The following is a 43,354-nucleotide window of genomic DNA, read 5'->3' as shown; positions in this document are numbered from 1 at the left end:
CACGCCCAGGAAACACCCCGCGAGGACCGCGGGGCGGCGGGGGAAAAATCCACGGCGCCGCATCGTCTGGCAGGACACACTGCGACAGGTCCGCGGCTGGCTGAGCCCCTGGGCGCGTCTGCAGCCGTACTGGCACCGCTGGTCCACCGCCCCACCCCCACCAGAACTGACAGCCCTGCTTGACCACGTGGGCCACTCCCACCCACTAGTCGCCCCAACCTGACCAACCAGCGACTAGGTCCACGCGTCGAGCGCGGCGTGTCCACGCTCGACCAGCGCGGGAACCACGACGCCCAGCCGCTCGAACCCGTCGCCGACGGTCAGCCCCTGCTGCAGGCGGAAGTGGATGCCCTCGAAGATCGTCGCGATCTTGTAGAAGGCGAAGCCCAGGTACCACGGAAGGTCGGACAGATCCCGGTCGGTCCTTCGGGCGTAGGAATCGACGATCACCTGGCTGTCCGGGAAGCCGGGCACGTCTCCCGGCACCGCCGCGACCGGGCTGTCCAGGCCGCGGATGCCGTCCCACCGGAGCACCGCGGAGGCGAGATCCGTGAGCGGGTCGCCCAGCGTCGCCATCTCCCAGTCGAGTACCGCGAGCACGCGCCCATCGGCCGGATCGACGGTGACGTTGTCCAGGCGGTAGTCCCCCCATGGACGATCGCCGCCGTCTGCGGGGTCGGCAACCGCCGCCCCAGGCGCGTCCCCAGCCGGACGAGCTCGGGCAGGTCGCGGCTGCGCGAGGCCGCGAACTGCGCGGCCCAGCGACGCAGCTGCCGCTCGAGATAGCCGTCCGGGCGGCCGAGGTCGGCGAGCCCCACCGCCACGAAATCCGTGCGGTGCAACCGCGTGAGGACGTCGACGAGGGCTTCCGCCAGGGCTGCCGGCACCCGGCCCGCGAGCGCCTCGAGCTGCCGCCGTTCCCGGAGCACGACACCGTCGCTGAAGTCCATGACGTAGAAGGGCGCTCCGATGATCTCAGCTCCGGCCCGCAGTCGCGGCCTCGGCACCGGGACGTCGGTGTGCTGCAGCGCGTCGAGCATGCGGTACTCGCGGTCCATGTCGTGGGCGGTGGCGAGCACGTGCCCCAGCGGGGGACGGCGCAGGATCCACCGGTCGCGGCCGCCCCTGATCAGGTACGTCAGGTTGGACCGTCCCCCCGAGAGCAGCTCGACGCGCAGCGGACCCCGAGGCGGGTCCGGCAGTAGGGTCGGGGCCCCAGGAGGGCGATCGTGGCACCAGCACGCGAGATGACACCTGAGGACCGGCTCGAACGAGAGGCGCTCGGCGGACGGCTCGGCGCGCCGCCAGCCTCACCCTGCGCGAGACCGCGCAGGCGCTCGGCGTCAGCATCGGCACCTGGAGCGCCGTCGAGAACGGTCACACGAGAATCGGCGACGACCGGCTCAGTGCGGCGGCCCGCCTCTTCGGCGCGGATCCGAAGCAGCTGCGCGCGCCGCACACCGTCGTCCCGACGCAGGCCCCGGCCCGAAGCTGGCGGGACTTCCCGCCACTGGAGCTCGCCCCGCCACTGGCCGGCGCGCTCGACGCCTTCGTCGAGCTCGGCTACCACGGCGCGAGCATCCGGGATATCGCCCAACGCGCCGGGCTCTCGGCCCCCGGGGTCTACCACCACTGGCCGACGAAGCAGCATCTCCTCGTCGCCCTGCTCGACCTGACCATGGACGACCTGCTGGAGCGCAGCCGCGCCGCCAGGGCCGAGGGCGACGGGCCGGTCGAGCGGCTCACCATGCTCGTCGAGTGCCTGAGCCTCTACCACACCCACCGTCGCCAGCTGGGCTTCATCGGCTCAAGCGAGATGCGCAGCCTCGCGGAGCCGGACCGCACCCGCATCGCCGCCGCCGCCGCCCGCCAGGACGTACAGCACATGGTCGACGACGAGGTGGTCGAGGGGTGTCGGCGCGGGCTGATGGCGACCCCGCTGCCCCGGGAGGCGGCGCGTGCCGTCGTCACCATGTGTACGGCGCTGCCGCAGTGGTGGTCGCCCGCCGGCCGCTACTCCCCCGAGCTGATCGCCAGTCAGTACGTCGACTTCGCCCTGGACGTCGTTCGCGCCATGCGTTGACATCACGCCAGACGACCTCCAGCGTTCAGGCCGATCTACCGAAGGCCGGACACCGCACTGCCACGCCATGCCGTGGCCGCGTCAGGCCGTGGCCGGGGTGTCCAGGTTGCGGCCGGTGTCGGGGTCGAACAGGTGCAGCTGGTGGACGTTCAGCCACAGCTCGGCCTTCTCGCCCTCCCGGATCCGGCTGGCCGCGTCGAGCCGGGCGACCACCTGTTCCGCCTTGCCGGACAGCTCGACCGTGCCCGCGTCGTGGGCCAGCTCCTCCAGGTCGGCGGTCCGGGCCTGCCCACCCGCCAGGGTGAAGTAGGCGAAGCTGTCCGAGCCGAGCCGCTCCAGCACGTCCACCGTGACCGTGAACCGCAGTCCCGGACGGTCCTTCGCCTGCTCCAGCGCCGCGTCCTCGAAGTGCTCGGGCCGCGCCCCGACGATCAGCGACCGGCGGTCGGCCGCCGCCCCGGTCCAGCCATCCAGCAGCCGCCGCTGGCGCTCGTCCGGGACGATCGCCCCGAGAGGGGTGCGCAGCTCGCCCTCCTCGACGGTCGCCGGCACGAAGTTCATCGCGGGTGAGCCGATGAAACCGGCCACGAACACCGTCGCCGGCCGGCTGTACAGCTCGGTCGGCGTGCCGACCTGCTGGATCCGCCCGGACCGCAGCACCGCCACCCGGTCGCCCAGCGTCATCGCCTCGGTCTGGTCGTGGGTGACGTACACCATGGTCGTGCCGAGCCGGTTCTGGATGCGGGACACCTCGGTGCGCATCTGCACCCGCAGCTTGGCGTCCAGGTTGGACAGCGGCTCGTCCATCAGGAACGCCTTCGGGGAGCGGACGATCGCGCGGCCCATCGCGACCCGCTGCCGCTGCCCACCGGAGAGCTGGGCCGGCCTGCGGTCCAGGTGCTCGGTGAGGTCGAGCACCCGGGCGGCCTCCTCGACCTTCTGGTCGATCTCCTCCTTCGGCCGTTTCGCCAGCGCCAGGGCGAAGCCCATGTTCTTCCGGACCGACATGTGCGGGTACAGGGCGTAGCTCTGGAACACCATGGCGATGTCGCGGTCCTTCGGCGCCAGGTCGTTGACCACCTTGCCGCCGATCCGCAGCTCGCCGGAGGAGATGTCCTCCAGGCCGGCGATCATGTTCAGGGTGGTCGACTTCCCGCACCCGGACGGGCCGACGAGGATGACGAACTCGCCGTCCGCGATGGAGAGGCTGGCGTCGTCCACCGCGAGCCGGCCGTCCGGGAACCGCTTGGTGACGTGGTCTAGAACGATGTCGGCCATGGGCGGGCCTATCCCTTCACCGCGCCGGAGGTCAGCCCGGCGACGATCCGACGTTGGAACAGCAGCACGAAAACGATGATCGGGATGGTGATGACGACGGCCGCCGCCGCGATCGACCCGATCGGCTGGGCGAACTGCGACGCGCCGGTGAAGAACGCGATGGCGGCCGGAACGGTCCGCGACTGCTCCGTCGACGTCAGCGAGATGGCGAACAGGAAGTCGTTCCAGCAGAAGATGAAGACCAGGATCGCGGTGGTCACCATACCCGGCGCGGCCAGCGGGGCGATGACCCGCAGGAACGCCTGCCGCGGGGTGGCTCCGTCGACCTGCGCGGCCTTCTCCAGGTCCCAGGGGATCTCCCGGAAGAACGCCGACAACGTGTAGATGGCCAGCGGCAGGGAGAACGTCAGGTACGGGATGATCAGCCCGAGCCAGGTGTCGAAGATGCCGATCTGGCGCCACAGGTTGAACAGTGGGCTGACCAGGGAGATCTGCGGGAACATGGCGATCAGCAGGGCCAGGCCGACGAGCAGCCGCTTGCCGGGGAATTCGAGCCGGGCTATCGCGTAGGCGGCCATCGAGCCGAGAACCACCGCGAGCGCGGTGGAGATGAGCGCGATCCCGAGGCTGTTCAGCAGTGCCCGGGTGAACAGGGACTCGCCGAAGATCTCCCGGTAGTTCTCGAAGGTCCACTCCTGCGGGATGAAGCTGCCGTCGGTGATGCTGGCCGGGGTCTTGAACGACAGCGACACCAGCCACAGCAACGGCACCAGCGACATCCCGACGATGACGAGGTTCGCGGCCGACCAGCCGAGCAGCGCGGTGCGGTCCCGCGACGGGCGCCGGGCGCGCGCCGCGGCGGGGCCGGCGGCGGGAGCGGAGGTGACGGTGGTCATCAGCGGTGGCCCTCCCCACCGGGCGCGGCGGCGCCGAACCCCTTGACGAAAACGAACGCCACGAGCGCCACGACGAGGAAGATGAGCACCGACAACGAGGAGCCGACACCCAGGTTCAGCGCCGTGAACAGGTTGTCGTAACCCAGGATCGACACCGACCGGGTGTCGTACGCCCCGGCGGTCAGCACGTAGATGCTGTCGAAGATGCGGAACGCGTCCAGCACCCGGAACAGCAGCGCGACCAGGATCGCCGGCTTCATCAACGGCAGGATCACCCGGGTCAGCCGCTGCCAGGCGGTCGCCCCGTCGACCTTCGCCGCCCGCAGCAGGTCCTCCGGAACCAGCGCCAGCCCGGCGAGCAGCAGCAGCGCCATGAACGGCGTCGTCTTCCACACCTCGGCCAGGACGATCACGGCGATGCCGTGGACCTGCGAGGTCAGCGGGGCGGCGTCACCGAACAGGCCGGACAGATAGCCGGTGTCCGGTGTCCACGCGTACCGCCAGCCGAACGCGGCCACCACGGTCACGATCCCGTACGGAATGAGGATCACCGTCCGGATCAGCCCGCGGCCGATCAGTGCCCGGTGCATCGCCAGCGCGAGCGCCAGCCCGAGCACGAACTGAATCGCCACCGAGATGACCGCGATGATCACGGTCACCGCGAGTGCCTGCCACCACAGCGGCGAGGTCAGCACAGTCGCGTAGTTCGTCAGCCCGACGAACTCGGAGTCGGCGGGGAACCGCAGGTCATAGCGGTGCAGCGACAGATAGACCGCGTACCCGACGGGATAGCCGGTCACGGCCAGGATGACGACGACCGCCGGCGCGCACAGCGCCCAGCCGAGCCGGCGTTCGGCTCGTGCCCGCGCCGAAAGCGGAGCTTTCCGCCGCGTCCCCGGCTCGCTCGGACTGCGCACGTCGCCGCGCTCCTGCCCTCGCCGCTCGGACAGGCGCCGCGCGCCAGGCTCCGCTCCGTTCGCGGTCACGGCACCAGTCCCTTCGACTCGAGGGCGTCGGCGATCGCCCCGCGCAGCTGCCCGAGCCTGCCGAGACTCGCCGAGGACGGCGGTGAGAGGGTGTGCGCGATCTGCAGCGACACGCTCTGGTAGGCCGGCGTCCGCGGCCGCACGCTGGCGTTCTGCAGCGCCGTGTAGATGGCCGACGCGAACGGGTAGCCGCCGTCGATGAACTCCTGGTCGGTGTAGAGGTCCTCGAGGGTCGGCGGGAGCCCGCCGTCGATCGCGTCGCGGATCTGGTTGTCCCGGCCGGTCAGGCACGCGATCGCGGCGGCCGCGGCGGCCCGGTGCGGGCTGTAGGCGCCGATCGCGAGGTTGTACCCGCCGATCGTGCTGTGCGACGGCTGACCGGGCACCAGCGTCGGCCACTGTGCCCAGCCGATCTGCTCGGCCAGCCGCGGGTTGTTCTGCCGGGCCGACGGATAGATGAACGGGTAGTTCAGCTGGAAGGCGGCCGAACCCGTCTCGAACGCGAGCCTGTTGTCGTCCTCCCGCTGGTTCGACCAGGACGGGTCGGCGGCCGGTGAGTGCGCCAGCGCCCGGATCGCCTCGACGGCCCGCTGCGCCGGCGTGCCGAGCACCACCTGGGTGCCGTCCTCGTTGAGGATCTGGCCGCCGGCCGAGGCCACCAGTGAGTTGAACAGCACGGTGTAGCCCTCGTACTGGGCACCCTGTACCTCGACGTGGTGCGGCTTGCCCTGCTCGGCCAGCCGCCGGGCGTCCGCCAGCATCTCGTCCCAGGTCCGCGGCGGCCGCGGCACCAGATCCTTGCGGTACCACAGGAGCTGGACGTTGGTGTTCAGCGGCACGGCGTGGAGCTGGTTCTCCCAGGTGCCGGTCCGCACCGCGGCCGGCAGCATCCCGTCGGTGAGCCGCCTGGCCTCCGCCGCCGGGAACGGCACGATCCAGCCGGCTTCGGCGAACTCGGCGGTCCAGGTCACGTCCAGCGCGAGGATGTCCATCGAGGAGTCCTCGGCGGCGAGCCGCCGCACCAGCTGCTGGCGCTGCCCGTCCGAATCGTTCGGCAGCATGTTGACGCCGATCGTGTACCGGCCGTTCGACGCGGCCGAGCAGTCCGCGGCCGCCTTCGCGAACGAACCGGACGACTCGTTGTAGACGTACCAGGTCAGCCGCACCGGGCCGCGGCCAGCTCCGTCACCGGAACCGCCGCAGGCGCCCAGGGCCAGCACCGCGGCCAGTACCAGCGCTCCCATGGCGGCCGCCGTGGACCGGCCGCCCCGGCCTCTCGGAGTGCCGCGGCTCGGCGTGTCACGGCTCGGCGTACCGCGGGCGGATCCGGGCGTACCGCGGGCGGATCCAGGCGTTTCCGGATCGTGGCCGAGATGCCGGCCGACTCCGTGAGGTTCACGGGGTCGACGGGCTTGTCGGATTCCCATAGGCCGTGCTCACCACCCCACATCGCGCCACCGGAAGCGACGCGCGGACAGCAGACGTTCAAAGCCGGAGGGTGTCCGGCGGCTACCGCGCTGACAGTCGCACCACGTCGTCCCCGGGCCGTGCATCCTACGGTCGGCCGACCGTAGGTGGCTCCGCCATTCCCGGGCGCATGACGACGTAAACGTGCTGTCACGGGAGCATTTCGTAAGGCACACATCCCGCTGCCTTGTGTAAATCGCGCGGCAGCTTCATCTCGGTCTCGATGCTCTCGACCCGTGGGGCTCGCCGGCATCTGGACCGACATCTGGACGCCCTCGCGGATCTCGAGACCGGGTGGGCGGACGCGGCGAACGGGCGGACATGCCTGTCAGCGGTCGGACATCGACCCGATCGACCACCGTGCACCAGAGCTGGGACGCATGTTCACATCATTCCAGCACGGGCTCCGGTACCCGGCTCTCCGCACGTTGATCGTTCGGGACGGTCTGTCGATCTGGGTCACGGCCTGCCACACCTGGGCTTAACCTGGTATCAACCGGAATAAACGGGGAAGGAGATCTCTCTGTGACCAGGTGTCCGCACGCATACTGTCGACGGTCCCGATGAGTGCGCCGGTGGTCGTCGCGGTGGTGGGTGGCGGGGCGAGCGGTTGCCTCGCGACAACCCAACTGGCAAGGTCCGTGGCGGTTACCGGCCGTAGGTTCACGATATTGCTCGTCGAGTCGGACGACGTCGGTGAGGGCCTGGCTTATCGGACGCGAGATCCGCGGCACCGGCTCAATGTCCCGGCCGCGAAGATGAGCGCGTTCGACGATGACCCGCAGCACTTCCTGCGCTGGCTTCGCCGGCACGTCGCGGTCGACTTTCCTTCCGGTGGCTTCGCGCCCCGCCAGTTCTACGCCGACTACCTCCGCCACACGCTGGAGGAGACGCTGCGCGCCGCGACCGGGGTGCGCTGCGAGCGGGTGTGCGCCCGCGCGACGGACGTCCGCCGGCACGGCCGCCGGCTGCGGCTGACGCTCGACGACGGGACCAGCCATCCGGTCGACGCCGTCGTCCTCGCGCTCGGGCACGGTGCTCCGACGACGTCGTGGGCTCCGCCGGCGCTGGCCCGGTCGCCGCGGTTCGTCAGTGATCCGTGGCGGGCCGATTCCCAGCCTCGCGTCCCGGCCGGCAGCGACGTGCTCCTTGTCGGCTCGGGCCTGACCATGGCCGACATGGCCCAGCGCTGGAGCCGGGCCGGCGTGCGCCTGCACGTGACCTCGCGTCATGGGCTGCTTCCGCTCCCCCACGCGCTGGACCCGGCGCCGCCGCTCGCCGCCCCGGAGCTGCCCGACGGTCCGGTGAGCCTCGCCCGGGCCCGCCACCTTGTCTTCGATCACATCCGCGCGGCCGGTGGCGACTGGCGGCGAGCCGTGGACGGGCTGCGCCCGGTGACGGCCGAGCTGTGGTCACGGCTGGACGCGGCTGCCCGGTCGAGCTTCGTCGCCACGACGATGCGGTGCTGGGACCAGGTCCGGCACCGCGTCGACCCCGCGGTCCACGCCTGGCTGGAGCAGCGCCGCGCCGAGGGATCGCTGGTCGTGCACGCCGCGCGGGTCGTCGACGCCCGGGAGACCGCGGCCGGCGTCGAGGTCTCGCTGAGTGACGGCTCCCGGGTGCTCGCCGCGGCCGTGGTCAACTGCACCGGTGCGGGCGCCGGCGTGCGGACCAGTCATGATCCCCTGGTCATGAACCTGCTCGCCTCCGGCCTGGCTACCCCGGACAGCCTGGACCTGGGCTTCGCCACCGAGGGGTCCGGGCGGCTGGTCGCGGCCGACGGACCCCGGCCGGCGATCTGGGCCATCGGGCCGTTGCGGCGGGGGGAGCTGTGGGAGAGCACGGCGATCCCCGAGATCCGCGGCCAGGCGGCCGCGCTCGCCCGCGCCGTCGTGGCCGCCCTGCCCGGGCCACGGGTCGTCCGGCGGGTGCGCGACCCCTATGGTTTGCCCCTCACCGCCAGCCCGGAGGCGGCCGACCGCTATGTCGCCGGGCTCGGACAGATCCTGCGGGTGCGGTCCGGAGCCGAGACGCTGGTCGCCGAGGCGGTCGCGGCCGACCCCCAGTTCGCCCTCGGGCAGGCGGTACTGGCCCTGCTCGGTGCCGAATGGGGCGCCGACGTCGACGTGGAGACGGCCCTGCGGGACGCACAACGCCACGCCGCCCGGGCCGACGAGCGTGAGCGGCGCTTCATCGAGGTGGTCGCCGCCCGTATCCGCGAGCCGGGGGCCGGTTCGGCCGCGGCCCTGCTGAGCTACATCCACGCCTACCCGGAAGACGCGCTGGCCGTCAGCATCGCCGTGCCGACGATCGCGTTCAGCGGCGCGACGGAGATCCCTGCCGAGGCCTGGGCCCTGGTCGAAGGACTGGCGGCCGTCTACCGCGACGACTGGTGGTACCGGGGGCTGCTCGCCTTCACCCGCCAGGAGCAGGAGAACTGGGACGAGGCGGCCGAGCTCGCCGCACTGGCGCTGGCCGTCGAACCGACCGCCGGCCACGCCGTCCACGCGAAGACCCACGTCCACTACGAGACCGGCGACCACGAGGCCGGGCTGGCCTGGTTGGACGCCTGGATCTCGACCTGCGGGTCGGATTCGTCGCACCGGGCGCACTTCGCCTGGCACGCGGCCCTGCACGAACTCGCGCTCGGTGACGACAGCGCGGCCCGGGCTCGTTTCTCGACCCAGCTCTCGCCGCCGGCCGTCTCCGGCGTCCGGGCGCTGATCGACTCCGCGTCGCTGCTGTGGCGCGGCTTCGCGGCCGGCGCCTGGACGTCGGTGGAACTCGGACCGGTGCTGGAGACCGTCCCCGGCACGTTGCTCGTCGATCCGCCGACACCCTTCGTCGGGCTGCACTCGGCGGTCGCCCTCGCCGCCGCGGGCGACTGCCGCCGACTCGCGCAACTGCGCCGGTCCGCGGCCGCCCGGACCAGCCAGGTGTTCACCGAAACCGTCGCGCCACTGGCCGACGCCCTGATGCACCTCCTGCACGGTGATCCCGACCGGGCCACCGACGCGCTGATCGCCCTGCCCGGCGTCGAGCGGCTCGGGGGCAGCGCCGCCCAGCGCGAGATCGTCGAGGACACCACGATCTACTGCGCCATCCAGGCCAACCGACCCAACATCGCCCGGTCACTTCTGCAGAACCGACTCGAGCGCCGCTGCTCCCCCCGCGACGTCCACCGCCGTGCGCAGCTCCTCACCGGCCAGCAGACCGCGCGCTCGTCACCGAGCGAGTGACCGGTGGTTCGACCCGGGCCGGTGGGTGGTGGACGGAGCCTGGAGGCTGTCCGTGCGACCGCTCCTCGTGACCGACCAGCCCTCAGGGTCCGCCCGAGGTGGTCGCGCGCACCCCGGGCTACATGGCCTGGTTCGGCCAGTTCGTGCAGGTAGACGGCGCCGCCCGGCTGCTGACAGACGACGAACGCGATGCCCTGCTTGCCGCGGCGGACAAGACGGGTCGGTCCGGCCCGTGACACTCGCCGAAGCCCGCGGGGTGTCGACGAGGCCGGGGCAGGCGGCACTGACGTGGATCCCTCGTGCCGCAAGGGCCGGACAGCGTACGGACCAGGCCCTCTGTGGCGTCGAACCGGAAGTCGACACTCACCGGATGCGGGACCTCGCGGGGATACGGCGTGAACGTGCGGGCATGTACGGCGGACGCGCTCGGGGCGGGTGCGGCGACGTCGAGAGGCTGGGGCATCGGTGAAGGCGCTGCGCCACGGAGATCCTGCATCCGTCGGTCCGTTCCAGCTCGCCGCGCGGCTGGGCCGCGGCGGGATGGGTGTGGTCTACCTGGGAGTGGACGCCGCGGGCCGGCAGGCCGCCGTGAAGGTCCTGCGGGACGAGTACGCCGACGATCCGGACTTCGTCCGACGCTTCAGCAGGGAGGTGGCCGCGGCAGCGGCGATCGACAGCCCGCGGGTGGCGCGGCTACTCGATGCCGACCCCCAAGCGGAGCAGCCATGGCTGGCCGCGGAGTACGTCCCGGGATCCGACCTGCTGACGGCGGTCGCCAGGCACGGCCCACTGCCGGCGGACCGTCTGCGGAGACTGGCGATCGAGCTGGCCTCGGCGCTGGTCGCCATCCATCAGGCCGGAGTGGTGCACCGCGACCTGAAACCGGGCAACGTCATGCTGGCCCCCGACGGCGCGAAGGTCATCGACTTCGGCATTGCCGCCGGGCTCCCCGGCACCGTCACCGCGACCGGGGTGGTTCTCGGCAGCGTTGGATACATGGCCCCGGAGCTTCTCGACACAGCCGACCGCCCCGGGCCCGCCGCGGACGTCTTCGCCCTGGGGCTCACCCTCGCCTACGCGGCCGCCGGGAGGGCTCCGTTCGGCGACGGTCCGCTTAGTTCCCTCCTCTACCGGACGGTCCATGCCGAGCCCGACCTGACGGCTCTCCCGCGACACCTGCGAACGGTGGTCGCCGCGACAGTGCGCAAGCAGCCCGACCGCCGTCCGAGCGCGAGCCGCCTCCTCGGCGAATTGTCCACCGCCTCGCCCGCAGGCGGACCCCCGACAGCGCCGATCGCAGAGCCCGCAGAGCCACCCGCAGAGCGTCTGGCCCAGGCTCCGCCGCCCCGGCGGTCCTCCCCCGCTGGTTCCTCGGCAGCATCCTCGCCCCTGCCGTCCGCACGGTTCTCGATCGTGGACCTGGACACCGTTCCCGACGGACTCACCGCCTCCCCACCAGCCGAGCCGGCCACCGCGCACACCGCTGCGGATGCGGGCGGCCGTAGGCGTCGCCGTGCGCTGGTACCCGTCGCCGGGATGCTCGTCGCCCTCGCCGCTGCGGCCAGCCTGCTGGCGGCATCCGACCCTGAAACGGCGGTCCAGCCCCCCGCGGCCGCCCACGGCACCACTCCAAAGGCCATGCACTCCTCGCCGCCGACCTCCCGCCCATCGGCCGACACAACCGCCCCGCCCGACGGCGAGTCCACGGTTGGGCAGGATGCCGGCTCCTCCGGCGGGGCTGCGTCCACGCACACCACCGGGAGCGCCGCGACCAGCGCGCAAGGTGCCCCGGCCGTGACAGGTCAGCCAGTAGCCGCCGCCCCGGCGTCGGACTGCGCCGCGTCCGGAACCGACGGGGCGGCCTCGGATGGCGCTTGTGAGTCGAACGAGGACGGCGGCGGCTCGCAGACCGCCGCCCGAAACAGGGGCCACGGGCCTCCGCCCTGGGCCGGTCAGTCAGGAAGGCCGGAGGCGCTGCTCTCCCGCTGATCCCAGCCCTCAGGGTGTGCCTGCCAGGGGGATATCGTCCGCGAACTCGCCGCCACCGTCTGACCGCCGGTCGCCGGGATGCGAGCATGCGCTGCTTCCTCATACCGCAACAACGCCCGACAGACCCACTCGGACCGTGCCGCGCAGGAAGTCCACCGGTGTGGGTCAAGGCGCGGCACCGGGCCGCGCCGCATGTATCACCCGAGCAGACGGGCTGGCAGTCAGTTGCGGAGTACGTGTGGTCGACCGCCCAATCTGTACGGTTGCGTCCGCTGTGAACCAAACGTCGCCGCTTCTTTGGAGGTCGGGAGCGGCGCCAGCGCCGACCGGCGGCAGGATTTGCTATCGGGAGCTGACCGCCGCGGCTACGGCGACGACATCATCGATCATTGTCCGGCAGACAGCCGCGGTGGCGGACTGCGCCAATACGTCAGTGTCGGCGCATTCCGTCCTGCGGTTCTACCGTTGGGAGGTCAGATATCCGATGGTGCGTCGTCGAGGTGGTAGCGGGTGGGAGAGCCGAGGATCGACTATGAGGCCGTTTTTCGGGTTCTCCCCAGCCCGACCGTGCTACTGACCCCTGAATTAATCATACTTGCCGCCAACGAGGCATATCTTTCTGTATCAGGGCGTACGCGCGAGAACCTGCTGGGACGCTACCTGTTCGACGCTTTCCCGGACAATCCGGAGTACCCGTCCGCGTCAGCGGTGCGCGCACTTGGCGCGTCGCTACGGCGAGTGCTGGCCACCGGGAAGCGCGACACCATGGCGGTCCAGCGTTACGACGTGGAGGCGCCAGGGCGTCCAGCTGTGTTCGAGGAGCGGTACTGGAGCACGGTCAACACTCCGGTGCTTGATCCTGACGGGCAGGTGGCGCTGGTGGTGCACCGGGTGGAGGAGGCGACCGACCTCGTCCGCATGTGCGCCGGAGAAATGGGAGACGACCGGCAGCACACGCTGGAGGCGGAACTGCTGGCCCGTGCTCGGGAGCTACACGAAGGCAACGAGCAGCTGCGTCGAACTCACGCTCGGGAACGCGAGGTGGCCCTGGCCCTCCAGGAAGCAATGCTGCCCACGCCCGCACCGACCGGGCGCGTCAAGGCGGCAGTGCGGTACCGGCCCGCCGCCAGCACGATGAACGTGTGCGGCGACTGGTACGAACTGGTGGAGCTATCCGAGGACCGCGTCGCGGTGGCCGTGGGCGACGTCGTCGGCCACGGACTGTCGGCCACGGGCACGATGGGCCAACTGCGCAGCGCACTGAGCGCCATGGTCCGAGTGGCCGACGGGCCCGCAGCCGCCCTGGACGTGCTGGACCTGTACGCACGGTCGGTAGAAGGCGCCGAGTCGACCACCGTCGTGCAGGCGGTCGCCGACTACGACACGCTCACCGTCACCTACAGCCGGGCAGGTCATCCGCCGCCGGCACTGGCGCACGTCGGCGGCGCCATCGAGTTCCTCGACCAGACCGTCGACCCGCCGCTGGGCGCGAGCCCGGAACACCTGCCCCGGTCCCAGGCCACCGCGACGTTCGCGGTCGGCGCCACGCTGACGCTGTATACCGACGGCCTGATCGAACGCCGCGGGGAGAACATCGACGTCGGGTTGTCCCGTCTTGCCGCCAGCCTCCGCCGCAACCCGGGACTCGATCCGGAGGCACTGGCCGATGCGCTGCTGGCCGAGGTGGGCGCGGACAGCGAGCCAGCCGACGACACCGCCGTCGTCGTCATCCGGCTCTGATTGAACCGCCGGCGTGTCCGGGGTGCATCAGAATCTCCGGACACACCGAGGGGATTCAACCGAGCGCTGGATCAGGTCACGCCCATGGGCGTGGTCCACGGAGAGTGACTCCGCGTGATCCTGGTTCAGGTTATGCAGGGGAGGGCTTCGGGTGTCACGCTGATCTCGGGTGTGTCGGCGGTTTTCTGAGCGGGGTCGGTTCTGGCGAGAATTTCCAGGCCGATGTAACGGTGGGTTTCGATCCACTCATCGTGTTGTTCGGCGAGTACGGCGCCGACGAGCCGTATGATGGCCTCACGGCTGGGGAAGATACCCACGACGTCGGCGCGGCGGCGGATTTCCCTTTTCAGGCGCTCCTGCGGGTTCGAGGACCAGATCTTCCGCCAGACCTCCCGCGGGTAGGCGGTGAACGCGAGGAGATCCGCTTTCGCGTCGGAGAGATGGTCGGCAACCTTCGGGAGTTTCTCGGTGAGTGCATCGACGACCCGGTAGAACTGCACGCTGACCTCAGCCGCGGCGGGGTCGTGGAGCGCCGCCTGGTCGTCGACACCCTGCGTGCCTATGAACGCGCCGCCGGCAAGCGAGCCCCACCCGCGAGCTGAGCCGGTCGCGGTCAAGCGCGACATGCGTTCATGAACGGTCGAGGGTGCCATGCGCTCCCAAGCGGTCGCCGAGGCGGCCGGCGGTGGCGCGACTGGAGGATCACCGGCGGACCAGGTCCGCGCGACTCCGTGAGGTGAACCCGTCCCGGCCGATCGCCGGGGCAGGCTCCCCCGGGCGTCATCACGGGGGCAGCTGGGCGCGAATCGTCGCGGCGACGTGCTCGGCGTCGGGGGTGCCGACGACGAGCCGGCGGAAACCGCGACCTGGCCGGAGCGTGACGATCACGGCGGGCTGGCGGAAGCGGCGGAGCGCGACGAAGTCCTTGCCGCCTCGGTAACGCCAGGTGCCGAGGGCGCCGATGCCAGGTGCCGCGGTTCCGGGCGCCCGCCAGCCCCGGACTTCTCGGAGGGGTTTCGCGACGGCGTTCACGTCGAGCACGTCGTCCACGGCCACCGAGACGTTGCCGTGGAGAGCCGCGACCCGTTCAAGCAACGACAGGGCGACGTCGATCCGCCCGTCAGCGATCACAAGCCGGGCATCCCGCGGACCTTCCTCGATCAGGCGGCGGGGAGCCGCAGGACGATCTCGACCCGCCGGTTGAACGCCTGGCCTTCGGGGTCGGGCGTGCCGTCCGGGTTGGAGTTCTCGGCGATCGGCTGGCCGCTGCCCAGCCCGATGGCGGTCGCTGTGGTGGCGTTGACGTCGTGGCCGGTCAGGTACTGGCGGACCACGGCGGCCCGGCGTTCGGACAGCTGCTGGTTCGCGCCGGCGGTGCCGGTGGAGTCGGTGTGGCCGCGTACCTGGATCTCGCCGCCGGCGAACGTAGAGTTGATCAGCCGGATGGTGTTGTCCACGGTGTCGGTGCTGCCGATCTGGTCGCTGCCGGTGGCGAAGAGGTTGTCGCTGTTGAAGACGACGATGACGACCTTCGTGCCGGCGTCGTCGCGGGCCAGGAGCAGGCTTCCCGAGATGCCGTCGAGGTTGACGTCGATCGACCCGGGAAGTCGGTAGAGGGAGCCCTCGACGAGGCGGCTGCCGTCTTCCGGCTCGTTGGGAGTCGTGATCTCGCACGGGATGCGCAGCACCAGCCCGCCACCGAAGTCCTGGGTGCCGCAGGTCGGGTCGAGCTGCCCGTCGCCGCCGTAGTCGTCCAGGCCGGGCTGCGCTCCCGGCGGGAGCGGAGTCGCCGACTCTTCCGGCGCGGCCTCTGTCGTCGGCGTGGCCGTCGCCGCGACCGGCGGGCTCGAACTGCTGGCCGCCCTGGTCTCCGGCGTCTCGTCCGAACCGCCGCAGCCGGCGCCGACCGCCATGATCAGCACCGCCGACGCGAGCAGACGCCGCCTGTGGTGTCGATTCATCTGTCCCCCACCCCCCGAGATTGGAGGGGAGCATACGGGCGAAAGGCCTGCTGGACGTACCAGCTGCCGCACACGCGACAGGAAGTGGCTCCCGCGGAGACCACCGGGAAGAGACGATCGATCAGGACCGGGACGGCGTTGGGCGTGCTGCGTGCGCGGCTGGTCGACGGCCTGCTCTCGGGTGGGTGAACCCGGAGGGCAGAGGTCGAGGCGGCGTTCCGGGCGGTGCCACGGCACCCGCCGTCGACGGCAGCCACCAGGCCCGGCCCCGCCCGCGGGGCGATCACACACCGGCCGCCGGAGCCGGCTCACCCGGGTGGCGGGATGGTGTCGACCCGTCAGCGTGAGTATCCCGGTGGTCGCGCGCGGGCGGCTGCCGCGCAGTTCGTCACCGCTGAGCGTGACCTCGCCGCGCAGGCCAGCGACGGCAACGCGGATGAGCGCGTTCCCCGCGTCGGGCAATGGGCTCACCCGGTACTCGACCTGCACCCGCCCATAGCTCGTGGCCCAGCCGGGTGACCATACCCGCGCTTCCCGGACCGTGCTCCGGGCCATGGTGACGTCACGTTCGACCACCTCGACGATCGAGTCCGGATCGGGCCGCACGAAATTCATCCATTCACGGAGTTCTCCCCCGGAACGCAGCCGTTCGATCTCGTTCGGCGTCGAGGCGAGGACGGCCTCGACCCGAACAGGAGCAGCCGGAACTCGTAGCTCCGCGGCCACACCCGCAATCCATCCAGGACGACGGCGATGCCGGGCCCTCGGCGAGCACGGTGTAGCGCCGCACTCCGCCCGGAATCAGGACCTGGCCGGCCCCCGGGCGTTGGAGGCGGCCGAACGCGCCCGGGTCCTGGCCGTGCTGCACGACCCGCGGTTCGCTGACGCCAGCCCGGCGCAGGTCTGGGCAACCCTGCTCGACAAGGGCGTCTACCTGTGTTCGCAGCGCACCATGTACCGGCTGCTCGCCGAACGCGGCGAGACCGGCGACCGCCGCGCCCAGGCCCTCCACCCGCCCAAGGTCAAACCCGAGCTCCTCGCCGCCGGGCCGAACGAGGTCTGGACCTGGGACATCACCAAACTCCCCGGCCCGCAGAAATGGACCTCCTACTATCTGTACGTCATCCTGGACGTCTACAGCCGGTATGTGGTCGGCTGGACGCTTGCCGACAAAGAATCAGCCGCTCTCGCCGAGAACCTGATCGCCGCCACCTGCGACAAACAGAACGTCTCTCCCGGGCGGCTCACCGTGCACGCCGACCACGGCAGCTCCACGACCTCGAAACCCGTCGCTTTCCTGTTCGCCGACCTCGGGATAGTCCAGTCCCACTCCCGGCCCAGGACATCCAACGATAACCCCTACTCCGAGTCCCAGTTCAAGACTTTGAAGTACCGGCCGGGTTATCCCCGCACGTTCGACAGCATCGAAACCGCACGCGCCTGGTGCCGCGAGTTCTTCGACTACTACAACGCCGACCATCGGCACTCCGGGATCGGTCTGCTCACCCCCGCGACCGTCCACCACGGCCAGGCCGAGACCGTCCAGGCCGCCCGCGCCGAGGTCCTCGCCGCCGCCTACGCCACCCGACCGGACCGGTTCGTCCGCCGCCCACCGACACCACCACCGCTGCCGACACCAGCCTGGATCAACCCACCCGAACAGACCCACGACCAGCCAACCGCCGACACGGAACACCCAGCTCAGTAGTTCCTACAAGATCTTGCCCCGATCAGGTTGACGGGTTCCGCCCCTCGCTCGCGGACGGCGTCCCAGCAGCAGTGCCGTTTCCTCACGAGCCTGGTCGACGTACCTCCTGGCGCGATCCACCCACACATCCTCTCGTTGCCCCCAATGCGGCGTAACTACTATGTCATGTAGCAGATCAGCACCCTCCCGGCACCTGAACCCACAGGCAGGACCACCGAGCAAGTCGGCCCACACGCGCATTCGGGACGCCCTCCACTCCAAGCTAGGGTAGATGCGCCCCATGAGACTCACCTCAGCAACTACGATCCATAGTAGGTATCGGCGACAAGGGGTCGAGCCACGCCAGTCCGTCCGGCGACGGGCAAGACTGCGGGGATGGACGTACGTCACCGGCCGCAGCGATGTCCAGATGCAGCCGAAGGCGGTGACCGGGGCAAGCAGGACCGCTCGCGTAGGCGCGGGATGAGATGGACGCGGTGCTTGTCGGGTGCCGTACGAGGGGGAGTTGTGGAACAACTCGGCGACCTGGAAGCCGAAATCATGGACCGGGTGTGGTCCGCACGCGGGCCGGTGGCTGTCCGTGATGTCCGGGCACTACTCGCGCCAACACGCCCGTTGGCCTACACGACCGTGATGACCGTCATGGACCGGCTGTTCCACAAAGGGTGGCTGACCCGGGAACGAGCCGGACGTTCCTACCGCTACCAGCCCGCATTGGGCCGCAGCGCCTACACCGCCCAGCTGATGAGATCCGTGCTTTCCGGGGCGGACGACCGAGGCCTGACGCTGCTCCACTTCGTGCACGCCATGGATGCTGCGGAGTACGAGACGTTGCGCGAAGCGGTGCAGTGGCACTCCTCCAGCCGTGGTCGCGACGATGAGGAACCCACTGCATCATGATCTTTGGTGTTCTCGCGGTGTACGCGGCCCTCGTCGCCTACGGTCTGCCCTACGCCCTCCGCGCTGCTTCCTGGACGTCCCGTGCGCCGCGGCTCGCCGTCGCCATGTGGCTGGCCGCGATGATCTCCGTGGTCTCCGTGGCGGTACTGGCCGCAACGCTCCTGTTCATACCGCTGCACGCGATCGGGGACACGCTGGTTCTGCTTGTCCAGTGGTGCGGTTGGACCAACCACAACCTGACGATCTCCATCCACTGGACGACTCCACGAGTTGCCGGCGTCGTCCTGAGCACCGCTGCGGCGCTCCGCCTCCTTCATGTCGCCGTCGCCGTCACCATCACCGGCCGTCGATCGCGCGTCCGTCATCGGCATGACGTCCGATTGCTCGGGCGCTTTCATCCCACACTTCGGATCTACATACTGGATCATGCTGATCGCAGTGCGTTCTGCCTACCGGGCCGGAGCGGGGGCGTCGTCGTCACCGAAGGCGCGCTGCAAGCGTTGCATCCCACCGAACTCGACGCCGTCATCGCGCATGAACGCGCCCATCTCGCAGGCAGACACCACCTCATCCTCACGACGGCAGCCGTGCTGGCCGGAGCCTTCCCAGCCGTGCCGCTCTTCGGGACAGGACAGGAGGAGCTACGCCGACTCGTCGAACTCACCGCTGACGACAGCGCGGCCCGGCGCAGCGCTCCCCACGTCGTCGCCGAAGCAGTGCTACGGCTCGCGGCTCCCCCAGCATCCGTGCTGGGCATGGCGAACACCGGCGTACGGCAACGGGTACTGCGTCTCTTGACCGCGGAGCCGCCCCTGTCCCGTCCCGCCGTCGTGGCTCGCAGCCTCATCGTCGCCGTGCTGCTCCTCCTGCCACTCGTTATGACCACGGTTCCCGCCCTCAATGAGCTCGGATATCACTGCGTCTGATCGTCTCGCTGCGACCGCCTGCAGCACCATGGCCTTCACAGCGGCGTGGGAGTCAGACCAGACCGGCTGGCCTACTAGGGGATCGGTTGCAACGACCACCGGCACCTCGCCGCCGAAAGCCGCCCGGGCCACGATGGCCAGTGGAACCGGCTCAGGTCACCCGACCGACCGAGTAGGAGTCCGCCCAGATGGTCTGGAGCTTCACCACGTCACCGGTCTTCGGCGCGACCCACATCTTCCCGCCACCGGCGTAGATCCCCATGTGGTAGATCGCGCCGGGCTGGCCGAAGAAGATGAGATCGCCTGGCTGTTCGGAGCCCTGAGCGATCCTGGTTGTCGCCGCGTACTGCTGGTCGGTGGTCCGGGGAAGTGTCTTGCCGAGCTGCTTGTAGATGTACTGCACCAGGCCGGAGCAGTCGAAGCTGTACGGCCCGGTCGCCCCGTAGACGTAGGGCTTACCGGCTTGCCGCGACGCCAGGTATACGGCTTTCTCCCCGAGCGTGTTGGCCGGGATGCTGACGTCGACCGCCGGAGTCTCGACGTTCACGGCATTGCTGGTGCCCTGCACAGATACCGGCGGCGGGGCCGGGCGTACGCGCAGCGTCGCCTCGTTCTCCGAGCGGGCGGACTGGAGGGCGTCCGTTCCATCGAAGATCACCGTGACGTTCGTGGTGATGAGGACGCGGGCCGTGTAGGAGGCGAAGCCACGCTCGTCGGTGGTCAGGTGCAGGAAGGTCGCCCAGCCGGTGGGTAGCTTGACCTGTACCTTGATGAGCTGGTCCGCCAGCGGGGCGTGGGTCTCCTCGTTGAACAGCGAGAAGCCGACATTGACAGGCTCGTCCGCGTTGACAGTCACGTCGGGGTTCGTCACGCGCAGACCCACGTCGATCTTGGACGACAGAGTCGGTGCAGAGATGTCCGTCGTGGCATCAAGGACGGTGCGCGACGCGCCCTCTCCCGCGGCACCCTGGACGGGGCCGTCGACTGCCACCCGGGACCCGATCTGGGTCGCGAGCGTCAGTGACGTGGTGTTCGTGCTGTCGTCCAACGCGCCGTCCGAGCTGGGCTCCGGCGCACATCCAGCGAGAGCCATACCGGAGACCACGACAGTGCCAGTGGTCACCGCTGCGACAGCGCGGGCCCGCGCTCTGGCCCGGCTCGACGCTGTGGGGACGGACGGAGCCCGGTGGCGACCGCGTCCCTCCTGTCGGCGTCTTTCTGCATCAAGCTGCGTACTCTGCGCAGACACCATGGTGATCCTTCCCCTACGCCTGCGAGATGAGCTGTCGGGTTCGGGCTGGGAGCCCGGCCGAACGCCCCGTGCGTATTCGGCTTCACCCCAAGGGCATCGAAGGAGGCGACGCCCGGAGGAACGTGGTTCCCCCGCTCCTGCCCCAGATGCAAGTCGGAGGGGTCACCGGACCAGGGGCAGGATTCGGCGTACGGTCCGATGCTGCAGCAGATGCACACACTACCAACTACAGAGCATAGTAGGTAGCAATCGGAAGATCTCAGAAGATCTTCGACGGACATCCACGCCGCTCCAGCAAGATCTAGGTTCGCCGAGCGGAGTAGACGCGCCTTTGGAGTGCCTTCGATCACCAGATCGCGGTCAGACCGCCACCCAAGCAAGCCTCCCCGGGCCCGCGCAGCGAGGATCAGGACAGCAATTCGGCGCACTGCGTCCGGACACCACCCACCCTTCGCGAGGCTCGGCACCTACTACGAGACATAGTTGCCCGGGGTGAGGGGATCTCTCGGTGCTGACCTCTCCACCACCGAAAGACATTGATCATCGAGACTGGTGGCTGTCGGAAGGATTGACGGGACGTCTGTCGGGGCCGCCAAAGCCGCTGCGGCCCGCGGTGTCCGATGAACGGTCGGGTAGTCCGGGTGGATCGTCTTGCCCCGTCGCCTTGCTCGCAGGTCCGAAACGGGCCGTTAAGGCCACCATCTCCGGCAGGACGGTCTCCGGCACCGGCCTGGTGCCATGCCACGAGGGCCGCTCGCGGCCCACACCTGGTCCATGGCCTCGACTTCGAGGTCTCCCAGCCGTTCCGCTGTTCCGGTCGTCAGCTGTCTCGTCGTCAGGTCATTCGCCGCGACCGACGTTCGCGTTCGTCGTGCCGAGTGTCGCGTCTGGGACCCGAGGTGCCCTGGGACACCGGCGCGCGGCCGGTGCCCCAGGGCCCTGCTCGGCTATCCGGTACCGAGCAGGCCCTTCATGGTCTCGACCTCTGTGGTCTGCGTGGACTCGATCGTCCTGGCCAGGGCCACGGCGTCGGGGAACTGTCCGTCCCGCTGTTCGGTGCGTGCCATCGCAATCGCACCCCCGTGGTGCCGGATCATCATCTCCAGGAACATGCGGTCGAAGTTCGGACCAGACGCCGTCTGGAGAGCGGTCAGGTCGCCCTCCGACATCATTCCCATGTCGTCGGTGCCATGACCGCCGGCGCCGGGCATGGCGGTGGGTTCGCCCCACGCCGCAAGCCAGCCGGTCATCGTCTCGATCTCCGGTGCTTGCGCGGTCCCGATCTGCTGGGCCAGCGCGAGCACCGCCGGATCGGCGGCCCGGTCGGGTGCCAGCTCCGCCATCTTCACGGCCTGCTGGTGGTGCGGGATCATCATCTGGGCGAACATCACGTCCGCGTTGTTGTGGGCGCTGTCGCTGGCCTCACTGCTGCTCCCTGCTGTGGCGGACGACGGGCCCGTCGGGGTGTCGTCGCCCCCGCACGCCGCGAGCGTGGCTGTCAGGGCCAGTGCTACGGCGGCGAGTCCAAGGTGGCGTCTTCTTCGCACGAGTCGTCCTCGGTGTCGGATTGCCAACGGATCTGAGGCCGGAGTCGTCGAGCGCGCCGACAGGCGTGCGTGACGTCCGACGCAGGTCCGCTCACAGCCGCCACACGCAGTGGACAGACAGGTCGGTCACGTACCGAGGCGGCGGCGTCTGCGGTGGGTCGCCACGCGTCCCGGTGAAGGCAGAGGCACCGAAGGGGGTGGACATGGCCGCCAGGCCGTGTTGTTCGCCGCCGTGAACCGGTTCGGGGTCGTCCCGGAACACCGCCGAACAGAGCACGCCCTGGTGGCCGTGGGGTTCGGCCCCAGGCTCGTGCGAGTGGGACCAGTGCGGGTGAACGTCACGGTCGGTTCCCTGGACACAGGGCGGCGAAACGAGCGCGTGCACCTGCGCGGCCAGGCCGGCGTGCATCGCCAGCAGCCCGAGCAGGACGGCTGACACGAGCGTGAGTCGAGCCCAGAGCGCGCCGTGTCGTGCCGGTGTCTCGCAGCGCGTCACGTCACCCTCTTCCGCGTCCGCCGCCCAGAGCCTACTACACAAGATAGTTGTTGCCGCCATGACCGTTCGCCCGCGGGGGCGCGAGGTGCCACCCAAGAAGGGGCCATCAGCCCTTTTACCTAGCCATGACTCCCCGAGGCTCGCTGGCCGAGGGCCACGACAAGGCCATGCACACGGCGGCGCTCCGAAGGAAAACTACTATGCTCCGTAGTGGTAGTTCGATTCGGGAGTTCGCCGCCAAGCTTGTAGAGGGGAGCAGAGTCCGTGCCCGCACCGACCTCCGATCGCCCGAAGCGGTTCGCGCGTCTGCAACCGTCCCGCGCCAGGTACCAGGCCGGCGGGTGCGCCGCGGCCGGACGGGCTGGTGGGTCCCCCGGTGATGTGGGTCAGCGACCCGTTCGTCGACTCCGGCAGGGGCTTCTGGGCCAAGCCGGAAGGCGCCAACCCCGGGGGCACAGAGGAACCCGGAGGGCGGCTGGACCGGGCCCGGCCCTGACGTCTTACTGCCCGGACCAGTACCGCACCCCGGACAACGTTGCCGCCTACGCCGGGCTGGGCCACGAGTTCGCCAACCGGTTCGAGCAGGTCGACATCCTGGTGTGCAGTGTCGGCACCGGCGGCCACCTCGCCGCGGTCCTAAGCCGAGGCCGGTTCTGTCAACGTTCGCGGCAGCTTCTGCCGTTTGAGCAGCAGGGCGTTCACCGCGACCAGGAAGCTGGACCCGGACATGGTCAGCGCGGCGATCTCGGGTCGTAGCGTGAGCCCGACGAGGGGTTCGAAGACGCCGGCGGCGATCGGCAGCGCGACCGCGTTGTAGCCGACGGCCCAGGCCAGGTTCTGGCGCATCTTGCGGACGGTGGCGCGGCCGATGAGCAGGGCGGCGGGCACGTCGAGCGGGTCGGAGCGCATGAGCACCACGTCCGCGGTCTCGATCGCCACATCGGTGCCGGCGCCGATCGCGATGCCGAGGTCGGCCTGTGCCAGCGCCGGAGCGTCGTTGACGCCGTCGCCGACCATCGCCACTCGTCGGCCGCCCGCCTGCAACCGGGCGACCTCGGTGGCCTTGTCGCCTGGCAGGACCTCGGCGATCACCGTGTCGATGCCGAGTTCCTTCGCGATCCGCTGCGCCGTGCCCAGGTTGTCGCCGGTGAGCATCACGACCTCGACGCCGGCGTCGTGCAGTGCGGCAACCGCCGCCGCGGCGGTCGGCCGCGGTGTGTCGGCGAACCCGACGATGCCGGCGATCCGCCCGTCGACCGCCACCAGCACGGCCGTGCGCCCGTCGGCCGCGAGGGCGTCCAGTCGGTGGGCGGCGTCGCCGAGCGCGACGCGCTCGGCCCGCATCAGCCGGCTGTTGCCGACCGCGACGCGGTGCCCGTCGACGGTGGCCACCGCGCCTTGCCCCGGGACGTTGCGGAACGCCTCGGCGTGGTGCCGGGGCATGCCGCGCGCGTCGGCACGGCGGGCGACCGCCGCCGCGAGCGGATGCTCGGATTCCCGTTCGACCGCAGCCGCCAACCGCAGCAGGTCCTCCTCGGGGAGGTCGATCGTCTCGACGTCGATGACCTCGGGCTCGCCCTTCGTCAGTGTGCCGGTCTTGTCCATGACAACCGCGGTGACGCCGGCAGCGGTCTCCAGCGCTGTCGCGTTCTTGAACAGGACGCCCCGGCCGGCACCCAGTCCGGTGCCCACCATGATCGCTGTCGGGGTGGCCAGACCGAGGGCGTCCGGGCAGGTGATGACGACGACGGTGATCGCGAACAGCACCGCCTCCTGCGTCGGTCGGTCGGTGGCGAGCAGCCACACCAGCAGGGTGGCGAGCCCGCCCATAAGGGCTGTCAGGACGAGCCAGTACGCGGCCCGGTCAGCCAGCCGCTGGCCGGGAGCCTTGCTGTTCTGCGCCTCCTGGACCAGGGAGACGATCTGCGCCAGGGCGGTGTCGACGCCGACTTTCGTCGCTCGGACCCGCAGGGTGCCGGTGGTGTTGATGGTGGCACCGATCGCCTCGGAACCCGGCGCCTTGTGGACGGGCAGGCTCTCGCCGGTGACCATCGACTCGTCAATGTCGGACTCGCCGTCAGCGACCACTCCGTCGACCGGAATCTTGCCGCCCGGCCGGACCAGCAGCAGGTCCCCGACGACCACCTGCGCGGTCGACACCTCGACAGGTTCGCCGTCCCGTAGCACCAACGCCTTCTCAGGCGCCAGCTCCAGCAACGAGCGGATCGCGTCGTTGGCGCCGCCGCGGGCACGCATCTCGAACCAGTGGCCCAGCAACACGAAGGCGGCGAGCACGGTAGCCGCCTCGTAGAAGACCTCGCCGCCGCCGGTGAGGGTGACGACCAGGGAGTACGTACAGCCGGTACCGATCGCGACGGCGACGAGGACCATCATGTCCAGGGTCCGCGCACGTAGCGCTCTGAACGCCCCGTCGAAGAAGATCCACGAAGCCCAGAAGATCACTGGCAGGCTCAGGAACAGCTGGAACACGTCGTCGCGCAGCCCAAGCGGGGCGGGAACCTCGAAGCCGAGCACGTCCCTGCCGATCGCCGACCACAGCAGGATCGGGACCGAGAAGATCACAGCCACCAGGAATCGGTGGCGCATGTCGGCGACCATCCCGGCCATCGACAGGTCGCCGTGCCCGCCGTGGCCCATTGCCTTATGCGGAGAGGCGACCGGGGTCCGGTCGTCTCCTGGTCCGTGGCCGGCGTGCCGAGCGTGTGGTTCGTGCACGGCGTGTGCCTCGTGGGCAGCAGGCGGGTGAGGGGGATGGTGCGACGGGACGTCCGGTCGGGGTCCGACCTGGCCGGACCGCGGTTCGCTCGCGGCCTCGGCATCCGAAGCCCTCGCAGGTGAGACCGGCACGGACGCTACCGGTGTGTGTGCGGGGGGCCGCCCCGGTTCGGCGAAGGGATCACAGATGTGCGCCGGAACGGACAGCCCGTCGCAGTGGTAGCCGCAGTCGCGAATCCAGCCCGCCAGCTGCGCCGTCGAGGTCTGTTCCGGGTCGAAGCGGACCAGCGCGGTCTGCGCCACCGGGTTCGCCGCCACCTCGACCACCCCTGGGCGTCGGCCCAGCACGGCCTCGACACGCGCCTTCTCCGTCGCCCACCGCAGCCCGGAGACCTCCAGAACCACGGTCGACGTCCGACCGTCGTCCACCTGTGAAGACATGACCGGCTCCTCCCCGCAAACGACCGCCGGCGGGCCGAGCCAGGCCCGCGCTCGGACCAGAGAACATACATCTATACCCCCCATGGGTATAGATGCGTTGCGTTGCCCACGGGAAGGCAGGTGGCAGGTCCGCCCGGGTCGCGCTCCCCCGCACCCGGTCGGGCCACGGGACCGGAAGTGGGCTGAGAGTGGCGGACCACCAAGCCTTCGCTATCTACTGCACCCCGTAGTAGGTCATCAAGCCGCATCATCTTCCTTGGACGGTTGGATCGCCTGCCCACCCTCCCCCCGCGACAAAGGCCTAGATGCCTGGGGCAGGAACTACCAGGATCGAGGGCGCCAGCCGCTGCCACCGTCGCTCTCTCGGCAGCTGGAAGGACCACTTCGGCCGGTCACTGTTGACCCGTTTGTCTACTACGTGCAGTAGTGGTTTAGCGTAGCCTTCGGCCACTCACGCCGGACCGCGTGCCGATCCTGCCCCGGTCTCGGCGCTCCCTTCGACATGCACGTCGGGCAGGAAAAGGGTTCCGTCCTTCCTCCGGGCGCCACGACTGGCGAGGCCCCGGAGAGGGAAGCCGGACACGGCAGCCGGTAGGCGCCGCCGTACGAGAAGGAGCCCGCGATGTCGGGCGTCGCTGCCAGCGCCTTCTCGCGAGACGCCCAGCTGGTGCTCGACCGGGAGTCCTTCGGTACCCTCGTCCGCCGTCGCGGAGGTTCGGTGAATCTCGCAACTGTTCTCGTGACCGGCTTGTTTGCGGGCGGGGTGTCCTGTGCCGCGGTACAGGGCGGACTGCTGACCGGTCTGATCATCCGGCAGCGTGCTGCGGCGGCGGGATCAGCGCGGCTGCCCGGTGGCGCACCCGTCCGAGGCCGCCACTCGGCCCGTGGCCAACGGGCGCGGTCTGGTCCAGGGAGGCGGTCGCCGCAAGCAGGGAAGGAACCGGACTGGCGCGCGCAGCTCGGCGACGACCTCGTGCCGGTCGGTGGGTTCCTGGCCGGCAAGTTGGTCTCCCACGTCCTGCTCGGGGCGCTGCTGGGAGCGGCCGGCAGCGCGGTGGAACTCTCGGTCGACGCGCGCACCTGGCTACAGACCGGCGCCGGCCTGCTGATCATGCTGTTCGGTCTCGCCCAGCTGGGCGTACCCGGATTCCGCCGCGTCGTCGTTGAACCGCCCGCGTCGTGGACGAGGATCGTCCGCAGGCGCGCCCGTTCCCAGGCCGCGTTGGCACCGGCGCTGCTCGGCCTGGCCACCGTGCTCATCCCGTGCGGCGTGACGCTGTCGGTGGAGGCGCTGGCACTCGCGTCCGGGTCTGCGCTGGCGGGCGCGGCCACGATGGGTGTGTTCGTCCTTGGCACCGGCCCGCTGTTCGCCGTCCTCGGCTACGCCGCCCGCAAGGCCGCGACCGCGTGGCGCGGCCGACTGGCCGTGGTCACTGGACTGGTCGTGCTGGCGATGGGGCTCTACACCCTCAACGGCGGCCTGCAGCTCGCCGGCTCGCCCCTGGCCGCCAACCGGCTCGCCGAGACCCTCGGTCTCTCCCAGCCGCCGACGGCCGATACGTCCGCCGCCTCGACCGCCGAGGGCCGCCAGACCGTGGAAATCACCGCTCGCGCCGATGCCTACAGCCCAGGCAACGTCCAGGTGCAGGCCGGTGTGCCCACCACGCTGGTCGTGCACTCGGACAACGTGCAGGGCTGCATCCGGTCGTTCGTCATCCCTGACCGCGACGTCGAGGAGGTCCTGCCGGTCGAGGGCGACACGACGATCGACCTGGGCGTCCTGGAGCCCGGCCAGCTGCGCTATGCGTGCGGCATGGGCATGTACACCGGCCTCATCACCGTCGTCTGACCGCGTCCGCTTCAATCGAACAAGGAGAACGGAGTACTACAGTGTCCGTCGCCACACACACGTTCCGCGTCGAAGGAATGCACTGCGGCAGCTGCTCGCTGCTCATCGACGACGCGCTGGAGGACCTGCCAGGCGTGCGCGCCACCCAGACCGCCCTCAAGCAGGCGCGCACCACGGTCGAACTCGACCTCAGCCAGAACAGCCCGCAGGACGTGGTCAAGGTGATCGAAGAACTCGGCTACCGGGCCTCGCCGCTGTTGTGACGGATCCGGGCAGCGGACACGCGAGCTGGCGGCACGCCGCGGAGGACGAAGCTCCGGGTGGACGACACCGCGGGCATTCCGCCACGGAGTGGCCCATCGACACGGCGCCTACCACTGGCCCATACGACTACCGCGCCGGCGCGCCCGACCACGTGAGGCGAACCGTGGACAGTCCACCAACCGCACCGCTCGTCATCCGCCAGACGGGACGCCACGCGGCACGCAACGCGACCCCGGCCAGGCGGTCGTCCCCGCGGCCGGGCGCGGCCTCGGAGCGGCTTCGTCCGGGCGACCGGCATGAGCACGAGCAGATCGAGGGCCCCTATCCGTCTTCGGCGTCGTACACCGACTCGTCCCCGGGCCCGGTCGATACTGCGGGCGCGTCACGCACGACAGGTCGGAGGCGAACCGAGCCTCGGATCATGACCGACATCGGGGCAGGCAGGATCATGGCGGCGTTCGCCTCGCTCGGCGCCGCCGCCACCCATCTCGCTGTCGCGCCGAGCCACTTCGGTGACTGGCAGCTGTCAGGGATGTTCTTCTTCGCGACGGCGGTCTTCCAGGCGGGCTGGGCGCTCGCTGTGATGCGGGGGGCCGGCGGGCAGACGATGGCAGCGGGCCTGCTGGTCAACGCCGGGTCGATCCTGTTGTGGGCAGTCAGCCGGACCTCCGGGCTACCTGTCGGCCCCCACTCCGGCATGCCCGAACAGATCGACAGAGTCGACCTCACCACGGTCGCGTTCGAGGCAGCGGTCTGCGTCCTCGCGCTGTGGTGCCTGTGGTCCCGGCACGCGCGCGGGTTCCGCTCCTCGCTCAGCGCGGCCGTCGTGATCGGTGCCGCTGGCGCCGGTGTTGCCGGCCTCGCGCTGCCCGCGGTAGAACTCGCCGGTTCGCACAGCCACGGCCACGAGACCACGGACGAGTCCGTCCCGCACTCCCACGGTCAGGACGGGGAGCATCCAGCGACCCCAACCCCAGGCGGCGGCGAAGGCGGGACGCCCCCCACACCACCGACGGTGGGAGAGACCGGCGAACCGGAGCGGCCTGCGCCCACGTCGAGCCACGCCCATCGCCCCGGCACCGCACCTCACGACGACTGAGTCTGGCTTCCCGCGCTTCCGCGCTGGCGGGTGACGTAGGACGGCACGCTCGGTCGACCGGGGCGGGGCGATGGACGTGGGACGGCGAGTCGACCGCGCGTTCCTTCTGCCAGTGGCAGCGAAGGGCGCACCCCTTCCCATGGATACCCCCCGGGGGTATGTTCGGTACGTCGAGTTGGCCGCCGCCAGTACGCGCGGCCCGTCGAGTACCGGCGCATTACCAGGCTCCGAGAGAGGACCTCCCGATGACCACGACCACCTACACCGTCACGGGCATGACCTGCGCCCACTGTGTCGCCTCGGTCACCGAAGAACTCGGCGAGATCGCCGGCGTCACCGACGTGGCCGTGGACCTGGGCTCCGGCGCGGTCACCGTGACCAGCGACCGGCAGCTCGATCCGACCAAGGTGCGCACCGCGGTCGAGGAGGCCGGCTACCAGCTCGTCGGCTGAGGCCGGCGCCCTGCGGGTCGCGGCCACGGCCAGGCCCCGCGAGAAGGGAGTGCGAATGAACACGATCGCGAAACTGTCCGCCTTCGGCACAGCGCTCGCCCTGGTCATCGGTGGTGCCTACGGCGTCGGCGCGGCGGTCGGTCCGCTGGACGCGGCCACCACCAGCCCGGAGCACAGCTCCGACACCGGCAGCACCGGCCACGGGGACGGCCACGGCGGCACCGCCCCCGATGACGCCTCGGACAACGCCTCGGACCTGCCGGGCGGGTTGGCGTCGAGCCTGAGCGGCTACACCTTCACACCCACCGCGTCGACCTTGACACTGGATGACACGGACGACTTCACGTTCCGGATCACCGGGCCTGACGGGGACGCCGTCACCGCCTTCGACGTCGAGCACGACAAGCGGATGCACCTGATCGTGGTGCGCCGCGACGGCAGTGCGTTCCAGCACCTCCATCCGACGATGGCACCCGACGGGACCTGGTCCGTTCCCCTACGGGTGCGCACGGCCGGTTCCTACCGGGCATTCGCGGACTTCACCCCCACCGGCGCCACGGCCACCACCCTGGGCGTCGACCTGACCGCGCCGGGCCGGTTCGAGCCGATCACCCACCCGCCGACACGCAGCGCTTCGGTGGACGGCTACGAGGTGACTCTCGCCGGCGACCTGGTCGGCGGGCAGGCGTCGCCGCTCACCCTGACGGTTCACAAGGACGGGCAGCCGGTGACGGACCTGGAGCCCTACCTCGGCGCCTACGGGCACCTGGTGGCGCTGCGTGAGGGCGATCTGGCCTACCTGCACGTACATCCCGACGGCGAGGACACGTCAGCCGGCCCGGACATCCCGTTCGTGGCCGACGTACCCACCCAAGGCAGCTACCGGCTGTTCCTCGACTTCCGACACGACGGAGTCGTCCGCACAGCGGAGTTCACGGTGCCCACCGAACCGGCCGTGCCGGACGCCGCCACGACATCGCCCACGACATCGCCCACGGCGGGGCACGCCGACGACAGCCACGGGCACTGATCGCGAGAGGAGACATCGGCCGGCATGAGCACCACAACCACGACCGCCACCACCACCACGGCGCACGCCACCGACGCCCCGGTCACCGAGATCGAGCTCGCGATCGGCGGGATGACCTGCGCGTCCTGCGCCAACCGGATCGAACGCAAGCTGAACAAGCTCGACGGCGTCACCGCCACCGTCAACTACGCCACCGAGAAAGCCCGGGTGAGCGCCCCCGAGGGCGTCGACCCGGCCGTGCTGGTCGCCCAGGTGGAGGCAGCCGGCTACACCGCCGAACTGCCCCGGCCTCCGGCCGCGGGCCTGGAACCGGCCGTGGGTGTGGCCGGCACCGAACCCGATCCGACCCGGCCGCTGCGCCACCGCCTGATCACCAGCATCGTGCTCGCGGTTCCGGTCATCGTGATGGCGATGGTCCCAGCGCTGCAGTTCACGAACTGGCAGTGGTTCTCGCTCGTCCTGGCGAGCCCCGTCGTGACCTGGGCCGCCTGGCCCTTCCACCGCGCCGCCTGGACGAACCTGCGACATGGCGCCGCGACGATGGACACGCTGATCTCGATCGGCGTCGGTGCGGCGTTCGGCTGGTCGTTGTACGCGTTGCAGTTCGGCACAGCCGGGACGCCGGGGATGACGCACCCGTTCGAGCTGACGATCGCCCGCGGCGACGGCACCGGCAACATCTACCTGGAAGTCGCGGCCGGAGTCACCACCTTCATCCTCGCCGGCCGGTACTTCGAGGTACGGGCCAAGCGGCAGGCCGGCGCTGCGCTGCGCGCGCTGCTCGAACTCGGCGCCAAGGACGTGGCGGTCCTGCGGGACGGCACGGAGGTCCGGGTCCCGATCGGGCAGCTGGCCGTCGGCGAGCGGTTCGTCGTCCGGCCCGGCGAGCGAATCGCCACCGACGGCACGGTCGAAGAAGGCTCCTCGGCCGTCGACGCCTCGATGTTGACCGGCGAGTCCGTCCCCGTGGAGGTCGCCCCGGGCGACGCGGTGACCGGCTCGACGGTGAACGCCGGCGGGCGGCTGGTCGTGCGCGCCACCCGGGTCGGCGCCGACACCCAGCTGGCCCAGATGGCGAAGCTCGTCGAGGACGCCCAGAACGGCAAGGCCGCCGCGCAGCGGCTCGCCGACCGGATCTCCGGTGTGTTCGTGCCGGTCGTCATCGCCCTGGCCGCGGCCACCCTGGCCTTCTGGCTCGGCGCGGGCGCCGGCCCGGCCGCCGCGTTCACCGCCGCGGTCGCCGTGCTGATCATCGCCTGCCCGTGTGCCCTCGGGCTGGCCACCCCGACGGCACTGCTGGTCGGAACGGGCCGGGGAGCGCAGCTCGGCATCCTCATCAAGGGCCCCGAAGTACTCGAATCCACCCGGCGCGTCGACACGATCGTGCTCGACAAGACCGGCACCGTCACCACGGGACGCATGAACCTGGTCGAGATCCACGTCGCCACCGGCGTCGACGAGACCGAGATGCTGCGGCTCGCCGGAGCGCTGGAGAACGCGTCCGAACACCCGATCGCCGCCGCGGTCGCCCGCGGCGCCCGCGAGCGGGTCGGCGGCCTGCCCGACGTCGAGCAGTTCAGCAACCTCGAAGGACTCGGCGTCCAGGGGGTCGTCGACGGGCACGCCGTCCTCATCGGGCGGGCGGCCCTCCTGGAGAAGTGGAGCCAGCCGCTGCCGCCCGACCTCGCCACGGCCAGGACCACCGCCGAGGCGGCCGGCCGCACCGCCGTCGGCGTCGCCTGGGACGGGAAGGCCCGCGCCGTCCTCGTCATCGCGGACGTCGTGAAACCCACCTCGACACAGGCCGTTGCCCAGCTCCGCCGGCTGGGGCTCACCCCCGTGCTGCTCACCGGCGACAACACGGCCGTCGCACGCACGGTCGCGACAGAAGTAGGCATCGAAACCAGCCCGGGCACCCTCATCGCGGAGGTGCTGCCAGCCGACAAGGTCGACGTGATCAGGCGCCTGCAGGCCGAGGGCAAGGTCGTCGCGATGGTCGGCGACGGCGTCAACGACGCCCCCGCCCTCGCCCAGGCCGACCTCGGCCTCGCCATGGGCACCGGCACCGACGTCGCCATCGAGGCCAGCGATCTCACCCTCGTCCGCGGCGACCTGCGGGCCGCCGTCGACGCGATCCGGCTCTCCCGCCGCACCCTGGCAACCATCAGGGGCAACCTGTTCTGGGCGTTCGCCTACAACTTCGCCGCGCTGCCCCTGGCAGCGGCAGGCCTGCTCAACCCGATGATCGCCGGCGCATCCATGGCGTTCAGCTCGGTGTTCGTCGTCGCCAACAGCCTGCGACTACGCAGGTTCACCGCACAAGTCGACATCCCACCCACCACGACAGCACCCATCCCCCGACCCCACCGAGACACCGCGAAGACATCCAGCTGAGACCGTTGGACCCGCTGGGCTACCCGGGTAGCAGCAACCTGCTCGCACCAGGGCGACGAGGATGACGCCGGACAGGAGACCAGGTTATACAGGCGGATCCGAGCACGCTGGTGGCGGTCAGGGCGGCAGGATCATCACAGCGACCAGCACGGACGCGACCGCGTTCGCGCGCTCCTCGGGCCAGCTGGTGACGGACACGGTGGACAGCAGGCCACCGCCCAGTAGTCCGTTAGCGGTGTAGGACGGGTTCGTGATCGCGGTGCTGGGCTGGTTCGACCTGGAACGTACAGTTTTCAACATCGAAGTGGTCGGCCAGGCACTTTCCAAGCCTGCCGAGGCCCTGCTCCCCGTTCACGGGGGCATCGTCGACGACCACGCCTGGCACCGCCAGGATATGCGCACTGACCGCGAGTAGCCTCCAGCAGGACGTCGACCGCCGCACGTCTCAGCCCCTAGGTCCGAACTCGTCGACCAGCCGGACCCACCATCACTACACTTCGTAGTCGAGATCCACCGGTATGTTCGAGGGGTCGAACCAAACGATCAACACCCCGACCTGGACATCTTCCATTCGATCAAGCGTCGAATCTAGTAGGTCCTACCTATTTGCCCAGGTCAGGGCATTGTTACTCATCGTGGTGGACCGACAGGGGCTCGAACCCTGACGTCGCGGCGCCTCCGGGAGCTGCCCTTCGTTGAGGCAGCTGACCATCCGGGCCGAACGGCCGCAGTCAGCCCGGCGACTGGACCGGGCTCCGAAGCAGCAGCGTCAAATCTGGGCCGGTCGCCCACAGTGCACGAACGGACGCGGCCCTCGCCCCACGGGGCGGCCCGGATTCGTTGTCAGGACGGTTCTGTCAGGCCGGGCGCTGCCTCGGCGTTTACACCAGATCCGACGGGCCACCCTCATACGGGTGCGGCGGCACCGTCAGGTGGTCGCCCGCTCGCTCGTTGGCGCCTCAGCCGGTTGGGAAGGGGCGTTCGGTCTGGCCGCTGGCGGTGGTCATGGCCCACAGCGAGGGGCATCTCCCAGCTGCTGCGCACAGATCGAGGAACAGGTCTCGGGCTGTCTGCACGGTGAGGGAGTCCAGCTCCGTCCGGCGCCGGAGGCGTAGACGGCTGCTGCCGGTGAGCCGGCCGAAGGCGTCGATGAGCCAGGCAGGGTGGATGTCGCCAGCCGCGACCTGGACGCGGAGGCCGGTGGGGTCGGGGTTGTCGACGACGACGTCGTAGCCGTGGAGCGTCGCCAGCTCATGGGCGAGTGCGGCGGCGTGCGGCTGCCAGCGCTCCATCGCCACTGCCACGTTCGGCGAGGGGACGGTCAGGCTGACCTCGAACGCGGGGTCGTAGAAGTCGAAGAACGCCAGAATCGACGGCGTCTTCGACGAGGTCCCCGGCCGCTTCGGCCAGTAGCCGGGCCAGTAGGCGACCCCGACCGCGGCCCGTGCCCATTCGGCTGGTCGACTGACCGAGGTGCTGGCCCCGGCGAACTGCATGCCCTTCCAAGCCGGGGTCGAGTAGTCGACCCTTTCCGCCTGCAACGCGGCGGTGAAGCTGTCGAAGAACAGCCGCAGCTGAGGATAGAGCTGTCCGATCGCGGTCCGCTGTGCCGCCGCCACCTGCTCAAAGGCGGCCAGATCCAGGCGGTGGAACACCTCGCGACCTCCCGACTTTCCATGAACCTCAGGGCGTCGTCGGCCAGGCACCGTTCATGGGGAGCCAGCCCGTCGGCGGTGTCGAGGCAGGTGGCGATCCGGTGCCAGGGCAGCCAGCGGAACCGCCCCGCACCGACGTCCGGTACCAGCTGACGGACGGACCGTTCGGCCAACTCCAGGTCTGCCCTGGGCCGGATCGCTCCGACGGTCACGGCCACGACCACCGGGTCCGGCCAACCGCGAGCCGCGGTGACCGTGCGCAGTGCGGCGTACTGGGCGGCGAGCTGGTGCAGCGGTTCACCGCCGGCCGGCCCGTCTGCGGGGTAGACCGAGAACGGGGAGGTGTACTTCGCCTCGAACACGACCACCGTCGTCCCGGCGGTCACCACCACGTCCGGCTCGACCCGCATCCCCGGCAGCTGGGGAACCTGGTAACTCGGCCACAACTCAACCCGCGCGCGGTCCAACGTCTCCGGATCGACCGGCACGCCGACGGCGGCGAGCACCGCCCCGAGCACCCGCCGATAGGGCAGGTGGCGAATCGCGCCGAACACCGCGTCGGTCAGCGCGTCCTCAGAGCGGTCTGACACTGTCCCGGCGACGGGATCCAGCTTGCCGGCCAGGATCGCTAGCATCGACCCAGTATGACCGCCCCGATCTTGGCCCCGCCGACAAGGACCGGTGGCCAGGGCGTCCACGCGCGTCGAGATCTCTGGCCGACTCGAGGGCACACCCAGCGCGGCGTCAACATCACCAAGGGAACTCGAACCATTACCCCAGCACCGGTCACTCTGTCCGGTGAGCTCGTGCTCGCGGGTCGCGGGGGAATCGGGCGATGAACCAGCGTTGCGGGATGGCCGCCGAGACCTGGACGACCCGCTGCACCTCGAAGTCGACGACGCGCTGCGCGCCGGGCACCGTCGCGGCCCGGTCGGGATTCCAGTCGACCCGGGCGCGACCGGTGAGCTGCAGGGTGTGGCCGTGCTCCCAGTCGAGGAAGAGCAGACCGCAGCGCGGGTCGAGCTCGATGTTGCCCAGCGTCATGTACATCGAGTTGCCGCGGTACTCAGGCCAGGTCAGCCGACCATGGCCGGTGACCGCGACAAAGCCCGGCTTCCCGCCCCGGTGCGACGTGTCCGCCCCGAGGCCGGCGGCCTGGGTCGCGACGAAGAAGGTGTCGGCTTCGGCGATCCAGCGCCGCTGGCTGGCGGTGAGCCCGGTGGTCACCACGATGGGCCCGCGCGCCGCCTCGGCGTCGTCCCGCGCGAGGTGGCGTGGCTGGATGTACTTCGGACAGTTCGAGTAGACCTGGTCGGTGTTGACCACCATCCGGCCGCCGTCACAGCGGGCCTTCCCGTTGGCCCGCATCCGTCGGCGGCTGGCTGGGTCGAGGGCGAGCAGGCCGACGTCCCGCCGCGCGGCGAAGGCGCCTTCGAGGGGATCCCCGGCACCGGGCAGGGCATCGACGACGATGGTCTCCTCGTTCGCCGCGGCGACGAAGCCGGCCGTGCCGGTCAGCAGGCTGGCCCAGACCGCGCCGGCCTCGTCGGCGGCTCCGAGCAGGAGGATCCGTTGCTGCCCGAGGAACTCCGCGGCCACTGGTGGGATGGTGGCGCCGACGACGGCCGATCCGCGCGGGCCAGGGGGCAGGCTCGCGCGCGCCTGTACCGAACGTTCGCCCGGGTGGAGCATGACTGGTTCCTTCCGTCAGGTCGGGTTGGCTCGCCACCTGGCCCGCGCAGGCGGTCCAGCTCGTGTCGGCTCCCGGCGCGTCGCGGGGGTTCGGGATGGCCGCCGTGGTGGCCCGGGCGGGACGCCCAGAGCCACCACAGGCCGCGTCGGGATCCCGGCTGCTAGAAGAAGCCGCAGGTCGGGGCGCCCTGGGTTGGCACGGGTGCGGCTTCGGCGCCGGTTGGGGCGAAGATCTCCAGCCGGATGCCGTCCGGGTCGGTGAAGAACACGCCCCCGGACGACGCGCCCTCGCCGTGCGCGACGACGCCGTCGTAGAGCGGCTCGACGCCGATCTCGCGCAGCACCACCTCCGTTTGGCGGACCGCCTCGAGGTCGGCGACCTGGAACGACAGATGGTGCAGCCCGGGCAGCCCTGCGGGGAACGCCCCCTCGCTCTGCTGCCACAGGGTGAGCAGGAGCGTGCCATCCCGGCCGAGGAACGCGAACTTCCGGTCGCCGTTGGTCTGCCCGCCCAGCTCCTCGAGGCCGAGGACCCGCTGGTAGAAGGCGGTCGAGTGGGTCAGATCGGTCACGTTCAGACCGACGTGGCCGGTCTGCGGCCCAGGATTGCCCATGTGTACCTCCGATTTGTGGATCTGGTTCCGACTCGCGGATCAGCCGTTCTAACGACCCGACTGCACCCGTCCCGTTAGAAAGATGCCCGAGCCTTCTAACGGCGTCAACCCGGAGGTAGCGTTAGATTGATGGAGCAGGCCCCTCCTGAGTACGACGGCGCCCCGATGCTCGGTGAACCGCCGGCCATCGAGCTGGGCAACACCATCTACGCCATGCGGGGCCGTCCCCGCGACGCCCTGCGGACGGTGCTGGAACTGGTCGACTGGATGCGCGCGATGCGTCCGCGGCTCACGGTCGCGCTCACCGAGGACGACCTGCGTGCTGTCGGCGAGGATGACCTGCGGATGGCACGCGAGCTACGAGACACGGTCCGAGCGCTGGCCGGTGCGGCGGCGAACGGCCGCGAGGCGGATCCCGACGCGGTTGCCGCCCTGAACAAGCTCGCCCGGCGAACACCGTGGTGGCGCGAGCTGCGCGTCGACCCCGAACCCCGGGTGGTGGTGAGCTGCGCGGACCGACCCGTCACGCTCGCGCTCACCGCGCTGGCCGACGACGCAGTGTGCCTGTTCGGCGGACCCTCCGGCGCCGAGGTGCGGGCCTGCCACGGGCCTGGCTGTGTCCTCTATTTCGTCCACGGCGCGCCGCGGCGAGAGTACTGCTCGGCTGGCTGCGGCAACCGGGCCCGAGCCGCCCGCCACTACGCCAAGATCCGCCAGGCCCCTGATGGAGCCACCGGGTCGCCGTAGCGGGCTCCAGTGTCGTGACGGTCCGGCTACGCGGACTGGTCAGCCGACCGCCAGGTATGGCTTGGGCCCGGTCACGCGCGAACGCCACCGCGATCGCCGTCCCGAGCATCAGCGTGGACGTTCCGGACCACCGTTTCAGCTCCAGCCCGCGGCCCGTACCGCCGCGGGCTGGTACTGCGCGGGTATCGATTGTTGCCCATCCGCAGGTGGCGTTTTAGGCGCGAGCGGTGGCGGCGGTACTGCCGCTGGTAGCAGCGGCGCCAGGGCTGGCCCTGATGGCGGCAGCGGTGCCGGTGTCGACGGCGCCATCTCGCCCGCTGTCCACACGGCACCGGTGACTGCGCGCCTCGCCCTCGCTGCCTCCGCGAGCCCCGGCCGCCCCGTCGGCGCCAGACGTGAGCTCAGCCAGTCCTCGACTGCGTCCATGACCACCGTCATTGCCATGAGCGCGAGAGGAAACAGCAGAACGATAAAGATCACCTTGCGGATACCTCACAGTACGGACGAAATCCTCGGATCGTGAAGGGATAGCCCAGATGTGCTAGCCCGTTCGGGTAGCCCTATTGCCGCAGCGGCAGGTTACGAGCTCTGACCGATCGATGGGACAACCTGGCATAGGCGTAGGTGGCAAGCCCGCCGGCGGCTCCAGGGGCGGTGCGCCGGCGCACCCGCGACGCGCCCGAAGGCAAGGCCTCTATCCGGCTGTGGTGGTCGAGTCGGAAGCCGTACTTAGGAACGCGTACTTCGGACCAGCGACGGCTGGGGTGACGAACATCCCACTGGCGGCCCCAGGCACGAACGATCCGGAAACCCTCGCGCTGCCCGCGTTTCCGGAACAACGGCTTCCGGTGGGTGCCCTGGAGGAAGTTTGCCATGGCAGTGTCGAAGTCACGGAGCGCCTGCTGCTGGACGATCAAACGCCGGTGCGTCCTCGGCGGTCCGCACGATGGCGGACTCCGCCGATGCAACAGCGCCGTCCTGCTTGCCGAGGCGCAGGGCGGCGTCACGCGTTACGCGCCTCGGGGGCTGCCGGATTGCGCGGCCCTCCGGCGAACGCCCGACCTATGTCCAACTACAGCAGTTGACACCAGTGCATACTGTTGGACCGCATCACATTCGGTATGCCGGGTACAGGCGGGTTCGTCCGGCCTTCGGTCAAGATAGGTGGTGGGCGCTGTGGTGCGACAGGGGGGAGAAGGTTCGGGTCTGTTCGACCTGATGGAGATCGGGCTGGGCATCATTGGGGTCGCCGATTATCGGGTGCGCAGGGTGAACCAGGCCACCTGCCGGATCCTCGGACGGAACGAGGATGAACTCGTTGGTGTCCGGTGGGAGACGCTGGTCCATCCAGATGACTGGGAGGCTCACCTGGCAGAAGCGCGACAGAACCAGACCGCTGGCCAGACCCACTGGCAGGGTGTCGTCCGCTTCGTGCAGCCGAGCGGGTCTGTCGTGCACGTTCTGGCGACGTCGATGATCCTGACCGACGACGTGGCCCCCGCGGAAGCCGAACGGCCCTATTTCCTCGTCCAGTTCCAGGATCTCAGCCAGCAGTTGGCGTCGCACCGCCACCTTCGGCTCGTCATGGAAAACACCCCAGTCACCCTGGCCCTGGTCGACAGGGACGGCTGCGTCCTGTTCAACGAGGGTGCGATAGGCGAAGACGCGGTCCGACGCCTGGAGATCGCGCGGCGGCGCAGCATCTTCGAGGTCTTCCGAGATCTACCTGATGCCCTGGATCTGACCCGCCGAGCGCTGGCAGGCCAGCGCGCCTGCGGCGTCTTCTCCGCCTACGGACACTGGTACGAATCACAAACGGTTCCGATCTGCGATGCGCAGGGTGTCGTGCAGTCGGTCGCCATCGTGTCCCACGACGTGACCGAGCGGGAGATCGCACTGGCCGAGCTGCGCGCCCGATCCGCTGAACAGGCACTGGTAGCGGAGATCGGGCGGTGCGCGCTGGGCAGCCCCGATCCGGCATCTCTCTGGCATCAGGCGACGACAGCGATCTCAGGCCACCTGTGTGCCGATCAGGTGACTATCAGGGCGGCCGATCCGCACTCCGGTCTACCACACGTCGTTGCCACGGCTGGTTCGGCGGCACCGTATTACCCGTCTCCCCCACCGTCAGCCGCGCCGGACGGGACGGCGCTCGCGGGCAGCCGTACCGACCCGCCCCGTGGGATCGCGGCGGACAGCACGTCCTCATCCCTGACCATCCCGATCGGCCAGCCCGACAACCCCGGCGCTCTGCTCACCATCGACCGCCGCAACCCCGATTCCTTCGCGCGGCATGAGGTGATGTTTCTCGAAATGGTGGCGACCGTGCTGGCAGCGGCCGACGAGCGCTTCCGCATCGAACGTGACGCCCAATATCAGGCCCGGCACGACGGGCTCACCGGGCTACCGAACCGAACCGCGTTCCTGGACCGCCTGCAGCGGACCCTGACCCGTGCCGGACACGACCGCCGTCGCACCGGGCTCCTGTTTATCGACCTCGACAACTTCAAGAGGGTCAACGATTCGTATGGTCACCAGACCGGCGACGACCTGCTCCGCGAGGTGGCCGCCCGGCTCCAGCGGGCCGTCCGTCCCGAGGACAGCGTCGCCCGCCTCTCCGGTGACGAGTTCGCCGTGCTCTGCGACCGCGACCCCGCGTTACCCGACGTCCAGGCCATCGCCCGGCGCATCGTCACCACCCTCGCCGCCCCACGGATCGTTCTCGCCGGCCAGCCGATCACGGTTGCCGCCAGCATCGGGATCGCACACTCCGACGGCCAGCCCATCGACGCCGACGAATTCCTGTGTACTGCCGACATGGCGATGTACGCAGCGAAGCGGCAGGGTCCAGGTCGCTTCCTTGTCTTTGACGAGTCGATGCGGACTCACATTCGCCGCCACTTCAACACAAGAACAACAGCCAGCGAACGCTGACCGCCGCCAGGCGGCAAATCGCAACACGCGGCAATCGAAAAGCGCAACAGGCCGTCGGCCGCGGAGCTCAAGCTGCCGCGTCGCCCGAGAACGGCTCACGGCGCGCCACAGCGTCGACCCTGCCTGCGGTTACCGACACGAGGCCGATCGTGGCACACCCACCACCACGCCACACGCCATCACCACGTCGCCCACCTACCAGTACGGTCTGCGGACGAAGCACCGTAGTCTGGGAGGCCTCGACTCTTGGTTGCCTCCCGGCGGCATCCTAGGCCACCCGGCCCACAGCGAGCGCGGAGAGATAACCTGAACATCACTGATGATGTTGGGAGGGCGGGGCGTGAGCGACACTCCGACGGGTCACCGTCGCTGGAAGACCCTGGTAGACAAGGTGGACACGGTCGAACTACGGACCGATGCCCCGCACTCTGCGCGCATGTACGACTACTATCTTGGCGGGAAGGATAATTTCCCGGCCGACAGGGAAGGCGCCGAACAAGCTATCGCCGTCTTCCCAACTTTGCGTGATGCCGCTCGAGAGAACCGGGCCTTCCTGGTCCGCGCGATCCGGTATCTGGCCGGTGAGGTGGGTATCCGGCAGTTCCTGGACATCGGGACAGGCATCCCGACCAGCCCGAACCTGCACGAGGTCGCCCAGGGCATTGCCCCGGACGCCCGAGTGGTCTACGCCGACAACGACCCGATCGTCCTTGCCCACGCCCGGGCGCTGCTGACCAGCACCCCCGAAGGTCGCACTGTCTACCTCGACGCCGATGTACGCAACGTTGATCAAATTCTGGCCGCCCCGGCGCTGCGCGACACTCTCGATTTGACCCGCCCTGTCGCGCTGTCTCTTCTCGCAGTCTTGCCCTTTGTCGAGGGCGACGCACCCTACACCATCGTCCGCAACTTCCTCGATGCTCTTCCCGCTGGCAGCTACCTCGTCCTCAGCCACGGCACCGCCGACCTCGATCCCAACGCTCAACGCATCGAGACCAGCTACCGTGAGCGGGGCCTGGAGTGCCAGTTCCGTAGCCGCGCGGAGGTGGAGCGACTGTTCGACGGACTGACGCTCGTCGATCCAGGAGTGCAGGTCATCCACCGGTGGCGCCCTGACGGCACCGCAGATCACCTCTCCGATGCCGAGATCTGCGGCTACTGCGGGGTAGGACGCAAGTAGCCCACAGGGGCTCTGTTGCTCCCGGTAGCGGGACCCCGTGGCGACGGCCGGGCAGATCAGGCGGTGAGTCGAAGTGCGCTGGCCCCTCCGTGTCAGCCTCGGGTGAGACACCCGATGGGTGCGGGTTGGCTACAGAGGGCGTGCTCGGAGATCCTCGTGTTCGTGGAGTCAGAGTCCCCGGAGCACCCTGGCGGGTCGTCGTCTCGGCGTGATCCCACTCCTCGTCCGTCGCAGCGGGTGTTCAACGCGGCGTACAAGCTGCGGATCGTCGCCGAGTACGAGAGCGCTCCACATGGAGAGAAAGGCGCGATCCTGCGGCGGGAGGGTCTGTTCTCCTCGCATCTGGTGGAGTGGACCCGGGCCCGCGACGCGGGAGCCTTGGGAGGAAGGCCCCGACCCTGTGGGGTGTCAGAACTGGGCCATCGGCGCTGACCTGGGGTTTTAGGCGGCCCGTTCGTACTCGTTGATCAAGCCGTCGAGGACGGGTCGGCGCTTGATCCGTGTCGTCGTGACGTCGGCGATGGGGTGGTCGGGCCGTGGTGGTTGAAGGCCGCGGCCGTGGTGGGGTCGTCGTCCGTTGTAGTGCCGTGCGTACTCGGCCAGGACGGTGCGCAGGTGCCGTGCACCGACGATCAGCATCCGGTCGGTGACTTCCGTTCGGACCGTGCGGACGAACCGTTCCGCGTAGGCGTTCACCCGCAGAGTCCGGGGTGGGATCTCGACCGCGTCGATACCGGCATCCGCGAGGACCGCGTCGAAGGAGGCGGTGAACTGTCCGACGCGGTCGCGGATCAGGACCTGGAAGTCGGCCGTCCGGTCGCCGAGGTCCATGAGGAGGTTGCGGATCTGCCGGGTGGTCCATCGTCCGTCGGGGTTGGCGGTGACCCCGAGGATGTGCACGGTCCGGGAGCCGACCTCCAGGACGAAGAAGCAGTACAGACGCCGCAGCGTCACGGCGCAGTCGGCGTGGAAGAAGTCCACGGCCAGCATGGTCGATGCCTGCGTACGCAGGAACTGTCGCCACATCGTGTCGGTCTGGCGTTTCGGTGCCGGGGCAGCCCGAGGGACGTCAGGACTCGGCGGATCGTGGAGGCGCTGACCCGGGGGCCGAGTGTGAGGAGCTCGCCCTGGATCCGCTGGTAGCCCCATGTCGTGTTCTCGGTCTCGAGCCGCTCGATGAGGGTCGCGATCTCCGTGCTGACCGGTGGTCGTCCCGTCCGCTGCGGATGGGTCCATTTCCGTGTGATCAGACGGCGGTGCCACCGCAGGACGGTGCCGGGGTGACCAGCCGGTGTGCTCGCAGCGTCTTTGGTAGGAGCTGGATCAGTGCGACAAGGAGCGCCCGGTCCGCCCAGTCCCACCGGGGCTTGGGCTGGGTACGGCGCAGCACCGCGACCTCGTGCCGCAGCACGAGCAGCTCGATGTTCTTGGACGCCGACGAACAGCCGAGGAGAACCAGCCACCCGCACACCCGCACGAAGATCAGATAGAGCAGCCTCACGGACATAGCCGACCATCATGCCGACAGCCGCACTGCCGCATCACCCCAGCTCACAGACCCAAGCCGACTTCTAGCACCCCACACGGCGAAGACGGCGTCGAAGGAAGCCGTGAATTTCGTGTCGCGGTCACGGATAAGGAACCGGAACCGGTGGCTGCGGTCCTCGATGTCCATCAGGAGGTTCCTGGCGCGCTGGGTGACCCACGCCACGGTCGGATGTCTCGTGACCCCGAGGACGTGAACGTGGCGGGTGGCGTGTTCGACGACGAAGAACACGTAGATCCGTTGCAGGAACACG

33 protein-coding genes, 7 pseudogenes and 1 riboswitch are annotated in these 43,354 nt (G+C 70.0%); of the genes and pseudogenes, 22 read left to right on the top strand and 18 right to left on the bottom strand.

The genetic code is table 11. The annotated features are described in order from the left end of the window. Positions 1–183, top strand: a pseudogene (locus tag AC559T_RS27495) (IS701 family transposase); the annotation flags it as partial. 51 nt (positions 184–234) lie between these two features. Here the strand turns inward: AC559T_RS27495 and AC559T_RS27490 are convergent. Both AC559T_RS27490 and AC559T_RS27485 read right to left on the bottom strand, forming a co-directional pair. Beyond that, positions 235–600, bottom strand: coding sequence for a phosphotransferase (locus AC559T_RS27490; RefSeq protein ID WP_498870548.1), 366 nt, complete (start codon positions 598–600; stop codon positions 235–237). 113 nt (positions 601–713) lie between these two features. Further along, a pseudogene (locus AC559T_RS27485) lies at positions 714–1,130 on the bottom strand (phosphotransferase family protein); the annotation flags it as partial. A gap of 167 nt (positions 1,131–1,297) precedes the next feature. Here AC559T_RS27485 and AC559T_RS27480 point away from each other — a divergent pair. Together AC559T_RS27480 and AC559T_RS27475 are read left to right on the top strand one after the other, a co-directional pair. Beyond that, positions 1,298–1,654, top strand: a pseudogene (locus AC559T_RS27480) (TetR family transcriptional regulator); the annotation flags it as partial. A gap of 24 nt (positions 1,655–1,678) precedes the next feature. Then, positions 1,679–2,083, top strand: coding sequence for a TetR-type transcription factor C-terminal domain-containing protein (locus AC559T_RS27475; RefSeq protein WP_498870547.1), 405 nt, complete (start codon positions 1,679–1,681; stop codon positions 2,081–2,083). Between the two features lie 81 nt (positions 2,084–2,164). Here the strand turns inward: AC559T_RS27475 and AC559T_RS27470 are convergent, their stop codons facing one another. The 4 genes from AC559T_RS27470 to AC559T_RS27455 form a co-directional block, all read right to left on the bottom strand. Then, positions 2,165–3,361 carry an ABC transporter ATP-binding protein gene (locus AC559T_RS27470; protein ID WP_498870546.1) on the bottom strand — a complete coding sequence of 399 codons (1,197 nt, stop codon included), beginning with the start codon at positions 3,359–3,361 and terminating at the stop codon, positions 2,165–2,167. Between the two features lie 8 nt (positions 3,362–3,369). Continuing rightward, positions 3,370–4,257, bottom strand: a complete 888-nt coding sequence (locus AC559T_RS27465) for a carbohydrate ABC transporter permease (RefSeq protein ID WP_275078443.1) — start codon at positions 4,255–4,257, stop codon at positions 3,370–3,372. Beyond that, on the bottom strand, positions 4,257–5,174 hold the full coding sequence (locus AC559T_RS27460; protein WP_165938894.1) for a carbohydrate ABC transporter permease: 918 nt from the start codon (positions 5,172–5,174) through the stop codon (positions 4,257–4,259). Before AC559T_RS27460 ends, AC559T_RS27465 begins: the two co-directional genes overlap by 1 nt. A 65-nt stretch (positions 5,175–5,239) precedes the next feature. After that, complete coding sequence (locus AC559T_RS27455) at positions 5,240–6,487, bottom strand: ABC transporter substrate-binding protein (protein WP_112107145.1); 1,248 nt, start codon at positions 6,485–6,487, stop codon at positions 5,240–5,242. A 786-nt stretch (positions 6,488–7,273) separates the two neighbouring features. Between AC559T_RS27455 and AC559T_RS27450 the strand changes: the two genes are divergently transcribed. The 4 genes from AC559T_RS27450 to AC559T_RS27435 all read left to right on the top strand — a co-directional run bounded on the left by AC559T_RS27450 (position 7,274) and on the right by AC559T_RS27435 (position 13,678). After that, positions 7,274–9,949, top strand: coding sequence for an FAD/NAD(P)-binding protein (locus AC559T_RS27450; protein ID WP_498870545.1), 2,676 nt, complete (start codon positions 7,274–7,276; stop codon positions 9,947–9,949). Positions 9,950–10,047: 98 nt separating this feature from the next. Further along, positions 10,048–10,185, top strand: coding sequence for a hypothetical protein (locus AC559T_RS27445; RefSeq protein WP_160144297.1), 138 nt, complete (start codon positions 10,048–10,050; stop codon positions 10,183–10,185). A gap of 229 nt (positions 10,186–10,414) precedes the next feature. Beyond that, on the top strand, positions 10,415–11,938 hold the full coding sequence (locus tag AC559T_RS27440; protein WP_498870544.1) for a serine/threonine-protein kinase: 1,524 nt from the start codon (positions 10,415–10,417) through the stop codon (positions 11,936–11,938). 510 nt (positions 11,939–12,448) lie between these two features. Then, positions 12,449–13,678 carry a PP2C family protein-serine/threonine phosphatase gene (locus AC559T_RS27435; RefSeq protein WP_498870543.1) on the top strand — a complete coding sequence of 410 codons (1,230 nt, stop codon included), beginning with the start codon at positions 12,449–12,451 and terminating at the stop codon, positions 13,676–13,678. 125 nt (positions 13,679–13,803) lie between these two features. Here AC559T_RS27435 and AC559T_RS27430 read toward each other — a convergent pair. The 3 genes and pseudogenes from AC559T_RS27430 to AC559T_RS27420 form a co-directional block, all read right to left on the bottom strand. Further along, positions 13,804–14,199, bottom strand: a pseudogene (locus AC559T_RS27430) (transposase); the annotation flags it as partial. A gap of 262 nt (positions 14,200–14,461) precedes the next feature. After that, on the bottom strand, positions 14,462–14,809 hold the full coding sequence (locus AC559T_RS27425) for a hypothetical protein (protein WP_498870542.1): 348 nt from the start codon (positions 14,807–14,809) through the stop codon (positions 14,462–14,464). 29 nt (positions 14,810–14,838) lie between these two features. Continuing rightward, a complete protein-coding gene (locus tag AC559T_RS27420; RefSeq protein ID WP_498870541.1) occupies positions 14,839–15,639 on the bottom strand; it encodes an OmpA family protein in 801 nt (266 codons plus the stop codon). A gap of 324 nt (positions 15,640–15,963) precedes the next feature. Here AC559T_RS27420 and AC559T_RS27415 point away from each other — a divergent pair, with 324 nt between their 5' ends. The 4 genes from AC559T_RS27415 (at position 15,964) to AC559T_RS27400 (ending at position 19,173) form a co-directional block, all read left to right on the top strand. Further along, positions 15,964–16,158 (top strand): hypothetical protein, encoded by a 195-nt coding sequence (locus AC559T_RS27415; protein ID WP_131628115.1) that lies wholly within the window; start codon positions 15,964–15,966, stop codon positions 16,156–16,158. Between the two features lie 34 nt (positions 16,159–16,192). Then, a complete protein-coding gene (locus AC559T_RS27410; RefSeq protein ID WP_498870540.1) occupies positions 16,193–17,347 on the top strand; it encodes an IS3 family transposase in 1,155 nt (384 codons plus the stop codon). 507 nt (positions 17,348–17,854) lie between these two features. Beyond that, the gene (locus AC559T_RS27405) at positions 17,855–18,247 is read left to right on the top strand and encodes a BlaI/MecI/CopY family transcriptional regulator (RefSeq protein ID WP_498870539.1); all 393 of its coding nucleotides are present in this window, start codon (positions 17,855–17,857) and stop codon (positions 18,245–18,247) included. Further along, positions 18,244–19,173: a M56 family metallopeptidase gene (locus tag AC559T_RS27400; RefSeq protein ID WP_112107128.1), complete on the top strand. Its 930-nt coding sequence runs from the start codon at positions 18,244–18,246 to the stop codon at positions 19,171–19,173. Before AC559T_RS27405 ends, AC559T_RS27400 begins: the two co-directional genes overlap by 4 nt. 151 nt (positions 19,174–19,324) lie before the next feature. On the opposite strand, the gene AC559T_RS27395 is transcribed toward AC559T_RS27400, so the two are convergent. The 4 genes from AC559T_RS27395 to AC559T_RS27380 form a co-directional block, all read right to left on the bottom strand. After that, complete coding sequence (locus AC559T_RS27395) at positions 19,325–20,296, bottom strand: C40 family peptidase (protein ID WP_235014200.1); 972 nt, start codon at positions 20,294–20,296, stop codon at positions 19,325–19,327. A 131-nt stretch (positions 20,297–20,427) separates the two neighbouring features. Then, positions 20,428–20,620, bottom strand: a riboswitch (cyclic di-AMP (ydaO/yuaA leader). 752 nt (positions 20,621–21,372) lie between these two features. Then, on the bottom strand, positions 21,373–21,972 hold the full coding sequence (locus tag AC559T_RS27390; protein ID WP_112107123.1) for a DUF305 domain-containing protein: 600 nt from the start codon (positions 21,970–21,972) through the stop codon (positions 21,373–21,375). A 91-nt stretch (positions 21,973–22,063) separates the two neighbouring features. Next, complete coding sequence (locus AC559T_RS27385) at positions 22,064–22,411, bottom strand: hypothetical protein (RefSeq protein ID WP_498870538.1); 348 nt, start codon at positions 22,409–22,411, stop codon at positions 22,064–22,066. A 693-nt stretch (positions 22,412–23,104) separates the two neighbouring features. Next, the gene (locus tag AC559T_RS27380; RefSeq protein ID WP_498870537.1) at positions 23,105–25,645 is read right to left on the bottom strand and encodes a heavy metal translocating P-type ATPase; all 2,541 of its coding nucleotides are present in this window, start codon (positions 25,643–25,645) and stop codon (positions 23,105–23,107) included. A 622-nt stretch (positions 25,646–26,267) separates the two neighbouring features. On the opposite strand from AC559T_RS27380, the gene AC559T_RS27375 reads away from it, so the two are divergent. The 7 genes from AC559T_RS27375 to AC559T_RS27345 all read left to right on the top strand — a co-directional run bounded on the left by AC559T_RS27375 (position 26,268) and on the right by AC559T_RS27345 (position 33,148). Beyond that, the gene (locus AC559T_RS27375; RefSeq protein WP_498870536.1) at positions 26,268–27,494 is read left to right on the top strand and encodes an urease accessory protein UreH domain-containing protein; all 1,227 of its coding nucleotides are present in this window, start codon (positions 26,268–26,270) and stop codon (positions 27,492–27,494) included. 41 nt (positions 27,495–27,535) lie between these two features. Further along, positions 27,536–27,757 (top strand): heavy-metal-associated domain-containing protein, encoded by a 222-nt coding sequence (locus AC559T_RS27370; RefSeq protein WP_071059600.1) that lies wholly within the window; start codon positions 27,536–27,538, stop codon positions 27,755–27,757. 422 nt (positions 27,758–28,179) lie between these two features. Beyond that, positions 28,180–28,857 (top strand): hypothetical protein, encoded by a 678-nt coding sequence (locus AC559T_RS27365; RefSeq protein ID WP_498870535.1) that lies wholly within the window; start codon positions 28,180–28,182, stop codon positions 28,855–28,857. 245 nt (positions 28,858–29,102) lie between these two features. Beyond that, positions 29,103–29,309, top strand: a complete 207-nt coding sequence (locus tag AC559T_RS27360; protein WP_071059598.1) for a heavy-metal-associated domain-containing protein — start codon at positions 29,103–29,105, stop codon at positions 29,307–29,309. A gap of 55 nt (positions 29,310–29,364) precedes the next feature. Beyond that, entirely contained in the window at positions 29,365–30,339 is a 975-nt protein-coding gene (locus AC559T_RS27355; RefSeq protein WP_498870534.1) for a DUF8832 domain-containing protein, read from the top strand. Positions 30,340–30,363: 24 nt separating this feature from the next. Further along, complete coding sequence (locus AC559T_RS27350; RefSeq protein WP_498870533.1) at positions 30,364–32,733, top strand: heavy metal translocating P-type ATPase; 2,370 nt, start codon at positions 30,364–30,366, stop codon at positions 32,731–32,733. A 250-nt stretch (positions 32,734–32,983) separates the two neighbouring features. Next, positions 32,984–33,148 carry a hypothetical protein gene (locus AC559T_RS27345; protein WP_498870532.1) on the top strand — a complete coding sequence of 55 codons (165 nt, stop codon included), beginning with the start codon at positions 32,984–32,986 and terminating at the stop codon, positions 33,146–33,148. A gap of 544 nt (positions 33,149–33,692) precedes the next feature. Here AC559T_RS27345 and AC559T_RS27340 read toward each other — a convergent pair. From AC559T_RS27340 to AC559T_RS27330, 3 genes are all read right to left on the bottom strand, one after another. Next, entirely contained in the window at positions 33,693–34,388 is a 696-nt protein-coding gene (locus AC559T_RS27340; protein WP_498870531.1) for a hypothetical protein, read from the bottom strand. 786 nt (positions 34,389–35,174) lie between these two features. Beyond that, on the bottom strand, positions 35,175–36,080 hold the full coding sequence (locus tag AC559T_RS27335; protein WP_498870530.1) for a pyridoxamine 5'-phosphate oxidase family protein: 906 nt from the start codon (positions 36,078–36,080) through the stop codon (positions 35,175–35,177). A 161-nt stretch (positions 36,081–36,241) separates the two neighbouring features. Then, on the bottom strand, positions 36,242–36,694 hold the full coding sequence (locus tag AC559T_RS27330) for a VOC family protein (protein WP_498870529.1): 453 nt from the start codon (positions 36,692–36,694) through the stop codon (positions 36,242–36,244). Between the two features lie 129 nt (positions 36,695–36,823). Here AC559T_RS27330 and AC559T_RS27325 point away from each other — a divergent pair, with 129 nt between their 5' ends. From AC559T_RS27325 to AC559T_RS27310, 4 genes and pseudogenes are all read left to right on the top strand, one after another. Beyond that, positions 36,824–37,441 (top strand): CGNR zinc finger domain-containing protein, encoded by a 618-nt coding sequence (locus AC559T_RS27325; RefSeq protein ID WP_498870528.1) that lies wholly within the window; start codon positions 36,824–36,826, stop codon positions 37,439–37,441. Between the two features lie 1,176 nt (positions 37,442–38,617). Continuing rightward, a complete protein-coding gene (locus tag AC559T_RS27320; protein WP_498870527.1) occupies positions 38,618–40,375 on the top strand; it encodes a sensor domain-containing protein in 1,758 nt (585 codons plus the stop codon). Between the two features lie 322 nt (positions 40,376–40,697). Further along, entirely contained in the window at positions 40,698–41,555 is an 858-nt protein-coding gene (locus tag AC559T_RS27315; protein WP_165938722.1) for an SAM-dependent methyltransferase, read from the top strand. Between the two features lie 222 nt (positions 41,556–41,777). Further along, positions 41,778–41,933: pseudogene (locus AC559T_RS27310) on the top strand (IS3 family transposase); the annotation flags it as partial. Positions 41,934–41,996: 63 nt separating this feature from the next. Here the strand turns inward: AC559T_RS27310 and AC559T_RS27305 are convergent. Together AC559T_RS27305 and AC559T_RS27300 are read right to left on the bottom strand one after the other, a co-directional pair. Further along, positions 41,997–43,062, bottom strand: a pseudogene (locus tag AC559T_RS27305) (integrase core domain-containing protein). Between the two features lie 9 nt (positions 43,063–43,071). After that, positions 43,072–43,354, bottom strand: a pseudogene (locus AC559T_RS27300) (hypothetical protein); the annotation flags it as partial.

Source organism: Frankia sp. Hr75.2 (genome assembly GCF_949319125.1).
Lineage (GTDB): Bacteria > Actinomycetota > Actinomycetes > Frankiales > Frankiaceae > Parafrankia > Parafrankia soli.
This window is presented reverse-complemented; position numbering and strand designations above follow the sequence as displayed.

Excerpts from the sequence above, each read along its gene's own strand:
- AC559T_RS27420 (WP_498870541.1), bottom strand. The coding sequence starts at position 15,639 with ATGAATCGACACCACAGGCGGCGTCTGCTCGCGTCGGCGGTGCTGATC.
- AC559T_RS27455 (WP_112107145.1), bottom strand. The coding sequence starts at position 6,487 with ATGGGAGCGCTGGTACTGGCCGCGGTGCTGGCCCTGGGCGCCTGCGGC.
- AC559T_RS27325 (WP_498870528.1), top strand. The coding sequence starts at position 36,824 with ATGGAGCAGGCCCCTCCTGAGTACGACGGCGCCCCGATGCTCGGTGAA.
- AC559T_RS27360 (WP_071059598.1), top strand. The coding sequence starts at position 29,103 with ATGACCACGACCACCTACACCGTCACGGGCATGACCTGCGCCCACTGT.
- AC559T_RS27400 (WP_112107128.1), top strand. The coding sequence starts at position 18,244 with ATGATCTTTGGTGTTCTCGCGGTGTACGCGGCCCTCGTCGCCTACGGT.
- AC559T_RS27450 (WP_498870545.1), top strand. The coding sequence starts at position 7,274 with ATGAGTGCGCCGGTGGTCGTCGCGGTGGTGGGTGGCGGGGCGAGCGGT.
- AC559T_RS27410 (WP_498870540.1), top strand. The coding sequence starts at position 16,193 with ATGGTGACGTCACGTTCGACCACCTCGACGATCGAGTCCGGATCGGGC.
- AC559T_RS27375 (WP_498870536.1), top strand. The coding sequence starts at position 26,268 with ATGTCGGGCGTCGCTGCCAGCGCCTTCTCGCGAGACGCCCAGCTGGTG.
- AC559T_RS27380 (WP_498870537.1), bottom strand. The coding sequence starts at position 25,645 with ATGTCTTCACAGGTGGACGACGGTCGGACGTCGACCGTGGTTCTGGAG.
- AC559T_RS27365 (WP_498870535.1), top strand. The coding sequence starts at position 28,180 with ATGACCGACATCGGGGCAGGCAGGATCATGGCGGCGTTCGCCTCGCTC.
- AC559T_RS27330 (WP_498870529.1), bottom strand. The coding sequence starts at position 36,694 with ATGGGCAATCCTGGGCCGCAGACCGGCCACGTCGGTCTGAACGTGACC.
- AC559T_RS27315 (WP_165938722.1), top strand. The coding sequence starts at position 40,698 with ATGTTGGGAGGGCGGGGCGTGAGCGACACTCCGACGGGTCACCGTCGC.
- AC559T_RS27415 (WP_131628115.1), top strand. The coding sequence starts at position 15,964 with ATGGTGTCGACCCGTCAGCGTGAGTATCCCGGTGGTCGCGCGCGGGCG.
- AC559T_RS27475 (WP_498870547.1), top strand. The coding sequence starts at position 1,679 with ATGGACGACCTGCTGGAGCGCAGCCGCGCCGCCAGGGCCGAGGGCGAC.
- AC559T_RS27465 (WP_275078443.1), bottom strand. The coding sequence starts at position 4,257 with ATGACCACCGTCACCTCCGCTCCCGCCGCCGGCCCCGCCGCGGCGCGC.
- AC559T_RS27350 (WP_498870533.1), top strand. The coding sequence starts at position 30,364 with ATGAGCACCACAACCACGACCGCCACCACCACCACGGCGCACGCCACC.
- AC559T_RS27470 (WP_498870546.1), bottom strand. The coding sequence starts at position 3,361 with ATGGCCGACATCGTTCTAGACCACGTCACCAAGCGGTTCCCGGACGGC.
- AC559T_RS27335 (WP_498870530.1), bottom strand. The coding sequence starts at position 36,080 with ATGCTCCACCCGGGCGAACGTTCGGTACAGGCGCGCGCGAGCCTGCCC.
- AC559T_RS27355 (WP_498870534.1), top strand. The coding sequence starts at position 29,365 with ATGAACACGATCGCGAAACTGTCCGCCTTCGGCACAGCGCTCGCCCTG.